33 protein-coding genes (1 of these 33 running past the window's edge) are annotated in these 57,671 nt (G+C 35.9%); 19 read left to right on the forward strand and 14 right to left on the reverse strand.

The features are described 5' to 3' along the window. Nucleotides 1-209: 209 nt before the first annotated feature. Nucleotides 210-422 (forward strand): hypothetical protein, encoded by a 213-nt coding sequence (locus ACZIX2_RS11970; RefSeq protein ID WP_342692391.1) that lies wholly within the window; start codon nucleotides 210-212, stop codon nucleotides 420-422. After that, on the forward strand, nucleotides 407-727 hold the full coding sequence (locus tag ACZIX2_RS11975; RefSeq protein ID WP_463340326.1) for a type II toxin-antitoxin system RelE/ParE family toxin: 321 nt from the start codon (nucleotides 407-409) through the stop codon (nucleotides 725-727). Before ACZIX2_RS11970 ends, ACZIX2_RS11975 begins: the two co-directional genes overlap by 16 nt. A 207-nt stretch (nucleotides 728-934) precedes the next feature. Here the strand turns inward: ACZIX2_RS11975 and ACZIX2_RS11980 are convergent, their stop codons facing one another. Beyond that, complete coding sequence (locus tag ACZIX2_RS11980; RefSeq protein ID WP_463340327.1) at nucleotides 935-1,471, reverse strand: hypothetical protein; 537 nt, start codon at nucleotides 1,469-1,471, stop codon at nucleotides 935-937. A gap of 374 nt (nucleotides 1,472-1,845) precedes the next feature. Here ACZIX2_RS11980 and ACZIX2_RS11985 point away from each other — a divergent pair, with 374 nt between their 5' ends. The 5 genes from ACZIX2_RS11985 (at nucleotide 1,846) to secDF (ending at nucleotide 11,666) form a co-directional block, all read left to right on the forward strand. Further along, nucleotides 1,846-3,471, forward strand: coding sequence for an amidohydrolase (locus ACZIX2_RS11985; protein WP_463340328.1), 1,626 nt, complete (start codon nucleotides 1,846-1,848; stop codon nucleotides 3,469-3,471). 196 nt (nucleotides 3,472-3,667) lie between these two features. Continuing rightward, complete coding sequence (gene asnB, locus ACZIX2_RS11990; protein ID WP_463340329.1) at nucleotides 3,668-5,344, forward strand: asparagine synthase B; 1,677 nt, start codon at nucleotides 3,668-3,670, stop codon at nucleotides 5,342-5,344. Between the two features lie 196 nt (nucleotides 5,345-5,540). Further along, complete coding sequence (gene gyrB, locus ACZIX2_RS11995; RefSeq protein ID WP_463340330.1) at nucleotides 5,541-7,481, forward strand: DNA topoisomerase (ATP-hydrolyzing) subunit B; 1,941 nt, start codon at nucleotides 5,541-5,543, stop codon at nucleotides 7,479-7,481. Between the two features lie 53 nt (nucleotides 7,482-7,534). Then, nucleotides 7,535-8,470 carry a malate dehydrogenase gene (gene mdh / locus ACZIX2_RS12000; RefSeq protein ID WP_463340331.1) on the forward strand — a complete coding sequence of 312 codons (936 nt, stop codon included), beginning with the start codon at nucleotides 7,535-7,537 and terminating at the stop codon, nucleotides 8,468-8,470. A gap of 220 nt (nucleotides 8,471-8,690) precedes the next feature. Continuing rightward, nucleotides 8,691-11,666: a protein translocase subunit SecDF gene (gene secDF, locus ACZIX2_RS12005; RefSeq protein ID WP_463340332.1), complete on the forward strand. Its 2,976-nt coding sequence runs from the start codon at nucleotides 8,691-8,693 to the stop codon at nucleotides 11,664-11,666. A 465-nt stretch (nucleotides 11,667-12,131) separates the two neighbouring features. Here the strand turns inward: secDF and ACZIX2_RS12010 are convergent, their stop codons facing one another. The 4 genes from ACZIX2_RS12010 to ACZIX2_RS12025 form a co-directional block, all read right to left on the reverse strand. Continuing rightward, nucleotides 12,132-12,398 carry a transposase gene (locus ACZIX2_RS12010; RefSeq protein ID WP_463340333.1) on the reverse strand — a complete coding sequence of 89 codons (267 nt, stop codon included), beginning with the start codon at nucleotides 12,396-12,398 and terminating at the stop codon, nucleotides 12,132-12,134. Between the two features lie 46 nt (nucleotides 12,399-12,444). Continuing rightward, nucleotides 12,445-12,795: a hypothetical protein gene (locus ACZIX2_RS12015; RefSeq protein ID WP_463340334.1), complete on the reverse strand. Its 351-nt coding sequence runs from the start codon at nucleotides 12,793-12,795 to the stop codon at nucleotides 12,445-12,447. Continuing rightward, complete coding sequence (locus tag ACZIX2_RS12020) at nucleotides 12,792-13,073, reverse strand: hypothetical protein (RefSeq protein WP_463340335.1); 282 nt, start codon at nucleotides 13,071-13,073, stop codon at nucleotides 12,792-12,794. The genes ACZIX2_RS12015 and ACZIX2_RS12020 overlap by 4 nt, the downstream gene beginning before the upstream one ends. Before the next feature lie 69 nt (nucleotides 13,074-13,142). Beyond that, nucleotides 13,143-13,256: a hypothetical protein gene (locus ACZIX2_RS12025; RefSeq protein WP_463340336.1), complete on the reverse strand. Its 114-nt coding sequence runs from the start codon at nucleotides 13,254-13,256 to the stop codon at nucleotides 13,143-13,145. Between the two features lie 1,275 nt (nucleotides 13,257-14,531). Here ACZIX2_RS12025 and ACZIX2_RS12030 point away from each other — a divergent pair. The 3 genes from ACZIX2_RS12030 (at nucleotide 14,532) to ACZIX2_RS12040 (ending at nucleotide 31,501) form a co-directional block, all read left to right on the forward strand. Next, entirely contained in the window at nucleotides 14,532-28,820 is a 14,289-nt protein-coding gene (locus tag ACZIX2_RS12030) for a PKD domain-containing protein (RefSeq protein WP_463340337.1), read from the forward strand. A 66-nt stretch (nucleotides 28,821-28,886) separates the two neighbouring features. Further along, nucleotides 28,887-29,789, forward strand: a complete 903-nt coding sequence (locus ACZIX2_RS12035) for a PorP/SprF family type IX secretion system membrane protein (RefSeq protein ID WP_463340338.1) — start codon at nucleotides 28,887-28,889, stop codon at nucleotides 29,787-29,789. 113 nt (nucleotides 29,790-29,902) lie between these two features. Continuing rightward, complete coding sequence (locus ACZIX2_RS12040; protein ID WP_463340339.1) at nucleotides 29,903-31,501, forward strand: OmpA family protein; 1,599 nt, start codon at nucleotides 29,903-29,905, stop codon at nucleotides 31,499-31,501. A gap of 100 nt (nucleotides 31,502-31,601) precedes the next feature. Here the strand turns inward: ACZIX2_RS12040 and ACZIX2_RS12045 are convergent, their stop codons facing one another. Then, the gene (locus ACZIX2_RS12045; protein ID WP_463340340.1) at nucleotides 31,602-33,299 is read right to left on the reverse strand and encodes a S41 family peptidase; all 1,698 of its coding nucleotides are present in this window, start codon (nucleotides 33,297-33,299) and stop codon (nucleotides 31,602-31,604) included. A gap of 519 nt (nucleotides 33,300-33,818) precedes the next feature. Between ACZIX2_RS12045 and prfA the strand changes: the two genes are divergently transcribed. From prfA to ACZIX2_RS12075, 6 genes are all read left to right on the forward strand, one after another. Then, the gene (gene prfA, locus ACZIX2_RS12050) at nucleotides 33,819-34,895 is read left to right on the forward strand and encodes a peptide chain release factor 1 (RefSeq protein WP_463340341.1); all 1,077 of its coding nucleotides are present in this window, start codon (nucleotides 33,819-33,821) and stop codon (nucleotides 34,893-34,895) included. 158 nt (nucleotides 34,896-35,053) lie between these two features. Continuing rightward, a complete protein-coding gene (gene pyrF, locus ACZIX2_RS12055; protein WP_463340342.1) occupies nucleotides 35,054-35,875 on the forward strand; it encodes an orotidine-5'-phosphate decarboxylase in 822 nt (273 codons plus the stop codon). 280 nt (nucleotides 35,876-36,155) lie between these two features. Further along, nucleotides 36,156-36,962, forward strand: a complete 807-nt coding sequence (locus ACZIX2_RS12060; RefSeq protein WP_463340343.1) for an ABC transporter substrate-binding protein — start codon at nucleotides 36,156-36,158, stop codon at nucleotides 36,960-36,962. 98 nt (nucleotides 36,963-37,060) lie between these two features. Continuing rightward, the gene (locus ACZIX2_RS12065; protein WP_463340344.1) at nucleotides 37,061-37,843 is read left to right on the forward strand and encodes an alpha/beta fold hydrolase; all 783 of its coding nucleotides are present in this window, start codon (nucleotides 37,061-37,063) and stop codon (nucleotides 37,841-37,843) included. A gap of 396 nt (nucleotides 37,844-38,239) precedes the next feature. Beyond that, entirely contained in the window at nucleotides 38,240-39,304 is a 1,065-nt protein-coding gene (locus ACZIX2_RS12070; RefSeq protein WP_463340345.1) for a hypothetical protein, read from the forward strand. Between the two features lie 24 nt (nucleotides 39,305-39,328). Further along, nucleotides 39,329-40,540, forward strand: coding sequence for a TCR/Tet family MFS transporter (locus tag ACZIX2_RS12075; RefSeq protein ID WP_463340346.1), 1,212 nt, complete (start codon nucleotides 39,329-39,331; stop codon nucleotides 40,538-40,540). A gap of 81 nt (nucleotides 40,541-40,621) precedes the next feature. Here ACZIX2_RS12075 and ACZIX2_RS12080 read toward each other — a convergent pair whose 3' ends face one another. From ACZIX2_RS12080 to ACZIX2_RS12115, 8 genes are all read right to left on the reverse strand, one after another. After that, on the reverse strand, nucleotides 40,622-42,412 hold the full coding sequence (locus ACZIX2_RS12080; RefSeq protein WP_463340347.1) for an acyl-CoA dehydrogenase family protein: 1,791 nt from the start codon (nucleotides 42,410-42,412) through the stop codon (nucleotides 40,622-40,624). A 49-nt stretch (nucleotides 42,413-42,461) separates the two neighbouring features. Then, nucleotides 42,462-42,812 carry a four helix bundle protein gene (locus ACZIX2_RS12085; protein WP_463340348.1) on the reverse strand — a complete coding sequence of 117 codons (351 nt, stop codon included), beginning with the start codon at nucleotides 42,810-42,812 and terminating at the stop codon, nucleotides 42,462-42,464. Between the two features lie 47 nt (nucleotides 42,813-42,859). After that, nucleotides 42,860-44,041, reverse strand: a complete 1,182-nt coding sequence (locus tag ACZIX2_RS12090) for an acetyl-CoA C-acyltransferase (RefSeq protein WP_463340349.1) — start codon at nucleotides 44,039-44,041, stop codon at nucleotides 42,860-42,862. A gap of 86 nt (nucleotides 44,042-44,127) precedes the next feature. Then, nucleotides 44,128-46,518 (reverse strand): 3-hydroxyacyl-CoA dehydrogenase NAD-binding domain-containing protein, encoded by a 2,391-nt coding sequence (locus ACZIX2_RS12095; RefSeq protein WP_463340350.1) that lies wholly within the window; start codon nucleotides 46,516-46,518, stop codon nucleotides 44,128-44,130. Between the two features lie 56 nt (nucleotides 46,519-46,574). Then, a complete protein-coding gene (locus ACZIX2_RS12100; RefSeq protein ID WP_463340351.1) occupies nucleotides 46,575-47,042 on the reverse strand; it encodes a MarR family winged helix-turn-helix transcriptional regulator in 468 nt (155 codons plus the stop codon). Between the two features lie 623 nt (nucleotides 47,043-47,665). Further along, nucleotides 47,666-49,450: an AMP-dependent synthetase/ligase gene (locus tag ACZIX2_RS12105; RefSeq protein WP_463340352.1), complete on the reverse strand. Its 1,785-nt coding sequence runs from the start codon at nucleotides 49,448-49,450 to the stop codon at nucleotides 47,666-47,668. A 323-nt stretch (nucleotides 49,451-49,773) separates the two neighbouring features. Next, nucleotides 49,774-53,469, reverse strand: a complete 3,696-nt coding sequence (purL, locus tag ACZIX2_RS12110) for a phosphoribosylformylglycinamidine synthase (protein WP_463340353.1) — start codon at nucleotides 53,467-53,469, stop codon at nucleotides 49,774-49,776. A 153-nt stretch (nucleotides 53,470-53,622) separates the two neighbouring features. Further along, nucleotides 53,623-55,149, reverse strand: coding sequence for a hypothetical protein (locus ACZIX2_RS12115; protein ID WP_463340354.1), 1,527 nt, complete (start codon nucleotides 55,147-55,149; stop codon nucleotides 53,623-53,625). Between the two features lie 407 nt (nucleotides 55,150-55,556). Between ACZIX2_RS12115 and ACZIX2_RS12120 the strand changes: the two genes are divergently transcribed. The 3 genes from ACZIX2_RS12120 to bshB1 all read left to right on the forward strand — a co-directional run. Continuing rightward, on the forward strand, nucleotides 55,557-55,985 hold the full coding sequence (locus ACZIX2_RS12120; RefSeq protein ID WP_463340355.1) for a PaaI family thioesterase: 429 nt from the start codon (nucleotides 55,557-55,559) through the stop codon (nucleotides 55,983-55,985). A gap of 22 nt (nucleotides 55,986-56,007) precedes the next feature. After that, the gene (locus ACZIX2_RS12125) at nucleotides 56,008-57,096 is read left to right on the forward strand and encodes an isochorismate synthase (RefSeq protein WP_463340356.1); all 1,089 of its coding nucleotides are present in this window, start codon (nucleotides 56,008-56,010) and stop codon (nucleotides 57,094-57,096) included. Nucleotides 57,097-57,231: 135 nt separating this feature from the next. Then, nucleotides 57,232-57,671 carry the 5' portion of a bacillithiol biosynthesis deacetylase BshB1 gene (gene bshB1, locus ACZIX2_RS12130; RefSeq protein WP_463340357.1) on the forward strand. The gene runs 277 nt beyond the window's last position, so only the first 440 of its 717 coding nucleotides appear in the window; its start codon is at nucleotides 57,232-57,234; its stop codon lies off the right edge, out of view.

Consider the following 57,671-nt stretch of genomic DNA (forward strand, 5'->3'; position numbering starts at 1 on the left):
ATATGCGTCAGAGCGGAGGCCAGGAATAACAACATTTTGGATTGGTATACAAAAATTTAATTCCGTAATGCAAGGATGGAAATTATTCCAAGATGTGTCCAGACGGTAGGCTCCTCCCGGGGCTAGCAGGGATTATTTTGATTTTTTGGGAAGAAATGGAAAAGTTGTTGAAACAAAATTTGTATTTTTGATTTTTAAAACATAAAAAGATGAATGCTATTGAGTTAAAGAGAGAATTGCATAGTTTTATAGATCAGGAAGATGATAAAACTGTGGAAATGTTATACCAAATGGTACAGTCTTACAGGATTCAAAAAAGAAAGGACAAAATGATCGCCGAAGGAGAAGAAGACATTAAAAACGGTCGTTTGTATAGTCTTAAAGAAGCTAAAGAAATTATGGATAAATGGGAAACCAAATAATTGTTCAATTAACGTCAAGAGCCTTAAAAGACTTGCAAAAAGTTAGAGGTTTTAATGATTTGCTTTATGGTGTTTCCAAGTCAAAAGAAATGATTAAAACAATTTTTGAAACCATCGAAATTTTAGAAAATCCTGATGTAGATTTTACGGAAATTGGTGTGATAGATGAAGATTTTGTTCATTTAAAATATGAGTACCGTAAATTAATAACAAGTCATTTTAAAATAACGTATCGGAAAAATAAAAGTAAAATATATGTAGTTCGTATATTTGACACAAGGCAAAATCCAAATAAAAACAAATAGAAAACCGTTTGAAAGCAACGGTTTTTTTGTGCCTCATTTAAGAGGTGTTAATCGAGATTTGACAAGGGGTTAAGGTGATGTGATTCTTGAACGATCAGATGAAGGGGACTTTTTCTTATCTTAGTAAGACCATATATCCGCATAATCGAGATATGTCATCTATAAAAATTAATAATATTCAAGAAACAAATTCAAGAAGTCAATTTATTAATCTCTTTTGAATACATCTTTTGGAATTCCTTCAGTAAAAATAGCAACATATTTATTAAAGTCATCTTTACTTATTATTGGATAATTCAAAAGAATAAAACTATTCTTAGGATTGTTTTTTTGATAAAGTACCAAATACTCAATATTTAAATCAGGTTTTAAATCTGGAATATCTATATAGCTGCTTTCTGAATATTTATTTTCAAATTCTTCATTGTTTGCTAGAAAAACATATTTTACATCATTAGAACCAGTACCTCCTCTCAGTGAAAATTTATTAGATATAAAATAATTAGTAATTTTTCCTTTAGAAAGCGAATAATTTGCACTTAAAGCATTAAAAGATATATTCTCTTGATAATTGTAATAGGATAAAAAAAATGCTCCAAAGATTAAAAGAAATAGAATTACTTTTAACTCATTATTTGTATTCTGGAAATTTCTATACAAATAGTAGCTTGTACAAATTGCAAATAGTAACATTGCAATAATAAATATAATAGTGTGGTTATTTAAGTTACTTATATCTTTCATTTTAATTATTGTTTAAGTTTAACCTCTGCGAAGTCCCTGACTACGAAGTCTCCTGAACTTTTTTAAATCTTAATTTAAAGCAGTAAATCTAATAAAAGTCTCTCAACTTTTTCCGAGAATGCCTTTAGAATTTTAGTCTATTTCTAGTGTTTAAATACGAAACTAATCGCTCTATGAAATCCTCATTATAGTAACAACTCCATTTTTAGCAATCAGACTAAAAGTATTTTAAACTTTACTTTTCCTTATCTTAGCAAGACCAAACCCTATTTCAAAAATATGAAATCGCCACTAACAACAAGTTTGTTGAAAACAAACACCGATAAGTAAAAGGCAATACCATATATGACCTCTAAAAAACAAAATTTACATATATGAAATCAATTGCTCTGTTTTTTGTATCCCTATTCCTCTTTTCTTGTTCATCTAGCACACAGACAGAAGTGGATACGCTTGTGACCAATGCCACCATTTATACCGTAAACGCTGCCTTCGAAAAAGCTTCTGCTATGGCCATTAAGGATGGGAAAATCCTAGCTATCGGAAATACGGATTCGCTACTGAAAAAATATACTTCCAAGACCATTTTAGATTATAAGGGAAAATTTATCTATCCTGGATTAATAGATGCACATTGTCATTTTTATGGCTATGGACTAACCTTACAAGAAGTAGATTTAAGAGGCACCAAAAGCTTCGAAGAAATAATCACTCGCCTAAAAGCGTTTCAAAAAGCAAAAAATCCAACATTTATTGTTGGTAATGGCTGGGACCAAAACGATTGGGCGGTGAAGAAATTTCCATCGAAAACAGCACTCGATGCCGCTTTTCCAAATATTCCTGTGGTGCTCAACCGTATTGACGGACACGCCATAGTAGTGAATTCCAAAGTGCTGCAAATGGCTGGAATTACCGCCAAAACCAATGCCGATGGCGGACAAATTGAACTTCAAAATGGTGAACCAACCGGAATTCTGATTGACAATCCTATGGAATTGGTGTTTAAAATCATTCCAAAACCCAGCCGCAAAACACAAATCGCCTCCCTTTTGGATGCCGAAAAAGTAATGTTTGATTATGGCTTGACTACAGTCAATGACGCTGGATTAGATCCTGATATTATTCATTTGATAGACAGTTTGCAACAAGCGGGAAAAATGAAAATCAATGTCTATGCGATGATTACAGCAAATCAAAAAAATATGGATTTGTATTTCAAAAAAGGAATCTACAAAACCAACCAATTGAATGTGCGTTCTTTCAAAATGTATGGCGACGGCGCTTTGGGGTCCAGAGGCGCTTGTATGCATAAACCGTATTCGGATAGTTCTAAACAATTTGGAGCGTTGTTGTCTCCAGTGCCTCAATTGAAAGCGGTAGCACAGCAAATCGCCAATTCGCCTTTTCAACTCAATACGCACGCCATCGGAGATTCGGCCAATACTGTTTTGCTAAAAATTTACAAAGAAGTATTGACGGGTAAAAAAGACCGCCGCTGGAAAATTGAACACGCACAAGTAATTCAAGAATCCGATTTTGATTATTTCAAACTCGGAATAATTCCTTCCGTTCAACCCACACACGCCACTTCCGATATGTATTGGGCGGGAGATCGTTTAGGGAAAGACCGTTTGAAAAATGCTTATGCCTATAAAAAACTACTCCAAAAAGCAGGTACAATAGCTCTAGGTACCGATTTTCCTGTGGAGGAAGTCAATCCTATGCTTACGTTTCACGCTGCAGTAGCACGTCAAGATGTAAAAGGATTTCCTAAAAATGGTTTCCAAATTGAAAATGCTTTGTCTCGCGAAGAAACCTTAAAAGGAATGACGATTTGGGCAGCTTACTCTAATTTCGAAGAAAAGGAAAAAGGAAGTTTGGAAGTGGGCAAATGGGCAGATTTTGTGGTTTTTGATGCCGATTTGATGCAAGTTGAAGCTAGTCAGATGGTTAAGTTTAAGCCTTCAAGTACATTTATTAAAGGAGCGAAACAAAAGTAATTGCAATTGCAAATAGCTTTCGATTTACAGATTTTAAGCGATTCTTCTTGTTGAATCGGTTTTGTATTTCATATTTTACTTAAAAATCGATTTTTAGTTATAATTTATAACTAAAAATCGATTTTGTGTTTTCTATTTATATCTGTTATAGCATCTTTGCTTCATCAAATTAAATAATCAGAATAAAAATATAGTTATGTGCGGAATTGTATGTGCCTTTGATCTAAAACAGAAATCAGAAATCCTAAGACCTCAAGTCTTAGAAATGTCAAAAATTATCCGCCACCGTGGACCAGATTGGAGTGGGGTTTTTAGTAATGAAAAAGCGATTTTGTCTCACGAACGTTTGGCTATTGTTGATCCAGCTTCAGGAAAACAACCCTTATTAAGTGAAGATGGGAATTTGATTTTGGCTGCCAATGGCGAAATTTATAACCACCGCGATTTACGCAAACAATTTGAAGGTAAATATCAATTCAAAACCGAAAGTGACTGCGAAGTAATCTTGGCTTTATACAAAGAAAAAGGAGTTGATTTTATTGATGAAATGAATGGAATCTTCGGATTTGCTATTTATGATGTGGCCAAAGACGAGTACTTTGTGGCTCGCGATCATATGGGAATTATACCTTTATATATAGGTTGGGATCAACACGGTACTTTTTATGTAGCGTCTGAATTGAAAGCATTAGAAGGCTATTGTACCAAAATAGAGTTGTTTCCTCCAGGGCATTACTTGTCCAGTAAAGATGGGGAGTTTGTACAATGGTACAAAAGAGATTGGATGGAGTATGATGCGGTAAAAGACAATGAAACGAGTATTCCGGCTATTAAAGAAGCTTTAGAAGCTGCGGTTCACAGACAGTTAATGAGTGATGTTCCTTATGGGGTATTACTTTCCGGAGGTTTGGATTCTTCAATTACTTCTGCAATTGCCAAAAAATATGCTCAAAAACGTATTGAGTCAGATGATCAAGTGGATGCTTGGTACCCACAATTGCACTCGTTTTCTGTAGGATTAGAAGGTTCGCCAGATTTAGCTGCTGCTCAAAAAGTAGCGGATCATATTGGAACAATTCACCACGAAATTAAATTTACTATTCAAGAAGGATTAGATGCTGTTCGTGATGTGATTTACAACCTAGAAACCTATGACGTTACTACTGTAAGAGCGTCAACTCCTATGTGGTTAATGGCAAGAGTTATTAAATCAATGGGAATTAAAATGGTATTGTCTGGTGAAGGTGCCGATGAGTTATTTGGAGGGTATTTGTATTTCCATAAAGCACCGAATGCCAAAGAATTTCACGAAGAGAACGTTCGTAAATTAGGTAAACTGCATATGTACGATTGTTTGAGAGCGAACAAAAGTTTAGCGGCTTGGGGAATTGAAGGACGTGTACCGTTTTTAGATAAAGAATTTATGGATGTTGCCATGCGTATCAACCCACAAGATAAAATGATCAACAAAGAGCATCCAATGGAAAAATGGGTAGTTCGTAAAGCCTTTGAAGACATGTTGCCAGAAAGTGTAGCTTGGAGACAAAAAGAACAATTCAGTGATGGTGTGGGGTATAGTTGGATCGATACCTTGAAAGCTGTTGTTGCTGAAGAAGTAACGGATGAACAATTGGCGAATGCTAAATACAAATTCCCATTGCAAACACCTACATCAAAAGAGGAGTATTATTACCGTTCGATTTTCGCAGAACATTTCCCAAGTGATGCAGCGGCTTTGTGTGTACCACAAGAAGCTAGTGTGGCTTGTAGTACCAAAATCGCTTTGGAGTGGGATGAAGCATTTAAAAACTTAAACGATCCATCAGGTAGAGCGGTTGCCAATGTGCACGACGATGCCTATGTTAAATCATAACTATATTTGAGTTAGTTTTATATAGTTTTTTATGGAAACGCGTTCTTTTTAAGGCGCGTTTTTTTTGTTTAGGGTATTCAACTATAAATGTTGATAACTTAAGTGCTTAAAAAGGCTTTTTGAGGCTATTTTACCTTCTGCTTTTGTATATTTGCGTGTCTTAGAAAAAATACACATTTTATTACAACATTTATATATGAGCGAGGAAGTTAAAAAGAACAATTATTCAGCAGATAGTATTCAGGCGTTAGAAGGAATGGAGCACGTAAGGATGCGTCCATCGATGTATATTGGAGATACTGGAGTAAGAGGTTTACATCATTTAGTATATGAGGTAGTCGACAACTCAATTGATGAAGCTTTAGCAGGTCATTGCGATACGATTTATGTTGCAATAAATGAAGATAATTCCATTACTGTAGAAGATAATGGACGTGGTATTCCTGTAGATTTACACAAAAAAGAAGGTGTTTCTGCTCTTGAGGTGGTTATGACCAAAATTGGTGCGGGAGGAAAATTTGATAAAGATTCTTATAAGGTATCAGGGGGACTTCACGGGGTTGGGGTGTCTTGTGTTAACGCACTTTCTGACCATTTAAGAGCAACGGTTCATAGAGATGGTAAGATTTATGAACAAGAATATGAAAGAGGTAATGCGTTATATCCTGTAAAACAAATTGGAACTACAGATAAAAGAGGTACCATCGTTACTTTTAAACCCGATGGAACCATATTTACTCAAACCCTTGAGTATTCTTACGATACGTTGGCGGCACGTTTACGCGAATTGTCTTTCTTGAATAAAGGAATTACAATTACTTTAACGGATAAAAGAGAGGTTGATGATAAAGGAGAGCCACGCCGAGAAACTTTTCATTCAAAAGAAGGGTTAAAAGAATTTGTTAAGTTTTTAGATGGGAATCGTGTGCCAATTATTGGACATGTAATTTCTATGGAAAACGAAAAAGGTGAAATTCCAGTTGAAGTAGCTTTAATTTATAATGACAGTTATTCTGAGAATATCTTTTCCTATGTAAATAACATCAATACGCATGAAGGAGGAACGCATTTGCAAGGATTTAGAATGGGGTTAACCCGTACCTTGAAAAAATATGCAGATGCTTCTGGATTGTTAGAAAAGTTAAAATTTGAAATTTCAGGGGATGACTTCCGTGAAGGTTTAACTGCAATTATCTCGGTAAAAGTAGCAGAACCACAATTTGAAGGTCAAACAAAGACTAAGCTTGGAAATCGTGAAGTAGTTTCGCCTGTTTCTCAAGCAGTAGCCGAAATGCTTGAAAATTATTTGGAAGAAAATCCAAATGATGCTAAAATTATTGTTCAAAAAGTAATTTTAGCAGCGCAAGCCCGTCACGCAGCTAAGAAAGCCCGTGAAATGGTACAACGTAAAACCGTAATGGGTGGCGGTGGATTGCCAGGAAAGTTATCGGATTGTTCAGAGCAAGATCCAGCACGTTGTGAAGTGTTTCTTGTAGAGGGAGATTCGGCGGGTGGAACAGCAAAACAAGGTCGTGATCGTGCCTTCCAAGCGATATTGCCATTGCGTGGTAAAATTTTGAATGTGGAGAAAGCCATGCATCATAAAGTGTTTGAAAATGAAGAGATTCGAAATATTTTTACAGCTTTAGGTGTTACTGTTGGAACAGAAGAAGACAGTAAAGCATTGAATCTTTCTAAACTACGTTATCATAAAGTAATCATCATGTGTGATGCCGATGTTGATGGTAGTCATATTGCCACATTGATTTTGACGTTCTTTTTCCGATTCATGAAAGAATTGATAGAAGAAGGCCACGTGTACATCGCGGCACCACCGTTATACTTGGTGAAAAAAGGGAATAAAAAAGAATATGCATGGACTGATTTGCAACGCGACCAAGCCAATGAAAGAATGGGAGGAAGTGCTGCTATTCAGCGTTATAAAGGTTTGGGAGAGATGAACGCTGAACAATTGTGGGAAACCACTATGGATCCAAATTTTAGAACCTTGCGTCAAGTAACTATTGAAAGTTTAGCCGAAGCAGATCGTATTTTTTCTATGTTGATGGGAGACGAAGTTCCGCCACGTAGAGAATTTATTGAAAAAAATGCTGTATATGCCAATATAGATGCCTAAATTAGTGCATTGATAAATTCAATCAGTTTTTTAATAAAATAAAATAATTTAAAATGAAAGTTACCATTGTAGGAGCAGGAAATGTAGGAGCAACCTGCGCAGACGTAATTGCCTATAGAGGGATTGCTAGTGAAGTAGTATTATTAGATATAAAAGAAGGTTTTGCAGAAGGTAAAGCTATGGATATCTCACAATGTGCTACTAATACTGGATTTAATACTAAAGTATCAGGAGTTACAAATGATTATTCAAAAACAGCCAATAGTAATGTAGTGGTGATTACCTCAGGAATTCCAAGAAAACCGGGTATGACTCGCGAAGAATTAATTGGTATCAATGCCGGAATTGTAAAAACAGTTGCGGATAATATTTTGGCACATTCGCCAGAAGCAATCGTAGTTGTGGTTTCTAATCCAATGGATACGATGACTTATTTAGCTTTAAAAGCAACAGGATTACCAAAAAATAGAATTATTGGAATGGGGGGAGCATTAGATAGCTCTCGTTTTAGATATTATCTTTCAAAAGCACTAGACGTTCCAGCTAATGATATAAAAGCTATGGTAATTGGAGGTCACGGAGATACTACAATGATTCCTTTAACTCGTTTAGCGTCGTATAATGGAATACCAGTGTCGCAATTCGCTTCTCAAGAAGTATTGGATAAAGTGGCAGCAGATACTATGGTTGGTGGAGCTACGCTAACTGGTTTGTTAGGTACTTCAGCATGGTATGCTCCGGGAGCATCAGTAGCATACTTAGTAGATAGTATTTTGAATGATCAAAAGAAAATGATTGCTTGTTCTGTAATGTTAGAAGGAGAGTATGGACAAAACGACATTTGTATCGGTGTACCTTGTATTATCGGTAAAAATGGAGTTGAACAAATTGTTGATATTCAATTAAACGAAGCTGAAAAAGCAGCTTTTGCTAAGAGCGCAGAGGCAGTTAGAGCAATGAATGGAGATTTGAAATCTGTTTTAGCATAATAATTCGTTAAGTTTTGAAGAAAAACTGCAGAAGTGCAGTTTTTTTTTTGAGATTAATCTATAAAAAAATTGGTTAATCTTTTCGTTAATGATATATTTGCTCGGTTTAAAAAAAATGACATAATTCGAGATGTTTTTTTTGTTTTAAAAAACAATGTCAAGGCTTATTTTATTGGGATTTAAAACAAAGAGAAAACACAATAATTAATTTTTAGTAATAATGCAGAATAAAGGACTAATTAAGTTTTTCGCAATTCTATTTGCATTGGTAAGTATTTACCAACTTTCATTCACATTTGTGTCCAACAAGATACAAAGTGAAGCAAAAGCTTTCGCAGGGGGTGACTCTATGAAAGAAGTAAAATATCTTGATTCTATTGGAAAAGAGAAAGTTTTTAATCTTGGATTTACTGATTTTACCTACAACGAGGTAAAAGACAAACAAATCAATAAAGGATTGGACTTAGAGGGGGGAATCAATGTTATTCTTCAAATTTCAGTAAAAGATATCTTAAAAGGATTGTCTAACAATTCGAAAAACCCTGTTTTTAATAAATCTTTAGCAGACGCTACAGCCAATCAAAAAGGAAATCAAACTTATTTGGATGCCTTTTTTGAAGCTTTTGAAGCCAATGCAAAAGGAACTACAAAATTAGCTTCTCCAGAAATTTTTGCAAACAGAAGTTTACAAGGTGAAGGTGGTGTAGATTTTCAAATGACCGATGCTCAAGTACAAAAAGTAATCAAAAGAAAAGTAAACGAATCTGTTGAAAGTGCTTTTGGTGTATTAAGAGAGCGTATCGATAAATTTGGTGTAACACAACCAAACATCCAAAAGTTAGGAGAGTCTGGAAGAATTCTTGTAGAGTTACCTGGAGCTAAAGATGTAGATCGTATCAAAAGATTATTGCAAGGTAAAGCAGAATTGCAATTTTGGGAAACCTACAAAATTGAAGAGATTGGTAATTTCTTAATGGCAGCTAATGATGTTTTGAAAAAAACAGAAGTTGCTAAAGTAGAAACTAAAAAAGTAGCTAAAGATACTTTAAGTGCTTTGTTGACGGATGAGAAAGATTCTACGGCTGCAAAAGGTGGAAAAAACCCATTGTTTGATAAATTAATTGCTCAAGGTGGTGGACCAGTATTAGGAATGTTTTCTCCAAAAGATACTGCTGTAATCAACGGATATTTGAAAAGAGCTGATGTTAGAATTCTATTGGCTGGTGAACAACGTTACGCGAAGTTTGTATGGGGTAAACCAACAACTATTGCTGATGTAAAAGCTAAAGATAAAAAAGTAGATGCAGTTGAATTGTATGCATTGAAAGGAAACCGTAATGATGCCCCTTCTATGGCTGGTGGTGTAGTTACTGATGCTATGGATACTTTTGACCAAATGGGTAAACCTGCAGTTTCTATGCAAATGAACTCTAAAGGTGCTAAAGAATGGGAAGAATTAACTGGAAGAGCTTATACTTCTAAAGGGTATATAGCAATTGTTTTGGATAATGTAGTGTACTCTGCACCGGGTGTTTCTAGCGGACCTATTTCAGGAGGAAGATCTGAAATTTCCGGAAATTTTGACATCACTGAAACTAAAGATTTAGCTAACGTTTTGAGAGCGGGTAAATTGCCTGCATCAGCTGATATTGTTCAATCTGAAGTAGTTGGTCCATCTTTAGGACAAGAAGCTATTGATAACGGAACAACGTCTGCAATTGTTGGATTATTATTGGTATCACTTTGGATGATGGTGTATTATGGTAGAGCAGGTTGGTATGCTAACTTGGCTTTGGCTGTAAACTTGTTGTTCTTGTTTGGAATTTTAGCAAGTTTAGGTGCGGTATTAACTTTGCCTGGTATTGCAGGTATCGTATTGACAATGGGTACAGCAGTAGATGCGAACATCATTATCTATGAAAGAGCCAAAGAAGAATTACGTGCTGGAAAAACATTAAATGAAGCAGTAATTGCTTCTTACAGCTGGAAAGGGGCAATGCGTTCTATCGTTGATGCCAACGTGACTCACATTTTGACTGGTGCGGTGTTGTTTATTTTTGGATCAGGACCTATTAAAGGTTTTGCAACAACCTTGTTAATTGGTATCGTAACCTCTTTATTTACTTCTATTTTTATTGCTAGAATTTTTATCGATAAAAATATCAATACCAAAAACAATTTAACTTTCGTAACTAATTTCTCTAAAAACTTCTTTACGAATTTCCACTTTAATTTCTTAGGAATTAAAAAATGGTCTTATGTGTTCTCGGCTATTGTAACTGTGGTTTCTATTGTTTCTATTGCTACTAATGGTTTCGATCAAGGAGTGGATTTCGTAGGAGGTAGAACCTTCCAAGTTCGTTTTGAAAAACCAGTACAAGCAGAAGAAGTTAAAGAAGAATTGACTAAAGTATTTGGAAGTGCTGAGGCTAAAGTATTTGGTAATGACAATCAGTTGAAAATTACAACTAAATACAAAGTTCAAGAAAGCGGAAGTGAAGTAGATGAAGAAGTAAACAAAATGTTATATGACAACTTGAAGAAACATTTTTCTGCAGATGTAACTTATGACAAGTTTGTCAATGCTTATGATGGTAAAAAGGTAGGTATTCTTCAAGCTTCTAAAGTTGGTCCAACCGTTGCAGAAGATATTAAAACTAACGCTTATTGGGCAGTTTTAGGTGCAATGCTTATTGTAGGATTGTATTTGGTAATCAGTTTTAGAAAATGGCAGTATAGTTTAGGAGCTCTTGCAGCAGTAGCACATGACGTGATCTTTGTTTTGGGAATCTATTCATTATGCTACAAATTCATGCCATTCGGAATGGAAATTGACCAACACTTTATTGCAGCAATCTTAACTGTAATTGGATATTCTATGAACGATACAGTAATTGTATTCGACAGAGTTCGTGAATTCTTAGATGGTAAGACTAAAGGAAACTTCAGTGAAATTGTAAATAACTCTATTAACTCAACCATGTCAAGAACTATCAATACGTCCTTAACAATGATTGTGGTGTTGTTAATCATGTTCATCTTTGGTGGAGAGTCTATCAGAGGATTTATCTTTGCTATGTTGATTGGTATTATAGTAGGAACATATTCTTCACTGTTTATCGCAACACCTGTGTTAGTAGACACTATTTCAATTGCAGATAAAAAATTAATTGAAGAAAGACACAACGAAATCTAAACTATAGTTTTTTTTTCATCTATAAGGATGCATCGAAGGATGCATCCTTTTTTTTGGTATGTCGGGCATGGTCTTTTTCTAGTTTAAAGAGAGTCTTTGTACGCCTCGAGTTGATTAACAGTATTAATGATTGGCATTGGTGTCTTTCGTGAAGTAGAATCAGTTAGAAGTCATATGAAAAATAAAGATTCTGACAAACAGAAATCTAATTTAACCCTAATTCCGCATTAGAAACCTCCTACATCTAATTAGGGTATACCGAAAAACTCAACACCCAAATTCAGTTTTAAATTTACCACTGTTGAAGTTTAACTTTTTAAAATATTATTGACTTAGATAAAGATGAGTCAAGAATATTTTTTTTTAATAGAAATAGTTTTTTCTAAAACACTCATATACTACTTTTCATAGAAGTGCTACCTGAGCCAATTTGACTAGGTTAAGCACTAATATAATACTGGCTATCTAAGATTCGCTTGTATCAGACAGTCTTGCTTTGATTCGGTCTAAACCATATCCAGTCTTAGCTTGTCCAAATTTTGCTTCTATTGGGTTGCGTTCTCCAGGGCTTACTTGATTTGACAATGCCTTTTGAGAAGGTCTTCCCAAAGATTTGGCCTTGCGAAGAATTCTGTTTTCTTTCAAATAGGCTCTGTTTTCTCTGTTGCAATATATTTTGTCGGCTAAAACTTCTTTGGGGTAATATCCGAATCTAGTTTTGTATTTTTCCACGCTGGCCTTCAATCGAGTGCCTACATTAAAAGCATCCCAAGATAAGTCATCTAAAAAAACTTAGACAATCCACCATTGATAGCTTTATTATTGAATCAAATTCTACCTTGGTTTTGGCTTTACCTCTAACAATGGGGCGGACATGAGGTTGATAAATACTGACTAAGCGTTGATCTATGTTGTGTGTTTTATTCTCATACATCTGCTTTTGTTGGTCATACAAGTGCTGAATAACCAACAAGTATTTGTACTCTTTTTTCGAAAAAGGGATGCTCTCAAAGGTGTCTAACAGCAAGTGAATAGACTGAATGTTTCGCTTGAGATAATTCAACTTTTTTTGATGGTTGGCATGGCGTATTTCTTTTCTGCTTTTACTCTTCTTTTGATCTGTTTTCAAATATTCTTTTCTTGCTTTCTCTCTGTAGTTCCTTGGTTTTTTTCCATTGATGATCTACTGAATAGTAAATCCATTAGTTCTTCCGATTTTTCACGACTATCATTCAGTAAGTCTAAATCAGTCGGATAAGTAATATCTTGTGGGCAAGCTGTGGCATCTAAAATAAGACTTCCTCTATGAGATTCCTCGTCATTGTCATTTTTCTTGACTTGATTTGATGACTCTAAATCTTTTTTTATCTTAACAATTAGTTCGTTTATGGAGTTGATTTGTTCCAATCTCAATCGCTTGAGAAATTCTACAAATAAAAAAGCATCGAAAGGGGGGGCGTCTGTAAATGAAGAATATCAAATAAAATATTGCATGAAGATATTTTTACTGATTTGACCAACCGTTTCTCTGTCATCTAAATCACAAAGGTGTTTAATGATTAAGGAACCTACAACAATTCTTAAATTCATAGCCGTCCGACCTGTGGATTTTTCTGTGACTTCCTGCCAATACTATTCACATATTTCATCCCAAGGCAGAAGTCTCGATAGTACAACCCAACGGTTACTCGAATTTAATTTTCTATCAAAAGGACTCTCAAATCCTTTAATTATAATCTGTTTAGGACTAATGTATTTAGGTACAGGTGCACGCTTTTTGAGGGGGTTTACATATTTACTTGCACTTAGATACTCAAATATAGTATTATACTATTGAACTTCAAAGTAGTTAGAGTTTTTCAGTAGACCCTAATTACTTCTTTAAAACCAAGAAATTTTTTCATGCGTTTATATTTTATTTTTTTGAGCTCAAGATACGCTTTGATTGGTTCTCTCATTTTAAATTAAAAATACAAAAGTATTAGCTCAAGTGTTTATGTACTTAAGGTATTGGATGAACGTTTTTTCCTTTTTCAAAAATAGTTCATGAGCTAATGCTTTTATTGAATAATTCAGTTTTGTTAAGAAGTCTAATGTAGATTTTGGGTTTAACTTTAAGACTTCTATTCTTTATGATAAAAATTATGGGGTAATAATTCTATAATGTAAGAAATGTCGATTTTTTATATGAATTAATCAGCCAATGTATTAATGATTTTTAGTAAAATGTACTTTTGTTATGTTTTAAAAAATTTTACATATAATTTGAATTTACTATATAATTATTCCTATTAATTTAATTAATGATTAATAATTGTATTAAAAATTACGTTTTTATTCTATTTGACTTCTATTTCCCCGATTACAACCTAAACAATTAATAAAAAAATTATTAAATAATTGTTAATTTTTTTTTTTTTTTGTTTGCTTAAGTAAATTTTGTTTGTAACTTTAATATTTGAAAATCAACGATATAAAGCTTGTTTTTTCTGTTAAAGTGTTTTTTTTAGCTTTTCAAGTGAAAATATTCTTATTTTTTTATATATAATATAAGGAGGTTAATTTTTTTACTTTTTAAATTTTTTTCTTGTATTTGTTCTTTTTTTTTTTTTGAATTTGGATTGAAGCAGATCTGTCTCATCCTATTTTAACTTAATGTATTTTCTCAATAATATTTTGTTATAGATTTTTTTAGTTGTAAAGAGTACCCTAATTATCTTTTTAGTTTTACGTTTTTGCTTTCATTTTTACTTGTAAAGTGATAGGTTAAGGTTAATTATTTTACAAGTTTTTCAAAATAAATTTTAAGTGCTTATTAATAAAGTTAAGTAGTAAATAATTTTTTGTTGTATAATACTTGTATTTATGAAAAAAAACAACTCTTTAGCCTTCAGAAATAATAAATTTGGAATCTCATTTTTTTATTTTTTTCTTTTCTTTTTGTTTACAATTTTTAGAACTAATGCTCAAAACTGTACTGTTAATGCAGGTATACCTAGAACTATTTGCGCTAATAGTCCACTTGTTTTGAATGGTGTAGTTGGAGGAGGGGGGAATATTGTAAGTCATGTTTGGACTCAAGTTGCAGGTCCGTCGGTTGTTATACAAAATCCTAATTCAGCTGTAACTACTGTTTTAGGAGCTGTTGGTGGTAATTCGTATAGATTTCGTTTAACAGGAACTTGTACGCTTGGCACCACCTTTCAAGAGGTAACTATTACGGTAAGTCCAATTACAATTGCGAATGCAGGTGTAGCGATACAAGGATGTCCTGGAAATTATACTTTGTCTGCGAATTCTCCTTTAAATGTTGGAGAAACAGGAGCGTGGAGTGTAAGTGGACCAAACAATGCAGGAGTAACTATTAATTCCCCTAATTCCCCTACAACTACTATCTCAACTTCTTCTAATGCCATTGGAGTTACTTCATTAGTTTGGACGATAAGTTCAGCAAACTGTTCCTCTTCCTCTACTGTAAATATTACAAATTATGGTGGTGAGGTCGTTGCTAATGCTGGTATTGATCAAACTTTATCTGAATGTTATACGGTTACTCAATCTACTAATTTGAATGCGTCGATAGGTGGTAATGGTACTGGTTCTCAAATTGGAACTTGGTCTTTAGTATCTGGTCCTTCTGTACCTAGTATTGCAAATGTCAATAGTGCTAATAGTTCTGTTACGGGTTTACGGGCAGGTACTTATGTTTTTAGATGGTCAGTTCAAGGCCCCTGTGCTCTTGGTTCCGATACTGTTACTATTACGGTACCCCCCGCTACTCAGGATGTTACCCCAGCTTCTGGAATCAATAATTCACAGACGTTTTGTGATAATAGTGTTACTTCAACAATTTTGCAAGGAAATACTCCTCTGTATGCCGGTGAAACTGTAGAATGGACTACTTCTTCCGGGGCTACGATAGTATCTCCCAATAGTCCCACAACTCAAATTACGGGCTTGAATTTTAATACAACTTCTAGCTATACATTTACTTACAAAATAAAAGGTAATAGTGCAGTTAATCCAAATTGTAGTTCACAATCTAGTTTTACAGTAAATTATTATGTTAATCCCACTTCAGTAGTTTTGAATGGAGGCGTTAGCACATACTTGTTGCCAACTAATGCTAGTTCTGGAAGTGTTACAATAAGTACTTCGGGTGGTAATGCTAATGAAGCTACCTTTATTAAAGGGCCTTCAGGAGTTAGTCCTTCTTTTAGCTTTTCAAGTGGAAATTTTAATTTTTCTAATTTAAGCAAACCTGGTACCTATACTTTTAGAGTAAGGAGATATACCAATGGAAGTTTTGCAACTGGATGTTCAGATTCTTTTGCGGATATCAATGTTATTGTTTCGAGAAGTCCTGAAGTTTCTAATGCTGGGACTTCTGTTGCTTTATTGTGTGGAGTAACCCAAACTCAATTGTCGGGCAATAATCCTTCGTTAATGACGACTCCCGGATTGACGGGCTATTGGTCACAAGTTAGCGGTCCTAATACAGCAGTCTTTGATGATATTACACATTATAATCCAATTGTTAATGGTTTAATATCTGGAGTGTATGTTTTTCGTTGGAATATTTATGGAGGTGTAAATGCCGTGGATACATTTAGTGAAACTTCTATTACAGTTTCGCAGCCACCAACGTCAAATGCAGGTGCTACTCCAGTGACGGTATGTTCAGGGAGTTATAAACTGGATGCTACTCCGTTAATTAATGGTCAAACGGGATTGTGGACTCAAATTGATGCAAATCCTGCAGTCACTATAGTTAACACAACCGATCCTAAAACCTATGTAACAGGAATGCTAGAAGGAAGGATTTATACTTTACGTTGGACAGTAACTAGTGCAGCAGTTGATTGTACTCCTGCTTCAAGTGATGTAGTAATTAATACTACTTCAACTTTTTCTCCCTCACCCGCAATTGCTGGTAGCGATCAGTGTTTGGCTTCAGGTACTACTACCACTAATTTGGCAGCTACCGCACTTGCTTCAGGTTCAGGATTATGGACAAAAGAATCTGGACCCAATGCAACAATTACAGACCCCACTCTTCCTAATTCACAAGTAACTGGTTTGACGGATGGAATCTATGTATTCAAATGGACAACTTCGTCCGATCCTTCTTGCGTTGACTTTACAGACACAGTAGTTATAACTGTTGCAAGTTCTCCAATAGCATCAGCTGGACCTGACCAAAACGTGTGTACAAACGGTTTAGGGAATAGTGTTACTATGAACGCCAATACACCAAATACGGGTTTGATAGGAAAATGGGTGCAGGTTTCAGGAAATAGTTCTTGGACAGTAAGTGATATTAACAGTCCACAGGCGGTTTTTAGTAATTTAGCTCAAGGGAATTATGTTTTTAGATGGGTAGTAAGTAGAGGGAATTGTGATTCGGCCTCAGATGAAATTAGTTTTAGCGTGAGTTATCCTCCTACTACGGCTAATGTGACTTCAAGTACGTTAACTGTTTGTGGTACTTCAGCCACATTAAACGGGAACATCATTAGTGAAGGGGTTGGGTTGTGGCAAGTGGTTTCCGGACCCAACGTACCATCATTTTCTAATATCAATAGTCCAACCAGCGTTCTTTCTGGATTGGTTACTGGTACTTATTTGTTAAAATGGACTAGTATTAATGGGGCGGCTTGTTCTAGGTCGGAGTCCAATTTAACGATTACAGTCAATGCGCCTGCCAATGCGGGTCCCGATCAAACGCTTTGTAATGCTACAGAAATTATTTTACAAGGAACAGAGGGGAGTGTAGGAACTTGGTCTGAGACGACCTCAAATGGAGCGACGATTACTGCATTGTCTTCTTCTACTGCAAGAGTAACAATCGTTCCAGGAAATAATTATACATTTCAATATGATGTTTCAGGAGGAAATGCAGGCTCTTGCGGTGCTTCTTTTGATACTATGACTGTTGTTAACAGTGCATTGCCTACAACTCCAGATGCAGGGACAGATCAAGAAATTTGTTTGTCGGCAGGGAGTTCAGTCGTTCTGTCAGGGAATTCTATTACTAGTGGAACAGGTACTTGGAGTAAAGTAGCAGGACCAATTGGAGGAAGTTTTTCTAATATTACTTCCACTAGTCCTACGGTTAGTGGTTTACAGGAAGGAATATATTTATTTAAATGGACTGCAAGTAACGGAAATTGTTCTAATGTGAGTGATGTTGTTAGGGTTTCTGTTTATGCAGCTCCAAGTATAGCGAATGCAGGTCCTGATCAAAGTGCATGTCAGTTAGCCACTCAGCTAAATGCAACTATTCCAACTACAGGAATTGGAACGTGGACTCTTACTACTGACCCATCCAATGGGGGAATTACTATTGATAGTCCTAATAATCCAAAATCAACCTTAACGATAGCGAATCCTTATTTGTTACCAATAGGAGTATATACTTTTACTTGGACAGTTAGAAATGGAACTGTTTGTTCACCAAGTGTAGATACTGTAAATATCACTTTTACGGGAGTACCTCCAACTCCTGCCAATGCTGGGCCTGATCAAAGTTTATGTAATGCTACTACAGCAGTTATGAATGCTAATCCAGTTAATCCAGGAGTTGGAACCTGGTCGCAAGTTTCAGGTCCCAATACAGGTATTTTTTCTAATAGATTTAGTCCTAGTTCTTCAATTTCAGGACTTGTAAATGGTGTTTATGTATTTAAATGGACTAGTTCAAATGGAGGAGGCTGTAGTTTAGAAGATACGGTAACCGTGACTATCAACCCTGCAGTTGCTATTGTAAATGCTGGGCCTGATCAAACCTTAGGAGAATATAGTACCTTAACAATGGCTGCTAGCAATCCTGCACCCAATACAGGTACTTGGACACTAGTATCAGGGCCCAACACCCCTGTAATACTTGATGTTAATAGCCCTACAACCCAAATAGCAGGCGGAGTTCCTGGAACTTATGTTTTTAAATATAGTGTTTCAAATGGATCGTGTACCATAGATTCAGATACTGTAGTTATTACTTTAATTGGACAAACAGATTTGAGTTTAGTAAAATCTGCTAGTGTAAATACTCCAGTTGTAGGCGATATTGTTACGTTTACCGTAGCTATAAGAAATAATGGTAATCGTGATGCTACAGGTGTTGGGGTTATAGACAACCTTCCAATAGGATATTCTTTAATTACAGGCACCGTTTCTAATTCTGGGGTATTCAACTCAGGTGGAAATGCAATAAATTGGTCAGGACTTTCTATCGCAAATGGAGCTACATTAAATTTGACCTATAATGCTAGAGTAAACGTGATTACAGGTGCTGCAAATGAATTTAGAAATACGGCCCAAGTTACCGCAAGTAATCAAATTGATCCCAATTCAACGCCAAACAATAATGTTGCTTCGGAAAATGATCAAAGCTCGGTTACCCTTACTCCCATTCCTAGAATAAATTTATCCTTAACTAAATCTGTCAATAATAGTACCCCGATGGTGGGTAGCAATGTTGCATTTACTATTTCGTTATCCAACGCAGGCCCCAGTAATGCAACAGGAGTCATAGTTAAAGATTTATTACCGAATGGATTTACTTTTGTAAGCGCCACAGCAACCACCGGAAGTTATGTAAATGGAACAGGCAATTGGACGGTAGGCACCATTAACTCAGGAAGTACACAAAGCTTAGTTGTTAATGCAACCGTAAATCCAACAGGAAATTATACTAACGTTGCTGAAGTTACGGCCGCTACACAATCAGATTCAAATTCAACGCCTAATAATAATGTCTCGTCAGAAGATGATCAAGATGCTGTAACGGTGGTGCCAGTTGAAAAATCAGATTTGAGTTTGACCAAAACAATTAGTGGAGGTCCTTACAGGGTAGGTGATAATGTTACCTTTACTGTAACTGTTAGCAATGCGGGGCCTAGTGCTGCAACTTCAGTTAATGTTGCAGACTATCTTCCCACGGGATATACCTATGTAAGTCATACTAGTGCAGGTACAACATATAATACAGCGACCGGAGCATGGAATGTGGGAACAATTAATAGTGGCGCTTCAAGAGTGTTAAGTATTATAGCTAAAATAAATGACTCTGGTGACTATAGAAACATGGCGGAAGTAGTGTTTTCAAATCAATTTGATCCAGATTCTACACCTGGAAATAATAATCTTGCAGAAGACGATCAACAACAAGTTGTCATCTCTCCCGTTCAAATAGCTGATTTATCATTAGTCAAAACAGTCGATGTAGCTAGTCCAAGGGCTGGAGATACCGTAAAATTCACGCTCGCCTTAACTAATTCTGGCCCAAGTGCAGCCACTGCTGTGGTTGTTAATGATCTTTTGCCAGTAGGTTACACTTTTTTAAGCTATACTGCCACTTCAGGGAATTATAATGCAACTAACGGGAACTGGGTACTTTCAGGTAATGTTTTGAATGGTAAAACAGAGTATTTAGATATTTTTGTAAGAGTAAAAGCGGCTTCAGGAGCTTCTAATGAATATCGAAATAATGCACAAGTCACCGCAAGCAATCAAACAGATCCAGATTCTGTGCCTAATGATGGAACAGGTGATGATTTTTCAACAATTACACTGACACCTACCGCATTAATCGATTTAGCTTTGACCAAAACAGTGAATAACAGTACGCCAGCAGTGGGTTCCAATGTTGTATTTACAGTTTTGCTTTCCAATGCCGGTCCTAGTATTGCTACAGGAGTTGTGGTTAAAGATTTATTACCAAACGGCTTTACTTTTGTGAGTGCCAATGCAACCGCTGGAAGCTACGTAAATGGAACTGGGAATTGGTCGGTAGGTTCAATTAATTCTGGAAGCACTCAAAGTTTAGTTATAAATGCAACTGTTAATCCAACGGGAACATATACTAATGTAGCTGAAGTAACTGCTGCTAATGAAAGCGATTCAGATTCAGCACCCAACAATAACATTTTATCTGAAGACGATCAAGATGATGTAACCTTAATTCCTGTTGAAAAATCAGACCTGAGTTTGACAAAAACGATTAATGCAGGACCTTATTTGGTTGGATCTAATGTTACGTTTACAATTACAGTTAGTAATGCCGGTCCAAGTGCCGCAACAGCAGTTAATGTTACAGATTTTCTTCCTTCCGGATATACTTACATAAGTCATACTAGTACTGGAACAACATATACTTTAGCTACCGGATCATGGGATGTTGGAACTATAAATAGTGGTGCTTCAAAAGTATTAAGTGTTGTAGCTAGAATTAATGCTACTGGAGATTACAGAAATGTAGCAGAAGTCGTTTTCTCTAATCAATCCGATCCGGATTCCACTCCAGGTAACAATAATTTGACAGAAGATGACCAACAACAAGTTGCGATAACTCCTGTTGAAATAGCCGATTTGTCACTAATTAAAACAGTAGATTTTACCAGTCCAAGAGCAGGAGATACCGTCAAATTCACACTCGCATTAACTAATTCTGGACCAAGTTCTGCAACTTCGGTTACAGTTAAAGATCTCTTACCAGTAGGTTTTACTTTTCTGAACTATGCTTCAACTTCGGGAAATTACAATCCAATCACTGGAAATTGGACGCCGTCAGGCAGTGTATTGAGCGGAAAGACAGAGTATTTAGATGTTTTTGCTAAAGTAAATGCATTCACAGGCGCTACAGATGAGTATAAAAATACTGCCCAAGTCACCGCAAGTAATCAAACTGATCCAGATTCAACCCCGAACGATGGAGCAGGCGATGATTATTCAACAATTACCCTTACACCCAATGCTTTAATTGATCTGTCATTGCGAAAAAGTGTAAATAATGTAGCACCTCCTGTGGGTACTAATGTGGTATTTACAGTTACAGTATCTAATGCAGGACCTAGTGACGCCACGGGTGTAATCGTAAAAGATTTATTGCCCAGTGGTTATACTTTTGTGAGTGCTACTCCAAGTAGTGGCTCCTATGTGAATGGCACAGGTCTTTGGACAATTGGCAACATATTCACAGGAAGTACTCAAAGCTTAGTAATTACAGCAACTGTAAACCCTACCGGGAATTATACTAATGTGGCCGAAGTAACGCAAGCTAATGAAACCGACATTGATTCTACCCCTAACAACAATACTTTATCTGAGGACGATCAAGATGCAATCACTACCTCTAGAAGTCCTTTAATTGATCTTAGTGTTAATAAAACAGTGGATAATAGTACTCCTGCTGTGGGAAATACCGTTGTTTTTACAGTAACAGTTTCCAATGCTGGGCCAAGTAGTGCCACAGCAGTTGTTGTTACAGATAAGTTGCCTACGGGTTTTAGCTTTATTAGTGCTACTACAGCTGCAGGCTCCTACAATAATCTTACAGGTTCATGGACTGTGGGAACTTTGACAAGTGGAGCTAGTGCTACGTTAACAGTAAGAGCTATTGTGTTGCCTACCGGTAATTATCATAATATTGCGGAAGTAACTGGAGCGAACGAAGTTGATAGTAATTCCACCCCAGGGAACAATGATCCTATAGAAAATGATCAACATGATGTTACTGTTTTTCCGGTTCAAAAAGCAGATTTGTCTGTTGTGAAAACGATAAATGTTCCTTCAACAGATGTTGGAAATAATGTAGTATTTACTATTCAAGTAGCTAATAGTGGGCCAAGCGATGCCACTGGAGTAACTATTTCAGATCTATTACCCTCAGGATATGAATTTGTCAGTGCATCACCCACTACAGGTTTGTATAATCATGTCTCGGGAGTTTGGACTATTACAAAAGCCATTGCTGCTTCATCAACTGAAACTTTACAAATTACAGCTAAGGTTTTGAAAAATGGTAGTTATTTAAATGAAGCTCAAGTAGCCACGAGTAACCAATCGGATCCCGATTCTACGCCAAATGACGGCGCAGGAGACGATTTTTCAAGTGTGAATTTTAGTCCTATTTCACTAGTCGATCTTGTGATGACCAAACGAGTAAATAATGCTACTCCTGATGTAGGATCATTAGTAGATTTTACGCTGGAAGTTGTGAATAATGGACCAAGTAATGCGACACAAGTTAGTGCCAATGATTTGTTGCCAAGCGGCTATACCTGGATCAGTGATACAGGATCAGGAAGTTATAACAAGCTCACAGGACTCTGGAACATTGGAAATCTAGCCCAAAATGCTAGAATTTCAATAACGATAACTGCTAGGGTAAATCCTACAGGTGCTTATACCAATACGGCATCGGTAAGTAGTTTTGAAAATGAAAAAACGCCAGCAGATAATACCAATTCAGTAACCACAACACCAAGGTCGATCGCAGATTTGAGTTTGATAAAAACAATAGCTAATGCCTCGCCCAATGTGGGAACTAATGCGGTATTCTCAATAACTGTAACGAATAGCGGTCCTAGTGCTGCCACTAATGTAGTTGTTACAGATTTGTTACCTTCTGGGTATAGTTTTGTAAGTGCTGCGCCACCAGTAGCTTCAACATACAATGTAGCTACTGGTAGTTGGACAGTGGGAACTCTTTCAAGCGGAGCTTCTGCCACGATGACACTAACCGCAAAAGTGTTAGGTTCTGGAAATTATAATAATGTAGCTGAGGTAACAGGGTCTGATCAGTATGACCCAAATTCAATCCCCAGAAACAACAATAATTTTGAAAATGATCAAAGTGAAGTGGTGGTGACTCCCGTAAATGAGGCCAATTTAGTCACTGTAAAAACGGCAGCAAGTGTTTTGGTTAGAGGAATTTCCTCTTCTAATCCGAATGAAGAAGATACTATCAAGTATAGAATTATTGTGACGAACAACAATGGGCCTACAGATGCAACTGGCGTTCAATTAACAGATATAGTTCCTTTTGGGTTAACGTATATTAGTCATACAGCAAGTCCAGGAACCATTTACAATCAAGTAACAGGCATTTGGAGTATTGGAAATTTAGCGGTAAATAATTCAGTTGAACTTGAAGTTACCGTTAAAGTTAATGTAGGTACTAAAGGTACTACTATCACTAATAGAACCACAGCTGCAGTGGGAAATCAATCAGATCCTACAATTGTTGGTGATGATTTGATTGAGTCTGTAGAAATTAGTATGCCACCAGATGCTGTTAATTATACCATTAGAGGTAATCGAACTAATTTACCTTCCTCTGCAATAAACTTATCTGTGAATAATAGGCTTCGAGATGGAGTTATTCTTCCTACCTCAATTAATTCTATAATAGATTTGAATCCAAATACACCGGGTATTGAAATCTCATTAAATGTTCCTGGTGAAGGTGTTTGGAATTACAATCCACTAACGGGAGAAATAGTATTTACTCCTTCTCCAGGCTTCACTGCTGATCCGACACCGTTGGTTTACAAACTGATAGAGATTGCAACTGGCTTGAGCGATATTGCTACTGTTACAGTTGATTATGATATTGTTGCGCCTGTAGCAATAAACGATTTGAGTATAGGAAATCCGATCAATAGTATCGTTACGGTAAATCCTTTGGCAACAAACGGCTCAGGTCCTGATGCTGATCCTGATGGAGTAGTTGTAGCTTCAACCATTAGTTTGATCAAGCCTTCAGGTGCTACTGCAGTGGTCATAGATTCAAATGGAGAAATCACAAGTTTTGATGTTCCAAACGAAGGAAAATGGAGTGTTGATCCTACTACTGGCGCTATAAGTTTTATTCCTTTGTCAACTTTTCATTTAGATCCTACTCCTGTTTTGTATACAATAAAGGACAATGATGGAAATGTATCAAATACTGCAATTGTAACCATAGATTATGTCCCTGTGGCGCAAAATGATAAAAACAGTATCGCAGGTGTAGTGGGCACATCCATAACAATTAACGTGGCAGCAAATGACACTACTGGTGATTTGGTAGATGTAACTTCCATAACATTAGACGCCACTAGTGTACTAGCAGGAATTCAAATTTCGCCCAAAGAAGTTGCAGTTTCAGGTGTAGGTCGGTATATTGCTGATGTAAATGGAAACGTAACATTTATCCCTGAAATTGGATTTCAATTAGATCCTCCAATAATTCGCTATACTATTCGCGATAATGAAAATAATATTTCTAATCTAGCGACTATTACTTTTGATTATGCTCCAGTAACTTCGGCCGATTTATCAGTTGGAAATCCAATTAATGTACCTGTAGTTGTTACTGTAACGGCTAATGATATTACCGGGGATCTAATCGCATTAACAACAGTGAGTTTAGTAAATCCAGGTAATGCAACAAATAGTACTTTTGATGCCTCGGGAGATCTTACCAGTTTCTCCATTCCAGGTGAAGGTACTTGGAATGTGGATTTAGTCAATGGAAAAGTAACATTTACTCCAAATCCAGGATTCATCACTGATCCAACCCCAATCAGCTATACAGTAAAAGACGATGAAGGAAATCGTTCCAATGCCAGTTTAATTACGATCAGAATGATTCCTCAAGCGGATTTGATTGTGACCAAAACTGATAATAAAGAGAAATATATTCCCGGAACAAACAATGTTTATACGATCACTGTAAAAAACAATGGACCAGCTAGTGCAACCAATGTAGTAGTTCTCGATGATATTACCGATCCAATCTTGCAAGCAGCTGCCACTTGGCGAGCTGTTGCTACAGGAAATGTAGCCCTTTCTAATACTTCTGGAACAGGCGATTTGACTTCAAGTAACGCTACCATAGCCACAATGGCAGTTGGAGAACAAGTTACTTATACGGTAACTATTGCAGTACCAAGTGATTTTACGGGTACAATTGTTAATGCGGCGAGTGCTAGTTCCACTAATGTGGCGGACCCTAATCCTAGTAATAATGCACAAACCGATACAGATACTCTAAATGGATTGTCTTCTTTGGTAGTAACCAAATCAATTGTTACAGCGGCACCTTATAAATCAGGCGATGTCATTGAATTTTTAATCTCGGCAAGAAACAATGGACCTAGTGATGCCACAGGAATAAGTATCGTAGACAAATTGCCAAGTGGTTATGCTTTTATAACGGCTACCGCAAGTAACGGGGTTTACAATGAAGCCAATGGTTTATGGACTCTAGGAAATCTTTCCAATGCTTCAAGTGCAACATTAACTGTATTTGCAAGAATTAATGCAAGCGGAAACTACACCAATGTGGCTGAAATAACCAAAGTGGATCAATTAGATCCAAATGGAATTATTCACGGAAACCATACGCCTGGCGAGATAGATCAATCAGATGTAACCATTTCACCCGTAGGTGTTACTAATTTAATCACTACGAAAACCGTTGATAATCCAACACCAAATTTTGGAGACATTGTTCAATACACAATTTCAGTGGTAAATAAGGGACCAAGTCTAGCTACCAATGTAATTTTGCAAGATAATTTACCTGCAGGGACATCTTATGTATCTCATATTGCTACAGGCGGTACAGTAAATACCTACTCAGGAGGACAATGGACTATAGGTAATTTGAACAATCAATCTTCTGCAATTTTAGTAATTAATGCTAAAGTTACAGCAGTTGGGACAATTACTCAATCTCCGATAATTAATACTACAACAGCTGCAGTTGCTGATCAATTGGATCCTACGACAGTTGGAGATGATTTAACGGAACCTATTATTGTTACGTGTGCGAATCTCATCACGGAGAAAACAGTTAGTAATCCAAATCCTAGTGAAGGAGAAACCATTACCTACAGCATAAAAGTCACTAACAATGGGCCAAGCGATGCCACAGGCGTTTCTCTAGTAGATATTTTACCTTTAGGAATAGCTTATGTATCCAATAATCAAGGAGCAGATTATAATTACGGTTCCGGAATTTGGACAGTAGGGAATCTGGCTAATGGTGCTACAAAAACACTAAATATTGACGTTACCATAAATTCAGGCTCCGCCGGTAAAACTATTATAAACAAAACAACAGCAGCCAAAGGGAATCAGTCAGATCCTTCAAGTTTAGGAGATGATTTAATCGAAACAATCAATGTCAAAAATGGAGCCGATATAATTTTGACAAAAGTGGTCAATAATGCAACACCAAATGTTGGAGATATTGTGACCTACACCGTTACGGTTACAAATAAAAGTACGACTTTAGTCACTAATTTAGTAGTTAAAGACCAGTTGCCTGTTGGATTACAATTAGTTGCGGCAACACCCGGAATTGGGGTTTGGAACACACCGAATTGGACTATAGGTACCCTTCAACCTGGAGAAAAAGGATCCATAGAAATAAAAGCCTTAGTTGCTGCTGATCAAGGTGGGAATGTTTTGATAAATACGGTTTCGAATACGCAAGATCAATTTGACACAAACGCTACCGTTGACGATGCTATGGAGTCAATAACGGTTACAAGTTTAGACTTGGCGGTAACCAAAACGGTTAACAATACTAGACCAAATGAAGCTGATGTCATCACTTACACCATTAAAGTAGTAAATAATGGGGCAAGCAATGCCACTAATGTCAGTTTAATTGATAAATTACCTGTTGGGGTTACTTATGTGGGCGACCAAGTCTCTGCAGGAGTTTATAACAACGGATCGGGATTATGGACAATCGGAAATTTAGCAAATGGGGAAAGCGCAACGCTGACACTACAAGCAAAAGTAAATTTTGGTACCTATGACACTACGATTACCAACACCACAAGCGCTGTTAAAGCAGATCAATCAGACTCTAATCTCAGCAACAATAGGGGTAGTGTTTCAATTTTTCCTACGGCAAACATCGATTTAAGTTTAACCAAAGCAATTGTTGGAAATATAACCAATCCTTCTGTTGGAGATGTAATTACTTTTGAAGTCAGAGTCTTGAATGGTGGTCCAACGAAAGCAACTGGAGTTGAGGTAGTTGATCTGATTCCTTCAGGATATAAATTTGTAACCTACAGTTCCACAATTGGTACGTATGATCCAAAAACAGGATTATGGAAAGTAGGTTTTGTAGAAGTAGGAAATCCTGCTATTTTATTAGTGGATGCCAAAGTTTTAGCAAGTGGTAATTACAACAATTGTGCTGAAATTACCAAAGCCAACGAACCTGATATTGATTCGACACCAGGCAACAGTATCGCTACCGAAGATGATTATGCTTGCGCTTCGGCTCCGCCTAATCAGACGGTTGATTTGGCAATTGTTAAAACAATTCTTACCAATAACACATCTCCAAAAGTCAACTCAGAAATTTCTTTTGAAATTCAATTGACAAATAATGGAACTATTGATGCCACAAATATTATTGTTTCAGATTTGCTCCCGTCCGGCTATACATTTACCAATTATAGTTCAACAAAAGGAGTATATGACTACTTAACTGGAGATTGGAAAATCAATAAAATCCTAAACGGGGAAACAGAAATCTTAATCATCGATGTGATTGTGAAAGAATCTGGTGATTATTTGAATTGTGCAACTATCAAATCATTGCAACAAACAGATAACAATGCAAGTAATAATAAGAGTTGTATCGGAACCACTCCAATTGCAGTAGTTGATTTAGAATTGACTAAAACAGTTGATAATTTGAAACCAAAGGCAGAAAGTGAAGTTGAATTCACCATTACCCTTACTAATAGAGGGCCTAGTAAAGCCACAGGAGTTGAAGTCAAGGACGTGCTACCTAATGGATTTAAATTCATAAGTGCGCAATCAACCATAGGAACTTATGAGACGACTACCGGAATTTGGAAAGTGGGCAACATAGGAATTAATAGAGTTCAAACCCTAAAAATAAAAGCCTATGTTAACCCAGTAGGGGTTTTCACAAATAGTGCCGAAGTGGTTGCTGCCAATGAATTGGATACAGATTCTACTCCCAAAAACAATATCCCTCAGGAAGATGACCAAGCGAGTGTAACACTAGAGCCAGAAGTAGCTTTAGTCTTAGCAGAAGGATTTACTCCTAATGGTGACGGAATCAATGATGTTTTTGAAATAGAGCATTTACAGGTTCTTTATCCTAACTTCAGTATGGAAATTGTCAATAGATATGGCAACATTGTGTACCAATACAAACACAATGGCGATAAGTTTTCAACCCCATTATGGTGGGATGGTTATTCAACAGGGCGATGGAATTTCTCTAAAGAATTACTCCCTGCAGGCACTTATTTTTACACTATTTATTTTAATAATAATGAAAGAAAACCGCAAACAGGCTGGGTTTATTTGAAAAAATAAAAAAACAATAGGAAATAGGAGGGGTGTTTCTAAGCCTCTCCTTCTTGTAATTTTTAAATCAATGATATGAAAAAAAATAATTTGCTTATTCGATTCTTTATTTTCATTTTGTGGGCAAATACCATGTATGCCCAGCAAGATCCTCAATACACGCAATACATGTACAATATGAATATTTTAAATCCAGCTTATGCGGGTTCAAGAGGGGTTACAAGTATTGGCCTTTTAGGACGAACCCAATGGGTAGGAGTGGATGGTGCACCCAAAACAGCCACTTTTTCAATCCATGGGCCTGTTGGTAAAAATGTTGGGATAGGATTTTCTGTAATTCATGATCAAATAGGCCCTGTAAAAGAAGACAATGTCTACGCTGATTTTTCATATACATTACATTTATCTCAAGAAGATAAATTAGTTTTTGGAATCAAAGCAGGAGCTACTTTTTTGAATGTAAGGGAGTTTACTACGATTGATCAAGATCCTCTAAATGTACCGATAAATATGACGGCTCCTAATTTTGGAGTAGGTATCTTGTATTATAATGACCATTTTTATGCGGGATTATCAGTGCCTAACTTTATTGAAACTAGATATCTGGATAAGAAAAACGGAATTGTTTCAACGGCTTCAGAAAAAACACATTATTTTCTTACCTCAGGGTATGTTTTTGATTTGGATGAAAACTTAAAATTAAAACCTTCTGCGATGATTAAAGCGGCTCCAGGAGCTCCACTCTCTGTGGATTTGTCTATGAATCTTTTAGTTCAAAAAGTAGAATTAGGCTTATCTGTGCGTTTAGATGATTCCATAAGTGCAATGGTTGGATTCTATGTTAATCAAGACATCAGAATTGGCTATGCTTATGATTATACAACAACCAATTTTGGGCAGTTTAACTCGGGATCGCACGAGATTATTCTTTTGTTTGATTTGAATAAAAAGAAAGTTAAAAGCCCTCGATTTTTTTAAGGTGACACTAAAACATGGGTAAACCATCGTTGATTTTGCAAGAAAATAAAATCCATTATAATTGATTGGATATGGAATTAGATCTCATTGTATTTATTCAAAAAAATCTATTTATGAAAAAGTTAGCAAGCATTTTGATACTTCTTTTATTTTATTCTACTTATTCTCAAAATAAAAATTATACAATTAAAAACATTGAAGCGAATACAAAATATTCTGATTTTGGCGTAACGTTTTATGGTACGGATGAGGCTATTTATGCTTCATCTAAAAAAGTAAAAGGATCAAGAAACAGGAAATGGAGCACCAACAACCAACCTTATCTAGATTTATATAAGGCCATGATTACTCCATCGGGTGAATTCATTAATTCAGAATTTTTTTCAAAGGAAGTAAACAGCAAAATGCATGAATCGAATGTCTCTTTCACTAAAGATATGAAAACAGTCTATTTTTCGAGAGATAATTATACTAATAATAGAATCAAAAAAGATGCTAAAGGTTGGGTGTTAATCCAATTGTACAAAGCGGATATTGATAGTGTAGGAAATTGGACCAACATCGTTAAATTACCTTTTAATAGTGATTATTTTGATTGTGGACATCCTTCGTTAAACGCAACAGACACGCAATTGTTTTTTACATCAAATAGACCTGGGACCTATGGACTAACTGATATTTGGGGAGTGGATATTAATAAAAATGGTACCTATGGAGAGCCTTTTAACTTAGGGCCAAATGTGAATACGGTTAAAAGTGAAATGTTTCCATACATTGATCATGATGATATTTTGTATTTTTCGTCTGATGGAATGCAAGAAAATTTTGGAGGGTTAGACATTTATTTTACTAAAATCAAAAATAAAATTGGAGTAGAGAAAGCTTCAAATCTTGGGCTACCGTTGAATAGTAGTAAAGATGATTTTGCACTTGTATTCAAGAATAATGAAAAAACAGGCTATTTTTCTTCAAACAGAGATGGAGGAAAAGGTGATGATGATATCTATTATTTCGAGGAAATCAGTAATCCAATTGTTTTAAAATGCAAGCAAATTGTTAAAGGGGTCGTAAAAGATAAAGATACGCAACAACTGTTGCCCGGAGCTCTTGTCACTTTGTTTGATAGTAAAGGAATCAAGTTAGATAGTATTGTTGCAGATGAAAGGGCTGTTTTTAATTTTACTCTTGATTGTGATGCCTCCTATAAAATTACCGGAAAAAAAGAAAATTATACTGTTGATGAAAAAATCATAGTCACTAACAATAAGGCGGACTTAGAGTTAGGGCTTGATTTATTTTTAACCTCTGATGAATTCGCATTAGTTCGTGGCAAGTTAATGATTAAAATAAATCCTATATATTTTGATTTGGATAAATTTTACATCAGACCTGATGCTCAAATTGAACTTCAAAAAGTAGTGTCCGTAATGAAGAAATATCCGAAAGTGAAAATTAGTTTGGGTTCTCATACAGATAGTAGAGGAAGTGATGCGTATAATCTCACATTGTCTAACAAAAGAGCTATCTCTTCTAAAAACTGGATTGTAAGTCAAGGTATTGATGTTTCAAGAATCACAGCCAAGGGATTTGGTGAGACTGAATTAGTAAATACTTGTAGTAATGGTATCAATTGCACTTCTGAAGAACATCAGGAGAATAGAAGAACTGAGTTTGTAATTGTCAATCCCGATGTTTTGAATAAACAAAAGTAAAAAATTACTTACTTTTTTCTTTTTTAGACACTATCCACAAAGTGTGTAAGTTGAAAAGTCGAGTCTTACTTTATAATTTTTTGACTATTTATCTATTATGCTAATTTTCAATTATCCTTATAGCCTCTTTGATGTATAATTCAGGGTCATAGTTTTTTACAGTTTCTTTTACACAATAGTCTATACGAAGTCCTTTTCTTTGGACTTCTTCACCATTTGGGTAAAATGCTCCTAGTCCCGTAAAATTAACTACAGATTTATCTGGCAATGTAAAACTTACAATATTCATCACTGAACCCGATGTTTGTTCACCAATGGTTATGCAATTTGGTGCCTGTTGTATTGCCATTCCGAAATATTCCGCTTTACTCATTGTGCTAATATTTACTAAAAGTATCACTTTTCCTTTGTAATAATCAGGATTATTGCTTCCAAGTTGAAATGGATTTATTAATTTTTTTAACGGGGCATCTCCATCGTATTCGCCATAAGAAGGTGTATTTACAATTGGAAAAAGTACTTTTATAAATTCTTTCCTTTCTGGGTAAAGAAAATCTGCTAAATCTTCAATTGAAATATCTTTTGGGTAATTTCTTAAATCCAAAATTAAACCTTTTGTATTGGATATTTGTTTAAATGCACTACTTAGTTCTTTTTTAGTTATTTGTTCAAGATTTATATAGGCAATATCGGGATTAATAAAAGACCATGTATTATTGTTTTTCGTCTCCAAATAGACAGGTTGCTCATCAATATACTTGTGATAAAGATGGACATATTGATTTATTCGCTTTCCATTTTTCTTAACAATATCAATATTGATTGAATCAATGTTGTTGAAAAATAACCAATTGCTAAATCTTTTTAAGCGGTTTGAATTTGAAACTGAAAGCAGCGATTTTAATTTCAAATTCGTAATTGTTTTAATATTTTCCCCATTTATTTTAACAATAACATCGCCTAACTCGATATCATCTTTTTTTGCCAATGAAATGTTGTATATCGAATTAATAAGTAATGAATCGTTTATAGATTTTACTGAAAATACCGGTTTGTACTTTAACAATGAATCAAATACTACAGAAGAAAAAAAATAGGAATGTGAATCATTTAATTTAGAAATCAGTTTTGATTTAAGAATTTCGAATTCTAAATTTGTTTTACAATCAGTGAATTCTTTTGTCATTTCATCCAGGCAAGCTGACCATTTCTCATCCATTAAATATTTATTGACATTCCAATATTGCATTACATTCCAAAAGCTATATAGTAAAAGTAATCTATGACTTTTAATTGTATAGTTAAAGTCCTTAAACCCTACTTCGTTTTCAAAGGATAACATATTAGACAATTTTCTACTCGAGCAATAATAGTTTTTTATGTTTCCATTCTCTTTTATTGATAAAAGCAAATTTGTTAATTTGTCACCAAATACTGTAGAATCTATCCATTCATAATCAACATTTTTGAGAAATAATTGTTTTACATTAATTTTTTTTATCTCTGATTTGGTATTTAAATTGGTAATGTAATTTAAAAGAAAATCATTCAAATTGACTTGATTTTCAATTTTTTCGCTATTATTTATTAATTTAATAAACTCTAAATCCCAATTGTGTTTTCCATTACTTATCTCTGGGTGATGGTACTTTAATAAGCCCCATACTAATCCTATTTGTTTATACTTTTCTATAGAGAATTTTTTTTCCTCAGCATGACTATTTATGGAAAGAAGGAATGTGATTAACAACAAGAATAGGAAAAATCTATAATTACGGTTTTTGTTCTCTTGATTCATTATTATTTTTGATTTTAGGTATAAAGGTTCTTTAGTTTTTGGTATGTTACATAGGTTGCTTGCACTATTCAAAGATGTTTCAGTCATTTACTCTTTTCCATTGAATAACTTATAAAATGAGGATTAATTTGTTTTTGCTAGAAATAAATTTTTTGCATTCAACAATTATTCAAACTAATAATGAAAAGTTGTTTCGCTTTCAAGTTTTTTAAAATTATAAAAAATTAACTACAAAAACAATTGTTTTTTATGATTGTTGTTTTATTATTAATTGTTTGTAGTAGCTTTTAACTTGTAGATTATTGTTTGTTTCTAAAGTCCTAATTATTGGAATTTGGAATTTCGATTCGTGTTGTGTTACCGTTTCTAGCCCTGATGGGAGCGGCATCCTGTGGCTCTGGGGTTCAGAGCCACAGATATAGCGGACAGCAGGAAATAGCTCCTAAAAAAACTGAAAAAGGGTTTCTGTAAATTGCTTTCTTTTTTGTAATTTTGCCGTCCAAAATAAAGGGATATACAATGTTAGATAAACTTCAATATGTAAAGCAACGTTTCGATGAAATTTCCGATTTGATTATTCAGCCGGATGTAATTGCCGATCAAAAACGTTATATACAACTCAATCAAGAATACAAGAGTATTAAGGCTTTGGTTGATAAACGAGAAGAATACATCATCGTTTTGGCTAATATTGATGAAGCCAATGAGATAATTGCCGATGGGAGTGATGCCGAGATGGTAGAAATGGCCAAAATGCAGTTGGAAGAAGCCAAAGAACGTTTGCCACAATTGGAGGATGAAATCAAATTCATGTTGATTCCAAAAGATCCTGAAGATGCGAAAAACGTAATGGTCGAAATCCGTGCGGGTACTGGGGGAGATGAAGCGAGTATCTTTGCAGGGGATTTGTTCCGTATGTATACGAAGTATTGCGAAAGTAGAGGTTGGAGAACTTCTGTGGTTGATATGAACGAAGGAACTTCAGGTGGTTTCAAAGAGATTATTTTTGAAGTGACAGGTGAGGATGTATACGGAACTTTAAAATTTGAAGCAGGTGTACACCGTGTGCAGCGCGTACCTCAAACAGAAACCCAAGGACGTGTGCATACTTCGGCAGCAACGGTTATGGTGCTTCCAGAAGCAGAGGAATTTGATGTGCAAATTGATATGAATGATGTTCGTGTGGACTTTTTCTGTTCGTCAGGACCTGGTGGACAGTCGGTAAATACAACGAAATCTGCTGTTCGTTTGACGCACATTCCAACTGGATTGGTAGCGCAATGTCAGGATCAAAAATCACAACATAAAAATAAAGACAAGGCGTTGAACGTATTGCGTTCTCGTTTGTACGAAATGGAATTGGCTAAAAAACAAGCCGAAGACGCTTCAAAACGTACTTCGCAAGTGAGTTCAGGTGACCGTTCTGCTAAAATTCGTACTTATAATTACGCTCAAGGTCGTGTAACAGATCACCGAATTGGTTTGACGTTATATGATTTGGGTAATATTATGAACGGTGATATTCAGAAAATTGTGGCCGAATTACAATTGGTGAACAATATGGAAAAACTGAAAGAAGCTAGCGAGGTTTTTTAATTAACCAAGTATTAAGTACTAAGTATTAAGTATTAAGATAATAGAAAAGATGCCATACTGAAATGTTTGGCATTTTTTTTAACAGGTCGCGAACTTTGAAAAAAACTTTGCGAATTTTGCCAACAACAATAAACTACAAACAATAAACAACTACTGTTTTGACTACACAACAATTACTAGAACAAATCCAATTAAAAAAGTCTTTCCTATGCGTAGGCTTAGATGTTGACTTGAATAAAATACCTTCTCATTTATTAGCAACAGAAGATCCAATCTTCGAATTCAATAAAGCCATTATCGATGCCACGCACGATTTATGTGTGGCCTACAAACCCAATACGGCTTTTTTTGAAGCGTATGGCATAAAAGGTTGGCAGTCGTTGCAAAGAACCATCGAATACATCAATGCTAATTATCCTGAACTCTTTACGATTGCGGATGCAAAACGTGGCGATATTGGGAATACGTCTTCAATGTATGCCAAGGCCTTTTTTGAGGATTTGAACTTTGAAAGTGTAACGGTAGCGCCGTATATGGGGAAAGATTCGGTGGAGCCATTTTTGGCTTTCGAAAACAAACACACCATAATGTTGGCCTTGACGTCTAACGAAGGCGCTTTTGATTTTCAAACCTTATCGGTAAATGGTACAGAATTGTACAAACAGGTTTTGGAAACCTCAAAATCGTGGAAAAACAGTCATAACTTGATGTATGTGGTTGGCGCCACCAAAGCAGAATACTTTACCGAGATTCGTAAAATCGTACCTGATAGCTTTTTGTTGGTTCCTGGTGTTGGCGCACAAGGAGGCAGTTTGTCTGAGGTTTGCAAATACGGATTGAATAGTCAAGTTGGTTTGTTGATCAACTCGTCTCGCGCAATTATTTACGCTTCGAACAAAGAAGATTTTGCCGAAGTTGCAAGAGCAGAAGCTTTGAAAATGCAACAGGAAATGGAGGAGATTCTTAGGTTAAATGTTTAAAGTTTAGGGTTTAAAAGTTTAATATTGTTTGTTGAACCGTTGCGTAAATCCTTATGGCCCTTGTGGTTAAATATTTTAACACGAAGAAACACTAAGAAGTCACGAAGTTACACAAAGCTATTATGTTAAACTTTGTGTCCTTTGCGTAAACCTTTGCGAACTTTGTGGTTAATTTTTTCAACCATTTAGATAAGTTCATTGAAGTTTTTTTTCTTTGTGGACTTTGTGTAAATCTTTGTGCTCTTTGTGGTTAATTTTTTTGCAGTTAAATTCAAACAATATGAAACAACTAACAGATCAAATCGGTACTTCTCATTTTTTTGGATCGACACCTCGTCGAATTGTTTCGTTGGTTCCTTCACAAACAGAGTTGTTGTTTGATTTAGGATTAGAAGACCAAATTGTTGGAATTACCAAGTTTTGTGTGCATCCAAAGCATTTTTTTAAAACCAAGAAAATAGTAGGAGGAACCAAACAGGTTCATTTTGATAAAATCAAAGCCTTACAACCTGATATCATTATCTGCAACAAAGAAGAAAATACACTAGAAATGGTGCAAGAACTTTCTGCAATTGCGCCAGTTTGGGTGACCAATGTAGCTACGATTGCAGATAATTTACAAATGATTACCGATTTTGGATTGCTTTTCGATACAACTGCCGAAGCCAAAATTTTGAATGAAAGTATCCATTTGGCCTTGGCTGATTTTACGACTTTTATTGCAACCATTCCTGTTCAAAAAGTAGCCTATTTTATATGGAAAAAGCCTTATATGGTGGCAGGATCTGGTACTTTTATAAACGAGTTGTTACATTTGAATCGATTCGATAATTTTTTCGGAACGCAATCCCGTTATCCGAAAATTGCTGTTGATTCGTCAACCCGATTTGATGCTGTTGATTTGGTGTTGCTTTCTTCGGAACCTTATCCTTTTAAGAATGATGATTTATCCGAATTCATTTCCTTTTTTCCAAACGCCAAAATACGTTTAGTTGATGGCGAGTATTTCTCTTGGCACGGCAGCCGATTGTTGAAGGCGCTTTCTTATTTTAAAGAATTAAGACAAGAGTTAGTTTTGAATGTTTAAGTTGTTGTTAGTTAGTAATTTGTATTTGATTTGCTAATTTCAATACATTGAATTGGCTTTTAAAATTATTATTCTATTTTTACAAAAAAAACTAACGAATGCTTAATTATACTATCTACAAGAATGAAACAAGTACACAATGGGTAACTTTTGTCCATGGTGCAGGAGGAAGCTCGTCGATATGGTTTAAGCAAATTCGAGATTTTCAAAAACAGTACAATGTTTTGCTTTTGGACCTCAGAGGGCATGGAGAATCTAAACCAACCCTGAAATCGGCTTTTACACAGAAATATACTTTTTCGGCTTTGGCTAATGATATTGTGGAAGTTTTAGAGCATTTGAAAATTGAACGTTCTCATTTTGTAGGTATTTCATTAGGTACAATTTTGATTCGTCAATTGGCAGAAATGTATCCTCAAAAAGTGCAAAGTATGATTTTGGGAGGTGCCATTTTGAAAATGAATTTCCGTTCTCAAATTTTAATGCGTTTGGGTAATGCCTTCAAATATGTATTGCCTTATTTGGTATTATATCGCTTTTTTGCTTTCGTGATTATGCCCAAGAAAAGTCATAAGCAGTCGAGAGTATTGTTTATCAATGAAGCTAAGAAATTATACCAAAAAGAATTTATAAAATGGTTTAAACTCACAGCCGAAATCAATCCTGTGCTGAAGTGGTTCCGACAAGTAGAATTGAATATCCCAACACTTTACATCATGGGAGAAGAAGATTATATGTTTTTGCCTTCGGTTCGAAAAGTAGTCGAAAATCACTATCGCTCTTCAAAGCTTTTTGTTATAGAAAAATGTGGTCATGTGGTGAATGTTGAGCAACCCTTGGCCTTTAACACCGCAGTGCTTTCCTTTCTAAATGAAGCCTAACAAAAAATGCCGACATCCAAAGACATCGGCATTTTTATAACTAACCAAAACCAAATAATAAATAACCAGTTTATTACACTGCAAAGATGAGAATAAAGTTAAAGCGGTGTTGTTAAAATTTTGTTATTACTTTGTTGTCAATTAGTTAAGTGTTGTTTTTATTCATTTTTTTGTTATAAATTCTTATTATTCTTTGTTAAAAATATAAAATCAATAATTTTTTAATATCTCTATTTTTGAGGTTTCAAGTAGTATAAAGTAAGGATATGGTCTACATTTATTGAAATAGAAATAATCCATTAGAATTTTAATTTATGAAGTAGTGAAGCATGTGTATAAGGTAAATTAAATGCATATTTAGCCTTAAAAACACTTAAATTTGCAAAAAAAATACCTATGAGTGAGCCATTAATGGTTTTTAAAAAACCTACTTACCCAATTAATAAGCCTTTAATGGAATATTTGGAACGATTTGAACGAATATCCAAAGTGCCTATTTCTTATGACGACTTGTTGCGCTTTTCTGGAGCAATCAACGTATTTGATAAAAATGATAATGATACCCTTTGGATTCGAGTATATTATAACGAATTTGAAAGAGCGGAAATAGATTTAACTTTAATGAAAATCTATTCCTTATTGCATTCAGATGGAAATACTAATATTATTAAGTACCTCAATATTGATTCTATTGACTATTGTACTTTTGGGAATTCCAAACCTTTTCGAGTAAAAGTAAGAAACATTCTTAATGATAATTACACTCATTTTTATGTAAAAAAAGCAGATGCATCAAGGGTTTATGGGTTGGAATTTGAGCATATTTTGTCTCCAGATAAAATAAATTTTTTGGTGTATGGTGATACGCTTGTAGAAGAACATATAATGGGGATTCCAGGTGATGTTTTTATGAAGTCGTTGTTGAAAGATTGTTCTGAAACGGCCAAAGCGCAAATTGCTAAGGAATTTGTTAAGTTTAATGAACGCTGTATGATTCGTTTGTTGGGTGATATGCGAGCTTATAACTATGTGATAGTACCTACACACGATTTTGATCAAGTAGTGTATCGAATTCGTGCCATCGATTTTGATCAACAAACCTACGAAGGAAATTTTAAAGTGTATCGTCCTCAGTTTTTTAAAGAAAACTATCCAATGGTAAAATTGGTAAAAGACAAATTACAAGAAAGTTCCATCGAGCAGTACAAGTATGAAGAACGTTCGGCTATGGCCAAAAGAATAAAATCTTATGAAAATCGCATCAAACGATTGGTTCAAATTATGTCAAACGATCCAATTGCTCCTATTGAACACGTAAATCAACTCAAAATGGGGATTTTTGACTATACTCATGATATTAATTTTAAAAATGCTAAATCGATGGGAGGCGTTATGAATGCTGCTTTTGATTTTATAAGTAGAAATTTCAAGAATATAAATAAATACAGACCAGGATTTTAACGGGTTTTCTTATTCCAATTACAAATGTTGACCGCATCTAACAAAGCTTTGTTTTTTATTTTCATAACCGTTTTGGTAGACGTAATTGGATTAGGTATCATTATTCCGATTGTTCCTAAATTAATAGAAGATCTTACAGGGCTTGATGTAAATGAAGCGTCCAAATATGGAGGATGGTTGGTGTTTTCCTTTGCCATTATGCAGTTTTTGTTTTCTCCTATTTTAGGAGGGTTAAGCGATAAATACGGTCGAAGACCTATATTGTTGTTGTCTTTGTTTGGATTGGGTTTAGATTATATCTTACATGCTTATGCGCCCTCTATTATTTGGCTTTTTGTGGGAAGAATAATAGCTGGTATCATGGGAGCAAGTTTTAGTACGGCAACTGCCTACATTGCTGACATAAGCACACCTGAAAAACGCGCCCAAAACTTTGGACTTATTGGAGCTGCCTTTGGACTAGGATTTATCATAGGTCCAGTTATTGGAGGGATTAGCAGTAAGTGGGGTACTCATGTCCCTTTTTTAATAGCAGCGGGTTTAACCTTGCTTAATGTTTTGTATGGTTTTTTTATTTTGCCAGAATCACTTAGCAAAGCTCATCGTCGTCCTTTTGAATGGAAACGCGCTAATCCTATTGGTTCACTTTTAAAACTTAAAAAATATCCCATTATTTCGAGTTTGGTTACTTCTTTAGTTCTGACCTTTATCGCATCACATGCAGTACAGTCCAATTGGTCGTTTTATACAATGTTTCAATTTGGCTGGACCGCTGAAACGGTAGGCTATTCTTTGGCAGTGGTTGGGGTATTGGTTGCCTTTGTTCAGGGTTTTTTAATCCGAAAATTAATTCCACGTCTTGGTCAAGTAAAAGCAATTTATTTAGGTATGAGTTTTTCGGCGCTTGGATTGCTGTTGTTTGGTTGTGCAACTTCAAGTTGGATGCTGTTTTTATTTTTGATTCCTTATTGTCTTGGTGGTATTGCTGGGCCTAGTATTCAAGGAGTGATATCGAATCAAGTGCCTGCTAATGAACAAGGCGAGTTGCAAGGAGCCTTAACCAGTTTAATGAGTTTGTGTGGTGTATTTGGTCCCTTGATTATGACCAATCTATTTGCATATGCCACTGCAAAAAATAGCCCAGTTTTTCTTCCGGGTGCTCCTTTTTTCCTAGCATCACTACTCACTTTGATTAGTTTTTATCTTTGTTTTCGAACATTATCTAAGTTGAAGTAACAGGCATTTTTTTGATTAAAAAAAGCCGACTTGTACCACACAAGCCGACTTTTTTAAACAAATAAAAACTAAAAAAAAATATTAGAAACAGTAAGCGTTTTCAGCTACTAGTTTGGAGGCTATAATTTCTCTTAAACCAACCACATTTGGCATGTTGTTGTATTTCGTATAACGACGAAGTCCCATTAACATCATGCGTTGTTCATCGCCTTCGGCAAAAGATACAATACCTTCTTTACCTTTTAGGAAAACGGTATCTACAGCTTTGTATAAATACAATTGCGCCATAGCAATTTGTTCTTTAACTGCAGCTTCACCTTTGGATTTGGCTAATTTTTCGGTTCTTAAAATGGTACTTTCTGCCATATAGATTTCAATCAGAATATCTGCAGCATTCATTAACAATTGTTGGTGCCCTTCTAAATCAGGACCGTATTTTTGAACGGCACCACCAGCAACCATTAAGAAAGCTTTCTTCAATTTGCCAAGCATTTCTTTTTCTTCGGCAAATAATTCAGAATAATCAGGTACGTCAAATGAAGGAATACCCATTAATTCAGCTTGTACTTCAGAGGCTGGTCCAAGCAAATCAACGTGACCTTTCATTGCTTTTTTGATCAACATACCTACTGATAACATTCTGTTAATTTCGTTGGTGCCTTCGTAAATACGTGCAATACGCGCATCTCTCCAAGCACTTTCCATAGGAGTATCCTCAGAGAATCCCATACCCCCAAAAATTTGGATACCTTCATCAGAACAATTTTGAATGTCTTCAGAAACGGCTACTTTCAAGATAGAACACTCAATAGCATATTCTTCAACGCCTTTTAATTCGGATTCTTGATGTGAAGCTCCATTAGATTCTCTTTCAATGATTCTATCTTCAATGTCTTTGGCAGCTCTATACGTTGCACTTTCTCCAGCATAGCAAGAAGTTGCCATTTCAGCTAATTTTGATCTGATTGCTCCAAATTGTGCAATTGGAGTGTTGAATTGCATTCTTTCATTAGCATAGTTTACACTACCAGAGATAACTCTTCTTTGAGCATCTAAACATGCTGCAGCAAGTTTGATACGTCCAACATTTAGGGCATTCATGGCAATTTTGAAGCCATTTCCTCGTTCAGAAAGCATGTTTTCTACTGGAACTTTGGTTTCGTTAAAAAACACTTGACGTGTTGATGAGGCGCGAATACCTAATTTGTGTTCCTCATCATTCATTGTAATTCCGTTAGAAGGATCGTTTTCTACAATGAAACCTGTAATGTTTTTATCATCTTCAATTCTAGCGAAAACAATGAAAAGAGAACAAAATCCTGCATTAGAAATCCACATTTTTTGTCCAGTGATCTTATAGTGAGTACCATCTTCAGATAATACTGCTTTGGTTTTTCCTGAGTTGGCATCCGATCCTGCTCCTGGTTCGGTTAAACAATAGGCACCAAACCATTCGCCTGAAGCTAATTTTGGCACATATTTTAATTTTTGTTCCTCAGTACCATACAAGGTAATTGGCATGGTACCAATACCAGTATGTGCACCAAAAGCCGTTGAAAAAGATCCTGTGGCACCAGAAATATAATCACATACTAATACAGTGTTGACAAATCCCATACCCATTCCACCATAATTTTCAGGAACTGCAACACTTAAAAATCCTAGATCTCCAGCCTTTTTCATGCACTCTTCAGTGTAGGCGTAGTCTTTTTTCTCAAAACGATTTTTATGAGGCCATAATTCTTTGTCTACAAACTCTTTTACAGAGTCGCGCATCATTAATTGCTCTTCGTTAAAATCTTCTGGGGTGAAGATGTCTTCGCATTTGGTTTCTTTTACGATGAATTGACCACCTCTTGTTTTATTGTTCATAGTTTTTTATTTTTTAGATGATAGAAAATAGAATAAAGAAAATAGACTTTTATTTCAGTCCATTTTGAAACCCCATTGTCATTCTTTGAAATTCTTCTATTTTAATTTCTAATTGGTTAAATTGTTTTTCGTCTATATAATTTCTGTGCGATGCAATCAATAATTGAGTAATAAGTTCGAATGATGAACCTAGAGAGAGATCTAAAAAATGGCTGAATGATTTATCTGTCCTTGAAGAACCTTCAGCAATATTACTTGGCATTGAAACAGAACAGCGACTTATTTGAGAACTCAAATCATATCTTTCGTGTTTTGGAAAATCTAAAAGTATATCCGAAACATCATTTGCGATTGCTATTCCAAGTTGCCAAATTTTTAAATTCTTATAATTATGGCGCATCTTTCTCCGTTTAAATCTATATTCTATGTTCTATTCTCTTTATTCTTCTAGATTAACTCAAAAATCCCCGCACTTCCTTGGCCTGTACCTACGCACATAGAAACAATTCCGTATTTGTTACCTCTACGTTTCATTTCGTCAAATAATTGAACCGAAAGTTTAGCACCTGTACAACCTAGAGGGTGACCTAAAGCAATTGCTCCTCCGTTTACGTTGATGATGTCAGGATTTAAGTTGAGTTCTCTAGTTACTGCTAAAGCTTGAGAAGCAAATGCTTCATTCAACTCAATCAAATCGATGTCATTTAGTGTTAATCCTGCTTGTTTTAAGGCTTTTGGAATCGCTTTTACTGGACCAATTCCCATAATTCTTGGTTCAACCCCTGCAGAAGCAAAGTTTACCAAACGGGCAATAGGTTGAATGTTTAATTCTTTTACCATTTCTTCGCTCATTACTAAAACGAAAGCTGCACCATCACTCATTTGCGAGGAGTTACCTGCGGTTACACTTCCATCGGCAGCAAAAACAGGACGTAATCCTGCCAAGGCTTCCAATGAAGTACCAGCTCTAGGACCTTCATCTTTAGTGACTACATACGATTTGGTTTCTTTTTTACCATTTTCATTGATAAAAGTTTGCTCAACAGTAATCGGAACAATTTGGCTATCAAATTTTCCTTCAGCTTGTGCTTTCAAGGCTTTGTTGTGCGATTGAAAAGCAAACTCATCTTGATCTTCTCTCGAAATATTGAATTGTTTTGCTACCGCTTCAGAAGTCAATCCCATTCCCCAATAGTAATCTTCGTGACCAGCTGCAGCCACTTTGTAATCTGGTGTTGGTTTGTAACCTCCCATTGGAATATAACTCATACTTTCAGCTCCACCTGCAATGATGCAATGTGCCATTCCAGATTGAATTTTGGCTGTTGCCATTCCTATAGTTTCTAATCCAGAGGCACAGTATCTGTTTACGGTTACACCTGGTACATCATTCACTTTTAATCCCATTAAAGAAATCAAACGTCCGACATTTAGACCTTGCTCAGCTTCTGGCATAGCATTTCCAACCATTACGTCATCAATACGGGTTTTGTCAAAATCAGGCAACTCATTCATCATATACTGAATGGTTTCTGCTGCTAATTCATCAGGGCGTTTGAATCTAAAAACTCCCTTTGGTGCTTTTCCTACGGCAGTACGATAAGCTTTTACTATATATGCTGTTTTCATATTTTTATTTTTAAGAGTCGAGAACATAGAGAATAGAAAATAGACTTTTGTCTTACATCTATATTCTATTCTCTTTTTTCTATTTTCTAATTACGAAGTGGTTTCCCTTTAGTTAACATATATTGAATTCTCTCCAATGTCTTTCTTTCGGTACAAAGTGATAAGAAAGCTTCTCTTTCGATATCCAATAGGTATTGTTCAGATACTAAGGTCGATTCAGATAAATCTCCACCAGCCATTACATAGGCTAATTTGTTGGCAATTTTCTTGTCGTGTTCAGAGATATAATTCGCCGCTTTCATTTGATCTGTTCCTACCAAGAACATTCCTAAGGCTTGTTTTCCTAATACTTTTACATCTTTTCTGCGGATAGGTTGCGTGTAACCAGCTTCGGCCATCAATAAGGCGTGTTTTTTAGCTTCAGCAATCTGGCGATCTTTGTTGACAACCACTATGTCTTTACCATGTTGTAAAATACCCAAATCGAAAGCTTCATAAGCAGATGTAGATACTTTGGCCATAGCTACTGTTAAGAAATATTCTTGGAGTACATTCAATTCTACGTCGTTTTTACGGAACAAATCAGACGCTCTCAACGCCATTTCTTTTGATCCACCACCACCTGGAATCACACCTACACCAAATTCTACTAAACCAATGTATGATTCAGCTGCAGCCACTACTTTATCAGCATGAAGTGTCATTTCGCAACCACCACCTAATGTCATACCGTGCGGTGCCACTACTACTGGAATTCCAGAGTAACGTACACGCATCATAGTATCTTGAAACATTTTGATAGCCATGTTCAATTCGTCGTATTCTTGTTCTACAGCCATCATGAAGATCATTCCAATATTAGCTCCAACAGAAAAGTTTGCTGCTTGATTTCCAATGACTAAACCTTGGTATTCTTTTTCGGCTAGATCAATGGCTTTGTTGATGCCTTGCAATACATCGCCACCAATAGTATTCATTTTAGATTGGAATTCTAGGTTTAAGATACCATCTCCTAAATCTTGAATAATGGCGCCACTGTTGCTCCATACTTTTTTGGTTTCACGGATGTTGTTCAAGATGATGAATGCATCCTGACCAGGCACTTTAGTTTGTGATTTGGTTGGAATATTATAGAAATAAGTAGCGCCTTCTTTTACAGTATAAAAACTAGTATTTCCAGAAGCAATCATTTCGGTAACCCAAGCCGCAGGTGCTAAACCTTCAGCTTTCATGATTTCAATTCCATTTTGAACACCTATTGCATCCCAAATTTCGAATGGTCCATTTTCCCATCCAAAACCAGCTTTCATAGCGTCGTCAATTTTGTATAATTCATCTGATATTTCAGGAATTCTATTAGAAACATAAGCAAACATTCCAGCGAAACTTTTTCTGTAGAATTCGCCCGCTTTGTCTTTTCCTTTTACTAAAACTTTAAATCTATTGATGGGTTTATCAATAGTTTTGGTCAATTCCAAAGTGGCAAAAGAAGCTTTTTTAGCAGCACGATATTCTAAAGTCTCTAAGTCTAATGATAAAATTTCTTTGCCTTCTTTTTTGTAGAAACCTTGACCTGTTTTGCTACCCAACCATTTATTTTCTATCATTTTGTTGACGAAATCTGGTAGTTTGAACAACACATGTTGCTCATCAGTTGGGCAGTTTTCGTAAATTCCGTTGGCTACGTGTACTAAGGTATCCAAACCAACAACGTCAACCGTTCTGAAGGTAGCCGATTTTGGACGACCAATAACTGGTCCTGTCAATTTATCGACTTCTTCAATAGTTAAACCTAATTCTTTTACCAAGTGAAACAAACTTTGGATTCCGTAGATTCCAATTCTGTTTCCGATAAAAGCTGGAGTATCTTTGGCTACAACCGATGTTTTCCCTAAGAATTTTTCGCCATATCTAGTTAAGAAATCAAGAACTTCTGTTGAAGTTTGTGGGCCAGGAATGATTTCGAATAATTTTAAGTAACGCGCAGGGTTAAAAAAGTGTGTACCACAGAAGTGTTTTTGGAAATCTTCGCTGCGGCCTTCGCTCATAAAATGAATTGGAATACCAGAAGTGTTTGAGGTTACCAAAGTACCTGGTTTTCTGAATTTTTCAATTTGTTCAAAAACCAATTTTTTGATGTCTAAACGCTCAACAACCACTTCGATAATCCAATCAACCCCTGCAATTTTGGCCATATCATCGGTAGTGTTACCAGTAGTAATACGGTTGGCAAATTTTTGATTGTAAATAGGGGAGGGTTTTGATTTTAAAGCGGTAGCTAAACTATCATTTACCAATCGGTTTCTCACGATTTTACTCTCGAGAGTTAATCCTTTTTTGACTTCAGCGTCTGTCAATTCTCTTGGGACGATGTCCAAAAGTAAGACTTCAACACCAATGTTGGCAAAATGGCAAGCAATTCCAGAACCCATAATTCCAGATCCGATTACTGCTACTTTTTTAATTGTGCGTTTCATAAGTTCGTTTTTAATTTTTGTTAGTTTCAGACTAACCAATCTGATGTTCTATTGTTTTAGGGTAAATTTTCATGGATGTTATTTTCAAATTCATTGAAAATCGCTTTTTCCAAAATAAGTTCATTGATTACTTCGGCTACTTCATAAAAGTGTTGAAGTTTTTCTTCGGAAATATGTTGTCTAACGGTTTCGTTAAATTTCAAAACGGTATTTTTAGATAGCTCTCTTTTTTCTTTGCCAAACGGAGTAAGGTAGAGTAAAACACCCCTTCCATCTTCAGGATTTTTTTTTCTTTCAATAAGTCCTTTTTCTTCCATGGATTTTAAAGTTCTTGTTAAACTTGTTGCTTCCATACCCATTCTTGGCCCCAAAGCAGTAGATGGAGTTCCATCCTCTTTTTCAATGCTTAACAAGGCAAATCCTGTTGCCATAGTTGCGTCATACTTGGCAGCTTCTTCGTTATACATTCTAGCCACAGCTTGCCATGTTGCTCTTAGTACGTAGTCAATTGTTTTATCTTTCATATTCAACTATATCGATTTCAAATATATATAAAAAATACTATGCACGCATATTATTTTGAGATTTTTTTATGTTAATGTCTAAAAGATGATTCCTTTATCGACTTACATTTTTGTTTCTTAAATGCTTATCAAGTATCTAGTTTTCTATAAAATATGTGTTTTTTTGTTTGCTTTTGCAATTTTAAATGAATAAAAAGTATAGCGTGATAAAGAGTGTTTTTAAGATAAATTTTCAGAATTTTAAGAGCATCAGCATTGGAGTATGAAAGTCTTTAATTGTACTAATACTTGATTAAAATTTAAAAAAGTAAGTTCCTAAATGATACCTATAGAAAGGCTTTGGTTTTTTTGCTAGGAACAAATTCAATACATTGACGATACAGTTTTTTTTAGATTGTTGTTGAATGATGTTGAAAGCGATTCATCAAAAAAAAATTCTATGCATTACGTTTGATGAGGTTGAATTTGCAGGATCAATTATTCAATTTGATCTAAATACAATAGAAAGAGCATCAATTAGTAGGTGAATTTTCGCTTAAATAAATACTTAAAATTGATTGGTTAATTTATAAAAAAAACGGCTGTCAAATAATAGACAGCCGTTGAGTGTTTTTTAGTGTTTGTTAAGCAGAAGCACCGTAAATTTTATCATACAATGCCTGATATTTTTCTCTAATAATCTTCCTTCTTAATTTTAGAGTAGGAGTGAGATGTCCTCCATCAATAGACCATACATCAGGAGTGAGTTCAAAACGTTTGATTTTTTCCCAATTTCCAAAACTGCTATTCAATCGATCAACTTCTTCTTGGATTCGAGCTATAACTTTTGGGTGAGAAATAATTTCATCGTTAGTTTTACCTACTTCAATGCCGTGTAGTTTTTCCCATTCTTTGATGAATTCAAAACTTGGTTGAATGAAGGCTCCTGGCATTTTCTCTCCATCCCCAATTACCATAATTTGTTCTATGAAACGCGATTGTTTCATTTTGTTTTCGATGATTTGGGGAGCAATGTATTTCCCCCCCGAAGTTTTAAACATTTCTTTTTTACGGTCAGTAATAGTAAGGAAGCCTTCACTATCTATGTTTCCGATGTCTCCAGTGTGAAAATATCCGTCAACTAAAACTTCGGCAGTTTTTTCTGGGTCTTTGTAGTAGCCCATCATAACATTTGGGCCTTTGCAAAGAATTTCTCCATCTTCGGCAATTTTTACTTCTACGCCATCAATTAACTTACCAACACTTCCTACTTTGAAACCTCGATTTCTCATGTCGTTAACAGCAATTACAGGTGAAGTTTCTGTTAAACCATAGCCTTCCATTACAGGAATTTCTGCGGCAGCAAAAACGCGACACAATCTATGTTGGAGTGCAGCACTACCCGAAACCATAAGATCAAGTTTGCCACCTAATCCTTCTTTCCATTTACTGAAAATTAGTTTTCTAGCAATTTTTAATTGAAATTCATACCAAGGGCCATTAGCTCCATATGGGGCATAATGCAAACCAAGGTTGATGGCCCAAAAGAAAAGGGCTCTTTTTATACCTTTTAATTCTGCTCCTTTGGCATAAATTTTATCATATACTTTTTCTAATAAACGCGGAACTGCAGTGATTAGATTAGGTTGTACTTCTTTGATGTTATCACTAATTTTTTCAATCGATTCACCAAAATATACCGATACACCATAGTATTGGTACAAGTACAAAATCATTCTTTCAAAAATGTGGCAAATAGGCAAGAAACTTAAAGCAGTTTTTTTTCCAGCTTCAAAAGGGATTCTAGGTGCACTACTAATAACATTTGAAACGATGTTGTGGTGCGATAACATGACCCCTTTTGGTTGCCCGGTTGTACCTGAAGTATAGATAATAGTCGCTAAATCTTCAGCCTTTACGTTTGCTTTGCAGGTTTCAACATCTGTTTGATTGGAGGTGTCAGCACCTAATTCTAGTAAAGTTGCCCAATTTTCACAGCCTTCAATTTCATTGAAAGAGTATATTTTTTTTAAAGTAGGAACATTCGCTTGAATACTTTTGACTTTTTTGTACACTTCGATATCCGATACAAAGCAGTATAAAGACTCGGAATGGTTTAAAATGTATTGATAGTCTTCCTCTCCAATGGTAGGGTAAATAGGAACTGTTTGTGCTCCTGTCTGTAAAATACCAATATCCATGATATGCCATTCAGTTCTGTTGTTAGAGGAGATAATAGCTATCTTGTCATCTTTTTTAATACCCAGTCGAAGCAAAGCTCTAGAAATGGTATTGGATTTTTTTATATATTCTTCGGTTGAAGTTTTAATCCATGTACCATTTTGTTTGGTAACTAAGGCATCCGGTATAGAATTGAATTTTTCTAATTGATAGTAAGGAAAATCAAAGAGACGAGTGATATTTACCATAAAATATGTTTTGAAATTTCAACAAATTAATTGAAAAAGTTTTATTTAATAAGGGTTTTATTGAAATAATTAGGTTGTAAATATATAATGTTTTGAGATTCAACGAAATCGATTTCATAAAATTACATTCTTTTCGCTACAATTAAAAAGAAATTCTTGTGAATTTAATTCTAAAACCTTTTTTTAATTTCAATTAGAGTTGTTTAGGTGTAACTATTTAAAGAAAATTAAGTTTGACTATCGATATTGTAAGCCTTTCAAACTTAAATTTATAAAAAAAGCTCATTCTGTTAGGAATGAGCTTTTTGTTGAGAATAAAAAAATTATCGTTTTTCAATCCATTTTCTAGCATTGACAAAAGCTTCTAACCAAGGCGAAACTTCGTCTTTTTGAACGTTGTCCGGGTAATATGCCCAGTTCCAAGGGAAAATAGAGCGTTCAATATGTGGCATCATCACCAAGTGACGACCTGTTGTGTCGCACATCATGGCCGTGTTGTAATCGGAACCATTTGGGTTAGAGGGATAGCCTTCGTAACCGTATTTTGCTACGATGTTGTAATTCGCTTCTTGTTCTGGTAAATGGAATTTTCCTTCACCATGCGACACCCAAACACCAAGTGTAGCTCCTTCTAAGCTAGAAAGCATCACCGAGTTGTTTTTTTGCACTTTTACAGAGGTAAAGATACTCTCGTGTTTGTTCGAAGTATTGTGGTGCATTTTTCCGTGTACTTTGTGTTCTGGATTGATTAATTCTAATTCCATCCATAACTGACAACCGTTGCAAATCCCCACAGATAAAGTATCTTCACGTTTGAAGAAGTTTTTCAATGCAGTATTGGCTTTTTCGTTGTACAAGAAAGCACCTGCCCAACCTTTGGCAGAGCCTAAAACATCCGAGTTAGAGAAACCACCCACAGCACCAATAAACTGAATGTCTTCCAAGGTCTCACGTCCCGAAATCAAATCGGTCATATGTACATCTTTCACATCAAAACCAGCCAAGTACATTGCGTTGGCCATTTCACGCTCGGAATTACTTCCTTTTTCACGAATAATAGCTGCTTTTGGCCTAGGTTTACTAGTGTCAATGGTAGCTTTCTTTCCGTCAAAATGCGCTGGGAATTGATAGTCTAACGGTTGGTTTTTGTAGTTCGCATAACGTGCTTCAGCCATTCCGTTACGAGATTGCTTTGCGTCTAATAAATAAGACGTTTTAAACCAAGTATCTCTTGTTTCATTTACTTTAAAAGTAAACGTATCTGCATTGTTTTGGATGGTCACCAAATCTCCTTCGGTAACGGTTCCAATTTTGAAAATTTCAATATTTTGAGCGGCAAAAAGGGCTTCAATGGCTGCATCGGCTTGGAAAACCACAGCAATGTTTTCATTGAATAATGTTTTTACGGTATCGGCTTCACCAAGAACGCTCAAGTCATACGTAGCACCTAAGTCTACTTGGGCAAACGAAAGCTCTAACAAAGTAGTAATCAAACCACCGCTGCCTACGTCGTGACCCGCTTTGATTTGGCGGTTTTTGATAGCGTCTTGTAAGGTATTGAATGCTGTTTTAAAATAGGCTGCATCGGTAATGCTTGGTACATCGGTACCAACTTTATTCAAAATTTGTGCAAAGGATGAACCTCCCAATTTGAAGCTATCTTGAGATAAGTTCAAATAGTAAATGTTGCCACCGTTGTGTTGTAAAACAGGTTCAACAACTTTGGTAATATTGGTACAATTTCCTGCCGCCGAAATAATCACTGTTCCTGGAGCAATAACCTCGTCGTTAGGATATTTTTGTTTCATAGAAAGTGAATCTTTACCCGTTGGGATATTGATTCCTAATTCGATGGCAAAATCAGAACACGCTTGCACTGCTTCGTACAAACGAGCATCTTCGCCTTCGTTTTTACAAGCCCACATCCAGTTCGCCGATAAAGAAACCGATTGTAAACCGTCTTTTAAAGGAGCCCAAACAATATTTGAAAGTGCTTCTGCAATCGCGGTTCTTGTTCCCGCTACAGGATCAACCAGCGAAGCTACTGGCGAGTGACCTACAGTAGTAGCAATTCCTTCTTTCCCTTTAAAATCCAAAGCCATAACTCCCACATTGTTTAGTGGTAATTGCAATGGACCAGCACATTGTTGTTTGGCCACGCGACCTCCCACACAACGGTCTACTTTATTCGTTAACCAGTCTTTACAAGCTACAGCCTCTAATTGCAGTACTTGATTAAGATAGTTCGGTATATTTTCAGTAGTATAATTTAGTTCTGTGTAATTTACAGCTACTTTTTTGTCGGTCATTATCGTTTTTGGAGAACTTCCAAAGAAATCTTCCAAAGCATAATCCATAGGTTTAACACCTGTAGTTTTGGATTCGAAGGTGAAACGATGGTCGTTCGTTACGTCACCTACTTGATACATTGGAGAGCGTTCTCTGTCAGCAATACGTTGTAAGGTGTCCATATCTTTTTCGCCAATCACCAATCCCATACGCTCTTGTGATTCGTTACCAATGATTTCTTTAGCAGAAAGCGTTGGGTCACCCACTGGTAATTTATCCAAGTCGATCAATCCACCAGTTTCTTCCACTAATTCCGAAAGACAGTTTAGATGTCCACCTGCACCGTGATCGTGAATGGATACGATAGGATTGTGGTCACTTTCTACTAGTCCACGAATGGCATTCGCGGCACGTTTTTGCATTTCAGGATTAGAACGTTGGATAGCGTTTAATTCAATCCCAGAGCCAAAAGCACCTGTATCGGCTGATGAAACCGCAGCGCCACCCATTCCAATTCTATAGTTTTCTCCACCCAAAATAACGATTTTATCGCCAGCGGTAGGTTTCTTTTTAATCGCTTGGTCTAATTTTCCGTAACCAATTCCACCCGCTTGCATGATAACTTTGTCATAACCAATTTTACGGTTGTTTTCTTCGTGTTCGAAAGTCAAAACAGAACCGGTAATCAATGGTTGTCCAAATTTGTTTCCAAAATCAGACGCTCCATTAGATGCTTTAATCAAAATATCCATTGGTGTTTGGTACAACCAAGGTCTTTCGGCCATTCCATTTTCCCATGGTCTGTCATCCTGAGCGGAGTCGAAGGAGGTTAATCGAGAATAGGCAGTCATATAAACCGCTGTACCAGCTAGAGGCAACGAACCTTGTCCACCAGCTAAACGGTCACGAATTTCTCCTCCAGAACCTGTTGCAGCTCCGTTGAAAGGCTCCACAGTAGTTGGGAAGTTGTGGGTTTCGGCTTTTAAGGAAAGTACGGCGTCAAATTCTTTTTCTTCGTAAAAATCAGGTTTGTCGGCACTTTTTGGTGCAAATTGTGTCACTTTTGGTCCTTTTACAAAAGCCACATTATCTTTATAAGCAGAAACAATATCGTTTGGATTCGTTTCTGACGTTTTTTTAATTAATTTGAAAAGAGAAGTCGGTTTTTCTTCGCCATCAATTACAAAAGTTCCGTTGAAAATTTTGTGACGACAGTGCTCTGAATTCGCTTGCGAGAAGGCAAAAATTTCGGAGTCGGTTAATTTTCTACCTAATTTAGTGGCTAAATTAGAAAGATACTCCACTTCTTCTGGACTTAAGGCTAATCCTTCGGATTGGTTATAGGCTTCAATATCATCGATTTCCAAAATAGGTTCTGGTTGGATATTGATAGTAAAAATATCTTGGTTGAGCTCGCTGAATTTTTGCGAAAGCATAGGGTCAAAATCCGAAAAATCTTCGGTAACACGTTGAAATTCCTCGATTCTGATGATGCCAGAAATACCCATATTCTGAGTAATTTCTACAGCATTGGTGCTCCAAGGCGTAATCATAGTGGCGCGAGGACCAACAAAAAAATCCGACAAGACGGATTTTTCTATTTTAGTGGCATCAGCAAATAGCCAGTTGAGTTTTGAGATGTCTTGAGCCGACATTTCGACTTCGCTCAATGTATTCTGCGTTTGTACGGCAAAAACAGTGTTATTTTGGTTTTCAAAGAAATGAATCATTGTTGTCGTGTTTGTTGTATTGCGGTGCAAATTTAATCTAAAAAATAGATAGAGCAAATCTCAATCAAAAGTCTTTTTAAATGTTGTTAACACTCAGTTTGTTTTCTGAATCGAACCACACACTTTTGGGAAAATTCGAATTTAAAATGCATTTTATTTTGGAAAAGCTTTGTTTTGGTAGGCACCCAAATCTGGTGGCGAGGTTCTGCTTGTTCCTAAAATATCTAGTGGAATTAAATAACTAGAATTTCCTTTGCCAAATGCAGCCGAAGTGTTATCTATGTTGAGTTGGTTGCGATTTGTTTTATAAAATTTCGGGTCTTTATTCAAAATTATTCCTGTGTAATGTGTAGCATCCGTTTCAAACTGATACAAAGGGTCTTTACTAAAGGTATTGTTAGTATTGTTGAATTTTAGTAAACAAGAATTCAATTGGTAATTAAAAAGCGAAGTATTTTTTTGTTTTAGGATCAATTCATTGGCATAAGATCCGTAAATGATACAATTATTAAAGGTAGCTTGAGTTAAATCTTTGGATTCAGGTTGTGCCCCTGTAAGATAATTGCTTACCAAAACTGAAGTTTGAGAGGAACTATTCCAATTGTTGTTGAAAGTTGAATGGGTAAAACGGTAATCGCCACCATATAGACAGGCTAAACTAGAAATGCCAGCGTTGTTTATTACTAGATTTTCGGCTACAATTTTTCCCGTTTGAGCTAGAAGTCCGTAGTTGCTGGAATTGTAAATTTGGGAATTTTTTAGTTGTACAGTAGTTCCGTCATTGTTTTGAATCAAAATGCCTATAGTAGCATTCTTAATTGTTAGATGATTGATGCTATTATTGGTGCTACCATTAGAAAGCCAAAGTGCTCCCCATTGTCCAGGCAAGTCAGAAAACCCCGGCTCTAAACGGTCTCCTTCAAAAATCACTTCATTTTCCATTTTGGAACTTGTAGAAGTGGTTCCGTTGATTTGAAGACTGGCTTTGTTTGAAACAATTAAACCAGAGTTGGCATGAAAATGTACTCTCGCACCGGCGTCAAACATGGCTGTTTTGCCACTTGGAACTGCGGCATAGCCATAAATAACATAGGGTTTTGTTTTGGTAAAATGCAATTCATTACCGTTGATAGGATCGTTTTCGTCGAGGTAAAAACCGTATATTTTTTCATTGCCAATCGGTAGCGTTTCGGTGGTGCCATCTGCAAAGCGTTTGGGATATAGAAACACGGCATCTTGAATAAGTGTAACGAGTTCAACGGTTTGCAAATTGGGACCGCTGTCAAACTGGATTTGATCGGTGTATAAAAAATCGGTTGGGTTGGCATCGGCAATATTGGCTGTAGTTTCTATAAAAATATACAAGCTGTCTTTGGCAAGAAGTGTTACATTGTTAAAGATTTTTCCTTGCTCGCCTTGCAGGCCATCAACAGTCATTCGATACTTGGAAAGGAGTCCTTTGGCGAATTGAATTTTAGGGATGTGAATGTCTTTCTTGCTGTTGTTGTATACTTTGAGTTGGTACGTACTCGAGCCAATGTTGGAGAATACTGTGTCCAAATACACAGTGTCCTTCGAGAATTTTAAATCGCCCGTACTAGCTACGGTTTCAAAATCAGCTCGGCAGGAATAGTTTAAAACTATCAAAAGTGTTAGTAATGGAAAAAAAAAGAGTCGCATCAGCTATTAATTTGTCGTAAAAATAGAAAATAATTAGGGATAATTTCCGATTTTCGATAGTTGACACAAAGGGTAGTAGTATACTATAAGTTTTTATAGTGTACGATTGCATTTTGTGCGGGAAACTGTCTAGTGTTTGGCCTTTTCTTTTACTTTTTAAAGAATGTAAATAAAAGAGAAAGAAAGAGATGTAGTTTTTTTTATTAGAGATGTTGTATCTTTATGGGCTATTCATTTGGAATCCTTTTTTGCTTTTATGTTTTTTTTGTGGTTGAAAAAGGTGCTTTTCAAAGGAGATGCAACTTGTTTGAATTGGCTTTTTCAAAGGAACGGTTATGGTTAGGTACGGCATTTTGTTTTGGGAATATCCTATCAAATGCGTATTTTTCGAGCTTAAAATTATTGTTATGTCATTAGATAGAGAGAAAATTCTTCAATTTTGCAATGCGTTTTCAAAGAACACTTTAATGGAAACCTTAAATATTGAATACATCGATGCCGGCGAAGATTTTCTTGTAGCCAAGATGCCCGTGAATGCAGCCGTGCATCAACCTATGGGTATTTTGCATGGCGGAGCTACCGTTGCTTTGGCCGAAAGTGTAGGCAGTGCGGCCTCTCATTTTTTTATAAATGCTAAAGAACAAGAAGTTAGAGGTATTGAAATATCGGCCAATCATTTGAAAAGTGTGAGAGAAGGTGTGGTTTTTGGAACGGCTAGAATAATTCATAAAGGGAAAACATTGCACTTATGGGAAATTAAGATAACGGACGAATCAGGAAATCTAATCTCGTTATGTAAATTGACTAACATGGTTTTGACTAAAAACAAACAATAAGGATCTCTTAAATGTGAAGTGTATGATTGATTTTTTCATTAAAGTAAAGCAACAATTGGCTTTGGATTTGCCTTTTGTAATCTACCACAAACCGAACAAAAGCAAACTGATAGGTTTTTTTCAAAAAAATGATCATCTTTTTTTGGTGGAGACCTTCAAAGAAAGAGGATTTGTTTTTGCTCCTTTTGATGGAAATCAAAAAATATTAATTCCTGTTAATGAGTCATCAAGGTGGGAAACGATTATACCTACTGTAGAGGTTACCCTCGATACGATACCAGAAATTGTGCAAAACGATTCAGATAAAGTTGGTTTTGAAAATTTGGTTCGAAATGGAATACAGAGTATAGAGGAAGGTTTGTTTGATAAAGTGGTGCTTTCTAGAAGAGAAAAAGTGGTCCTAGAGGCATTGGATTGCATTGAAACTTTTGAAAAACTACTGGCATTGTATCCCAATGCATTCACCTATTGTTGGTATCATCCCAAAATTGGATTGTGGATGGGCGCTTCGCCTGAGCGATTGGTCAAAGCCAATTCGAAGCAATTTTGTACTACTGCTTTGGCCGGTACACAGCCTTATGTGCCTAACAAGCGTAGTGTCCTTTGGCCTGAAAAAGAACAAAAAGAACAGCAGTTTGTAACCGATTCTATTTTAGAATGTGTCAAACCTTTTACTTCAGAAGTAGTAGTGTCTAGTCCGTACACCGTACAAGCGGGTAATTTATTGCATATTAAAACGGATATTGAGGGCACACTCAAGCGTTCGGCTTCTTTACAAGATATAGTAACGGCCTTGCACCCAACTCCTGCTGTGTGTGGATTGCCAAAAGACACAGCCAGAACTTTTATTTTCCAGTATGAAGGGTATGATCGTAGTTATTATACTGGTTACATGGGCGAATTGAATATCAGGGGGGATTATGAAAACAAGCCAAAATCTCACTTTTTTGTGAATTTGAGATGCATGCAAGTAAAAAAAGACGATACTTCCTCTCAGGTCAACGTTTATCTTTATATGGGATGTGGAGTGACCAAAGAAAGTGAACCAGAGAGAGAATGGGAAGAAAGTGTGAATAAATCCATGACCATGAAGCGGGTTTTATTTGGGTAGTTGAAAATAAGAGCAAAAGGGTTTAGAGTCATTTGATTTTTGAAAACTAGTTGCTTTAGTTTCCTAGGGTTGCGGTTGATCACAACTTGAAAACAAAGAATAGTAAATAATAGAATATAAGAAATCAAGCAAAATATGAAATTAGATATATTAGCCTTTGGTGCCCATCCAGACGACGTAGAGTTAGGCTGTGCAGGCACTATTTTAAAGGAAGTCGCTTTAGGAAAAAAAGTAGGCATCGTAGATTTGACAAGAGGGGAGTTAGGTACACGTGGTTCGGCTGAGATAAGAGATGAAGAAGCGGCTAATGCTGCCCGTATATTAGGAGTAGCAGTACGCGAAAATTTACAGTTTAGAGATGGCTTTTTTGTGAATGATGAAGCACACCAACTCGAAATCATAAAAATGATTCGCAAATATCAACCCGATATTGTGCTGTGTAATGCCGTTGATGACCGCCATATCGATCATCCCAAAGGGAGTCAATTGGTTTCGGATGCTTGTTTTTTGTCGGGATTGATGCGTATTGAAACGAGTGTAGAGGGGGAGTTGCAAAAAGCGTGGCGCCCCAAAGT

It is taken from the genome of Flavobacterium riviphilum, from assembly GCF_055231795.1.

Bases quoted from the DNA above. Each gene is read 5' to 3' on its own strand.
- ACZIX2_RS11985 (WP_463340328.1), top strand. From the start codon at position 1,846: ATGAAATCAATTGCTCTGTTTTTTGTATCCCTATTCCTCTTTTCTTGT.
- ACZIX2_RS12035 (WP_463340338.1), top strand. From the start codon at position 28,887: ATGAAAAAAAATAATTTGCTTATTCGATTCTTTATTTTCATTTTGTGG.
- ACZIX2_RS12105 (WP_463340352.1), bottom strand. From the start codon at position 49,450: ATGGTAAATATCACTCGTCTCTTTGATTTTCCTTACTATCAATTAGAA.
- ACZIX2_RS12025 (WP_463340336.1), bottom strand. From the start codon at position 13,256: ATGAATTTAAGAATTGTTGTAGGTTCCTTAATCATTAAACACCTTTGT.
- ACZIX2_RS12120 (WP_463340355.1), top strand. From the start codon at position 55,557: ATGTCATTAGATAGAGAGAAAATTCTTCAATTTTGCAATGCGTTTTCA.
- purL (WP_463340353.1), bottom strand. From the start codon at position 53,469: ATGATTCATTTCTTTGAAAACCAAAATAACACTGTTTTTGCCGTACAA.
- ACZIX2_RS12085 (WP_463340348.1), bottom strand. From the start codon at position 42,812: ATGCGCCATAATTATAAGAATTTAAAAATTTGGCAACTTGGAATAGCA.
- ACZIX2_RS12095 (WP_463340350.1), bottom strand. From the start codon at position 46,518: ATGAAACGCACAATTAAAAAAGTAGCAGTAATCGGATCTGGAATTATG.
- ACZIX2_RS12040 (WP_463340339.1), top strand. From the start codon at position 29,903: ATGAAAAAGTTAGCAAGCATTTTGATACTTCTTTTATTTTATTCTACT.
- ACZIX2_RS11970 (WP_342692391.1), top strand. From the start codon at position 210: ATGAATGCTATTGAGTTAAAGAGAGAATTGCATAGTTTTATAGATCAG.
- ACZIX2_RS12090 (WP_463340349.1), bottom strand. From the start codon at position 44,041: ATGAAAACAGCATATATAGTAAAAGCTTATCGTACTGCCGTAGGAAAA.
- ACZIX2_RS11975 (WP_463340326.1), top strand. From the start codon at position 407: ATGGGAAACCAAATAATTGTTCAATTAACGTCAAGAGCCTTAAAAGAC.
- ACZIX2_RS12030 (WP_463340337.1), top strand. From the start codon at position 14,532: ATGAAAAAAAACAACTCTTTAGCCTTCAGAAATAATAAATTTGGAATC.
- secDF (WP_463340332.1), top strand. From the start codon at position 8,691: ATGCAGAATAAAGGACTAATTAAGTTTTTCGCAATTCTATTTGCATTG.
- prfA (WP_463340341.1), top strand. From the start codon at position 33,819: ATGTTAGATAAACTTCAATATGTAAAGCAACGTTTCGATGAAATTTCC.
- asnB (WP_463340329.1), top strand. From the start codon at position 3,668: ATGTGCGGAATTGTATGTGCCTTTGATCTAAAACAGAAATCAGAAATC.
- ACZIX2_RS12080 (WP_463340347.1), bottom strand. From the start codon at position 42,412: ATGAACAATAAAACAAGAGGTGGTCAATTCATCGTAAAAGAAACCAAA.
- ACZIX2_RS12060 (WP_463340343.1), top strand. From the start codon at position 36,156: ATGAAACAACTAACAGATCAAATCGGTACTTCTCATTTTTTTGGATCG.
- ACZIX2_RS12045 (WP_463340340.1), bottom strand. From the start codon at position 33,299: ATGAATCAAGAGAACAAAAACCGTAATTATAGATTTTTCCTATTCTTG.
- ACZIX2_RS12070 (WP_463340345.1), top strand. From the start codon at position 38,240: ATGAGTGAGCCATTAATGGTTTTTAAAAAACCTACTTACCCAATTAAT.
- ACZIX2_RS12075 (WP_463340346.1), top strand. From the start codon at position 39,329: ATGTTGACCGCATCTAACAAAGCTTTGTTTTTTATTTTCATAACCGTT.
- ACZIX2_RS11980 (WP_463340327.1), bottom strand. From the start codon at position 1,471: ATGAAAGATATAAGTAACTTAAATAACCACACTATTATATTTATTATT.
- gyrB (WP_463340330.1), top strand. From the start codon at position 5,541: ATGAGCGAGGAAGTTAAAAAGAACAATTATTCAGCAGATAGTATTCAG.
- ACZIX2_RS12125 (WP_463340356.1), top strand. From the start codon at position 56,008: ATGATTGATTTTTTCATTAAAGTAAAGCAACAATTGGCTTTGGATTTG.
- ACZIX2_RS12065 (WP_463340344.1), top strand. From the start codon at position 37,061: ATGCTTAATTATACTATCTACAAGAATGAAACAAGTACACAATGGGTA.
- mdh (WP_463340331.1), top strand. From the start codon at position 7,535: ATGAAAGTTACCATTGTAGGAGCAGGAAATGTAGGAGCAACCTGCGCA.
- ACZIX2_RS12100 (WP_463340351.1), bottom strand. From the start codon at position 47,042: ATGAAAGATAAAACAATTGACTACGTACTAAGAGCAACATGGCAAGCT.
- ACZIX2_RS12115 (WP_463340354.1), bottom strand. From the start codon at position 55,149: ATGCGACTCTTTTTTTTTCCATTACTAACACTTTTGATAGTTTTAAAC.